Genomic DNA, 57,671 nt, shown 5'->3' with positions numbered 1-57,671 from the left:
GGGGTTTGTGCAGACAGGCAGATCGGAGCTGGATGGCTCAGGTAATCCTTTTCCCCTATTACATCTGGAATTAAAATAGAATTCCCCCGTAACCAACATCATGAGATGGATGGTCGCGGGGGATTTTTCATACGTTAGTGAGTCTCTTCATCGAGAAAAGGTTTGTTCACCGCATAATACATGAAACCCATCAGCAGTACTCCTCCCACCAGATTGCCGAGGGTGACCGGAACGAGGTTATGAATGACCCCGCCAAACGAGATCGTTCCCGGATGATTCAGTACCAGCGCGATGGCGAACGTGCACATATTGGCTACGCTGTGTTCATATCCCGAGATGAAAAAACAGAAGACAAACAGCATCATGGCGAACATCTTGGCGCCGTTCTCCTTCATAAACATCGGCACGAAGAATGCCAGGCACACAAGCCAGTTACACAGAATTCCCCGGAAAAAGAGCTGCATCGCCGGTGCCTCCATCTTGTGTTCCACCACACTTAGCAGAAATCCATTGACCTGAGATGAATCGAATAATCCCGTCAGATAGATTAATAGAGCAAAGACAGCTGCGCCCATCAGATTCCCGCTGTAACTGGCAATCCACAATTTTACGACTTCGAGCCAGCGCAGCTTCTTCCTGAGTGCAACATACGTGTAATAAAACGTATTTCCGGTAAACAGATCACCCCCGCCATACGCAATCAAAATAATAGCCGCTCCAAACGTGAGTGCTGCCATGGGGTATGTAAATGGGGACTGCTCCATATAGAAGAAGTTACCTGTCTTAAACGCCACGATCACACCAAATCCGATAAACATGCTGGCTAACATGGAACGTGAGAGGTACCTGATCAAACTTTGTTTGTAAATCTTGTGCTTCTTCAAGGCTAGCTGTTCAACGTTGCGTAAACCTTCGGTTTCCATAATTGCCCTCCCGTTTCTCGGTGTAATGCTTACATTATAACGAAAATTTGGAAGAAGTGTGGTATGAGTTTAAACGACCACAGCAGCAGTTCAGTTAAACAATCACGATCTAATCATGCAGATATTCAGACATAATGAATGCTATTTCACTGGAAAAGGGTACATGCAGGCGCCTAGAATTTCAGCCAGTTGTTCTGCTGTTCGTTCACGTGGGGCTAACTCTTCTGCGTAGGAGCGCTCCAGTTTGGCTCTCATAAAACGTTCGGCATATTCATTGGGACGGGAGTGAAAGTCTTTCGTGTACTCAGCATAGTCATGCGCATCCCGGACCTTTTCCAGCACACTGTTCAGCAGAGGACTGCCCGCGTAGAGGAGAGATTCGGTTTCCTCGCATTCAAATTTCAGGAACATGATGGCCTTCTGCAAAGCATTGATCTCCCCCTGGGTCAGGTAGACAGGCTTCACGGCATGTTCTCCCGATGCAGCTTTGGACTGATCCATATTTTCGTAAGCTTCATGTTCACGGGAAGAAGGGTCTTGTTTGTTCATAGGTTATCACTTCCTTGGTTCGATTGTAGTACCCGCTTCGCAAAAGTGCCGAAATCGGGATCGGATTGAAGTGACTCTAGCGCCGACTTGGCACGGAAACGTGTTGATGTGCAGCAAGAACGGCAAAGGCAGCTCCCTTGACCAGGATGTAGGCATTCCCCTGCAAAACCTCAAAAGCCAATTGAATCACGGCTTCGGTGATGGGCAGTAGGGCCAGAGTCTGCAAAGCGTAGTTTTGTACATCCTCATCTTCGTCCGGGTCACGAACAAGCTTCGCGGCAGCATGCAGGATTTCTTTTAGAAGTTCAGAGGAGCCTGCCAAACCAAGGGCACGCCAGGCTTCGATGCGTACCAGATCTTCTTCTTGAGAATTCATGCCGATAGCGAGAACTCGCTGCGTAAGATGGTTATCCGTTAGCTCGGTCAGATTACGAAGAGCCTGCAGCTTTTCTTCTCCATTGACTGCGTCAAAATCTAGCCGTTCAAACTTACTGTGATTCATATCAGACATAGTAAATCAGTCACCTCCTGAATGAGAAGCTAGGATTGGGGCGGAAGCTGAATAGGACGGGCAGCCAGTGCTTCTTCCACAATCTGCTCGGGGGTCAGGTCTCGATCATCCCAGAAAATCAGATTACTGATCTCCGCATAGGGCAGCTGTTTCTGCAGCTCATTCAGCATATTATCCAGTTCCGCTTCGGTTCCTTCGGCATTCATCAGCTTGCGAACCTGTTCTACTAATTGTGCATGGTCGGACATATCAAAACCTCCTGAATAATTCATATGATTAGTTTCTTAACTAGACTTACACAGATAAACTCCTGCGTGCAACTTCGTTTTCCAGAATCCGGGTTCCAGTTCCCGGTGGAACATTGTTTAATCTACCAATCACTCCTAGTTAGCTTCATTATAACGAAATTTCAGGACAGAGACGCGGTGCTTCTCTGAAAAAACAGGGTGATTTCAAATGTACGTATTATACGGGGGAATATTATTTGTATTTTTTCGTTACATATTTGTATTTATTGCAGTACTGTTCTTAAACTATATTTCATGCATTGTCTTGAATCTATGTTATGAGAAGTTCTCCCAGATCAACATTAATAGCCTCCTTTTTAATGGATAATATGTTAATCATTTTGTTCAGAATTGGTTCAGAGTCCCTTGCTAGAATATGGGCCGAAACGAAGTATTTTTGGGAGGAACGGACTATGAATCAGGACTGGAAAAAGCTGCTACATACTGTCACTGTAATTGGCATGCTGTGGGGGAATCAAAGCGTTAGTGCGGCAGAAGAGCAAAAAGGAGGCGCTAACCCGATATCATCGGTTTTTACAGACGAAGTTGATATTCGTTCAACTTCCCTGCAAGCCGTACAAGAGGCAGTGAAGCAAGGATTAATTTCAGGCTACCCGGATGGATCATTTCATCCACGTCAGTATCTTACCCGGAGAGAAATGGCTGTATTGCTGGCCAAAGCATCTCAATTACCTTATGAGGAACAGTCGGCTACTGGCCCGAAAAGTAAGGACTGGGCAGCTCCATATATAGAAGCTATTCAAAAGGAAGGCTGGATGACGGGGGATGCTTCGGGGAATTTTCGTGCAAGTGATCCGATCCGCCGAGAAGAGCTTGCTTCTATATTGGTAAGAGTTACGGGAACTCAAAAAATCAAGGGGGGTCAGCCGCAAACGATCTCGGATGAGTCCGTGGTGAGTGGCTGGGCTAAAGAACAGGTACAAACGGCGTTGAAGCTTGGATTATTGGAAACGAGTGAGGGTAAATTCGAATCCAAAGCTTTGGTTGAACGACAAGATATTGCAGCAATTCTGGTGGATGTGTTCCAGACAGGGGAGCGAACGGCAGCCTTAACCGAATTGGACGGGGATATTGCTTATATAGATGGACGTCCTTTTGTAATTGGGAAGGAACTGCAGAGCATTTTGAATGAAGGAAACAAGGAAGCATTACAGGATGCCGTAATTACCTATGATGCAAGAACACGCAATCTGTCCTCCTTGTCGGAAATTCAGATTACACAGCCGGGTACAGCTGCGAAGCCCATTACATTGAATCTAAAAGATACATCCTATCAGGGTGCAATTGTAGTCTCTAAAGACCATGTCATCTTGAAAGCCGATACATTATCCAAAGTTAATTTGAAATCCGGGTCAAGTACAATCACTATCGAAAGTGATATTGATGAAGTAACGGTTGATACCACCGACAACATTATTGTTCGGGGAAGCGGCACGTGGAAACAGGTTGTACTAAAAAGTACGAAATCCACCATTCAATTGCCTACCAGTGTGAAAACAGAGAAAGTGATCCTTGCGGAGGGTGGAGCATTATCTCAGATCATTCGCAATACGCCTTCGACGCCGCCATCATCGGCTTCTACGGGAACAAGTAATTCAAGTTCTGGTTCAGGTTCATCAGGACCAACAGCACCAGAACCGACACCAACGCCGACGCCAGAGCCTAAACCAGACCCGGCGCCAGAACCAACACCGGAACCGACACCAGAGCCAGAACCAGTTGTTGTGCCGCCGTCCCCTGTAAATCATCAACCTACTGTTCAAGCGATGATTCCCGACAAGACCGTTTTTTTGGGAGAAGGTGCACAAGAGATTGATCTGAGCACTGTATTTACGGATGCGGACGAGGATGAACTGAGTTATGAAATTTCAGAAATGGATCAAAGCATCGCTTCTGGCGAAATTCAGGGTTCCAAATTAAAAATACAGCCCATTTCCATAGGGAATACAAAGGTAACCGTGAAAGCTGAAGACGGAAAGGGAGGAAGTGAGATAACGTCATTCCTCTATGTCGTCCAACCTTTCTTTATTCCGCCGATGCCACCGATTGTGATCCCGCCAATCATCCTGCCCCAACCGCCAGTAAACCATGCTCCCGAAGTGATTGAAGCATTGCAAGCAGTTGAAGTTGTATTGGGGGCTGTAAATGGTCCAACAGACTTGAAGACCATTTTCTCTGACCCCGACGGAGATGAACTGACCTTCGTTGCAGCTTCTTCGAATCAGCAAGTTGCGGATGCTGATATTACAGGCAGTATGCTGACGTTGAACACCTACTCTCCTGGTAGCGCTGAAATTACGGTAACTGCCAAGGATCGTAATGGTGGGGAAGTGGAGAGCAAGTTTAATGTTGTGGTCAAAGCACCCGCCGCTGTTAATCATAAGCCCATAGTAGCAAGACAGATTACTAAAATGAATGTAACGCTGGGAAAGGTTAGCGATACAGTCAATCTGGCCGGAGTATTCGAAGATGCAGATGGAGACAATCTGACGTACACGGCTGAATCTTCGGACCCTAATGTAGCAGAAGCGATGGTACAGGAAGACACGTTAACACTAACCTTCAAGGACGTTATAGGTTCAGCGATAATTACCGTCAAGGCTTCTGATCCGGATGGTGAGGAGACGGTGACAACATTTGCTGTAGATGTTCAAGACCCTGATGCAGGAAAGGGACTGTTTATTTCCGAGTTGGTCTGGGGCGAGAGTTTTAATCAAGCTATTGAACTGTATAATCCGACATCCAAATCACTTAATGGAGGGGATATTACGATTGTTCGGAGCGACTCAGATACCCCGATTACGCTAGACTCGGGTACTATCATTCCTTCAACAGGTACGCTAGTTCTTGCAGAAGGGTTTAGTGATTTTACAGAGGAAGAGTATTATTACTTGACTTTAGATTTGTTTGTAAATACCGAACCGGTATCGCTGACGCTATATTACAAAGGGGAAGTCCTGGATAGGGCAGTTATTGTACCGGCTCAATCTTTGACAAGGAAATGGGATACTGTTCTAGGTGATAAGGTTTCTTATGAACCATCTGAATGGAGCAATATTGGAGAAAACAATTATGGCAACTTGGGCAAATTTGATCCTTTAATTAATCCTTAACTTCATTCGTTTTATAACAGATACAGAAGGGGAATCATGATGCGGAAAATGAAAAGGACAGCACAATTAGCCATAGTTGCATTGCTCCTGAGCAATGCTGTTCCAGTTGCTGCACAGAGTTGGAATTCAGTAGAGCAGGTACTACCTTCGTCTAATATATCTTCGGGTGTTAATGTTACTAACCCATTAAATGATTCAATGAATAAGGCTGTAACCATGGGTTTCATCAAGGGAGATCCGGATGGAAACCTTCGGACAGCCGATCCCATTACCCGTCAAGAACTGGCGGTTGTTCTTGCAAAGGCTCTGGGACTGACAGCAAGCAAGGCATCATCATCACCTTTTGCAGATGTAAAATCGACTAACTGGTCAGCCCCTTACATTCAAGCAGTGAAGAAGGCTGGCCTTCTACAGGGAGATGCAACAGGACGCTTCAGACCACAAGCGCAGATCACCGGGCAAGAACTGGTAGCTGTTTTGGTGCGAGCCACAGCCTTTGCCAAACAGGAAACGAAGGAAGACTCTGTTCCACAAGAGTGGAACGGAACAAGTTCTTGGGCTATACCTTACGTCCAGACAGCTGTAAAGGCAGATCTGTTGAGTGAGTATCCAGGAGAAACCAAAGTTAAACAAGGACTTATTCGTGGCGAAGCGGTGAGCATGATTCTGTCGGCTATGTTCCCGGAAAATCGCCTATCTGTTATTCAGCAGCTCCAAGGCGATCAGGTTCAGATCAACGGAGTAAAGTATCATATCTCTGACAACGTGGCTGGCCTTCTGAATGATCGTAACAGAACTGTACTGGATCAAGCTGGAATACAGTTCAAGAGTCAAAATCATAATCTTACTGAAATCAATGCTTTGGAAATTAGAAAAGGCGGAGAAGCTGCACATACAGATGAGGCAGAATTCAGCCGTAATCTGTTATTGAATGGTGGGGACACCACACTTGATGGTGATCTGACGATTAAAGCAGACTTCACCTCGGTGCAAGGAATTACAATTAAAGGTAAGCTGGTAATAGCCCCGGAGATGCAGCATGACCTTCACGCCAAAAATGTAAAAGTGGAAGATTCTGTTTTGGTACAGGGCGGAGACAGTAATACTGTTGTATTTGAGGACTCAGCTTTAAAAAACGTGAATGTGGATAAAAGTGATGTGCATGTGACCCTGGCAGGCAGTACCCATGCTCAAGAGATTAGCGTCCAGTCAGACAGTAGAATTGATATTGAGCAGACAGCTACTCTTCCACTGTTGAATATCATTGAAGGTGCAAGCAGAGTGGAAGTTCAGGGAACTGTTGATACCGTTTCTCTGAATACGTCTAAGTCCATGCAGCTTAACGGGAATGTGACTGTGCAGCAGCTCACGGTAGATGGGGCAGGACCGATCAGTATTAATGCAACAGGCACCATTCAACAACTTCAGGTAAATAATCCTGCTGCACAGATCAATGTAGCGCGAAATGTGAAGGTGGCTGAGGTCAATTTGGCAGCTGGAGTACCAACTTCCGCGGTTAGTGGAGGTACAGGGATGGCTTCTTCCAATACTGCATCGCCATCATCATCAGGTGGAACAGGGGGAAGTGAAACTCCTGTTGCTGCCAATCGTGCACCTGAACTGCTGAAAGCATTTGAAATCCGCAAGTTCACGGCGAACGGACAAGGTGGCACTTTAAATCTAAATGACTATGTAACTGATCCGGATGGTGACCCGTTAACGTATACCGTTGCTTCATCCAAGTCTTCCGTCGCAAAGATAGTGCTTAGTGGGTCCAATCTCGAGATCACACCAATAGAACATGGAACAGCTACAATAACCGTATCCTCTAATGATGGGCGAGGCAAAAGGTTAAGATCTACATTCGAAGTCAGCGTGAATGCACCTCCTCTTGCATCTCCTATCCCTGATCAGGAGCTTGTTGCCGAGTCGGGCAGCAAGGATGTGGATCTCATGGTTTATTTTATGGATGATGAGAAATATGAATCGGAGCTACTCTACAGCGTGACGAATAATGCATCGGAAATCGTAGGCTCCGAAATCGTCGGAAGCAATTATGCAGAATCCGTACTGAGGTTAACGCCTAAGAAGGCAGGAGAAGTCGTCCTTAAAATAAGAGTTGATGATGGGCAAATTGCGGATGATGGAAGTACGGGTGCTACTGAGGTTGAGATGCGGGTTGTCGTTCTCCCACCGCTTAACCGTGCGCCAGTGGGGGAAGCTCCATCGAATATGGACGTATACCTGGGCAATAACATCCCTATAGTAAAATTGAATGAGCTATATACTGATCCAGACGGTGACCCTCTGACGTATACAGCGACTTCATCCAATTCCGATGGGGTTACTGTGGAGGGAGATGCAGGTAAGTTGAAGTTCACTGCTCTTCAACTAGGGACTTATACGATTTCATATTCCGTTAGTGACGGTAAAGGCGGAATAACAAGTGGAACATTTGATATTAATGTAGATCCTGTCCCGAATATGAATCCGGTAGGACAGTCACCTGGTTGGGTTACCGTATACTTAGGTTTCCTATCAGAGTCCATTCCTACTGTTAATTTAAATGATTATTATACAGATCCAGACGGTGACTCACTTACATTCAGCGCCACTTCATCTGATCCGGATGGTTTGATCGTTGAGGAAAATTCAGGAATACTTCAATTCACTGCTCTAAAATTTGGAGAATACACCATTCATTTTTTGGTGGAGGATGGCAAAGGCGGTTTCATTTCAACGGCATTTCAAGTAAGAGTTAATCCTAAGCCTAATGCTTCTCCAGTTCTTACTAGTAACCTACCTGCTCAAACGTTGTTTCTGGGTAAGGAGGATGTTGTCATTGATCTCTCGCAATATTTTATTGATCCAGATGGGGATGTATTAGAGTTTCAAACACCATTTGTTTTAGATAATTTCATGATTGCACAAATGCAATTTCAAGAAGAGAAGCTGATTATTCGTCCAAATCAGGTTGGTAAGTTTCAAGCTACCATCCAAGCAAAAGATGTTTATGGAAAAGAGGCGACAGCCTCTATTGATATTCAGGTTATTGAATCCGGAAGTTTCGGTGCAATCCCTGATCAAACAATAATGTGGCCTTGGTCTACTTTGGATATAGACCTTACTCCGTATTTATTGCATTTTGACATCAGTACTTTAACGGTGGATGCTGCTTCTACAGACGTAAATATTGCGACAGTGTCGGCGAATGGGGCGCAGATTGCGGTTAATCCAGCAGCAGAAGGACAAGCTTCGGTAACACTAACCGTATATGATCTTGCAGGACGAAAAGAACAGACCTCTTTTGGCGTAACTGTACAAGCCGAGCCGTCAGTCAATAACTCAGCACCTGAGGTTGTAAGTAGTATTTACGAACAAGTACTAACGCCGAATGTAACGAATGCACGCACCTATGACCTGAGTCAATTGTTCAATGATCCGGATGGAGATGTGTTGCAATATACAATTAGCAGCAGCTCAGACGAAGCAGTGGATGCGAGCATTAACGGCAATCAACTAACAATTAAGCCTGGAACGGGGAATACAGTAGCTCCTTTAACCATAACAGCGAAAGATGGAAAAGGTGGGCAGGTTCAATACTCCTTCAATGTTCGGACTGCTTCTCTCGTGAACGGTGGGGTCATACAGATTAATACGAAATCCGGAGTTCAGGATGCTTTGACCTATTCAACCTCAAGTTTGTTCCCGGGTCAAACAAATTTTAAAGTCTACAGGGGTACGCCAGATTCAACGTTCACAGGGCCGGATACCTTGAATACGAATCGAATTCCAATAACAGTATCTCCGTTGAACTACTGGATTATTGGAAATGACGGTAGAGCTGTGGTAGTTCAAGTAAACTCGCTGCCTCAAGGAACGGCAGAACTATTTTTCTCTCAATACGTTGATGCAGGAGATGGGCGCGGTGTTGTGCAACTTTATTACACAGGTGATGGAGATCCGTCACATAAAGCAACTGGATACCAAGTGGATGTTTATAAATGGATGAAAAAAACATCAACGATGCAAGTGACGCCTTACGGTGTATTGGATGTGTTTCCAGGCGTACCTTATATCTATATCGATACCATATTCTATGACTTCTTTGATATTACCAACGCTTCTTACTATAACGATGAATTAGCTCTCTATAATCCGAATGAATATAATGTCGTAGCTCTCGTTCTCAAAAAGGACGGCCGAATTGTAGATGTGTTGGGTGATCCAGCTTCTCATGATCAGTTCATGCCTGCCGGCGGGACATTTATTCGCAAACGTGGGATATACACGGGTTCACAACAGTTTTCATTGACAGGGGAATGGAATGAGTTTCCGAAAGGAACCCTTCAATTTGTTCCTTTTCACACTCCATAGGTTAATGAACTAAAGGCTCTTTTGATATGAAACCTTGTAATAAAGTAGGCCGACCTCCATGCTCATGAAACGAGTATGGAGGTCTTATTTATTTTTACTGGAAAGGGATCATGCCGGAGTTGAATTTTATCTTGGGTCAGGAATCCGTATAGCAAGATTGCCAAACTGCTCCCCCTTTTCCATCCGTTCGAACGCCTTAGCTGTGTCCTGTAGCGCATACACTCTATCGACTACAGGATGTATATCATGATGTTCCACCCAATGCAGCATCTGGACAAACTCTTCATGGCTTCCCATGGAAGTACCAATCAGGCTAACTTGAGGGAAGAAGATGGATCTGATCGGAACAGTCAGATTATCTCCGGAGCTTGCGCCATACATTACGATTCGGCCATCGGGTCGGATAATATTAAAATATTGGGGGAAAAGGGCTTGTCCGACGCTATCCAAAATCAGATCCACAGGGTCAAGCTTGTTATGCTGACTCCAATCCTCATGACTGCCAAATGCTTGTTCAGCTCCCAACCGAATGGCTTCATTTCGCTTCATTTCGCTCCTTGAGGTTACGGTCACCTTGGCTCCGGCTGATACCGCCATGAGAAGAGCATAGGTGGCTACACCACCTCCAATGCCGGGAATCAGAACATGTTCTCCCTGCTGAAGACCACCACGGGTGAATAATGCACGGTAGGCTGTCAAGGCCGATAGGGATAACACCCCTGCTTCCTCCCATGTTAGATGAGATGGTCTCGGTAATGCATTTTCGGCAGGGACGGTAATATACTGTGCAAGTGTTCCATCGGTTGGTCCGCCTACGATCTCAGGTACAATTGGCACATCTGCTGCACACTTCCAACCAAGAGTTGGATGAATAATGACTTCTTCACCTACAGAAGGGTGTACGACTCCTTCCCCAGTTTCTACTATTATACCAGCCCCATCGGAGCCTGGAATGAACGGAGCGTCATGGGTTGTGCGACCTGCCATAATGAAGAGATCGCGATGGTTAAGACCGGCGGATTTTAACTGAATTTTGACTTCGCCGAACCCCGGTGCTCGGCTTGTGAATGATGTATATTGGAGTCCCCTGAGGCCACTTCGGCCTGAATGTATAATAGCTTTCATAATGTTATTCCTCCCGTTGATGTAATTAAAGGTCATGATTGAACCTCATTGTACAGTTGGGGTGGTTTCACGTAAAATGAACAGAATTGAATGTGGGTATCAATAAAAACAATAGCTAGCAAGCAGGTGATTATCGTGGATGCAGGAGATCTGAAAATATTTCGGACTGTTGCTCGAGAAGGAAGTATTAGTAAAGCAGCATTGGCACTGAATTATGTGCAGTCCAATGTTACAACGCGGATCAGGCAGCTGGAAAGTCAACTTCAAGTTCCACTTTTTCATCGAACGAACCGGGGAATGGTACTTACACCTGCTGGAGAGCATTTGCTCGGGTATGCGGATAAAATACTGGATTTGCTGCATGAAGCAGAATTGTCGACTCAAACAGGGAGTAAACCCGCAGGGAAGCTTTGTTTGGGTTCCATTGAGACAGCGGCCTCCAGCTTCTTTGCTCCATTCCTAGCTAAATACCAATCCTGTTATCCAGAGGTACAGGCTTCACTTGTCACAGGAGGGACCCATGAGCTGAATCAGAAGGTCATGCAGCATGATCTGCAAGGTGCCTTAGTCTATGGGCCAGTCGATCACCCTGAACTGAACTATATCAAGTTGTTTGATGAAGAACTGGTTCTGATTGCGGCACCCGGCTTGCATCAGATGGCCGAAGTATTAGGTAAACCGATGTTGTTCTTCGAGATCGGGTGTACGCACAGAATTCAAGCTGAAGCTTTTCTGCATAGCCGTGATGTAAATACGCTCAATGTAATGGAATTTGGAACGCTGAACACGATCCTAAGTGGTGTATCTGCCGGAATAGGGGTATCTTTACTCCCGCGATCTTCGGTTGTTCAAGCCGAATTAAGAGGAGAGGTTTCAGTGATATCTTTGCCAGAGCCATACTGCAGGTTGGAAGTGGGACTTGTACATGCCCGGAGTGAACATCTATCTGCTGCATTACGAGGCTTGCTGGAGATGATGGTAACTAGGAATAACGAAGGCTAAAAAATCCCATTTCAGGAAACTCCACCGGGATGAAGACCTGAACCCGTTCCCGATTAGCGGTTTTGGAGAAGGAAGCAGTGCTGTTCTGGAACAGAATTCAGGTAAAGTTCTGACGCTTATCTACAACTATGCAGGGGACCATCCATTTCAAGAGGTGGCCCCCCACTTTAACGGATTGATGGAGATACTGGCCGAGTCTGCGATCCGGGTTCAAGAACAGATGAAATTAGTCAGACTAGGTGACAGATTGCTCTTGAATGTATTTGCGATATAGGGCTGGTGTAATCTCTTCGAATTTTTTGAAAATTTTGATAAAGTACCCGGATTCGTTAAACCCCAGCTCATCACTGATCTGTGAGATCGGCATGTCAGTAACCTCCAGCAATTGCTTGGCCCATTTGATTTTGAGCTTGGCCAGATAGGTTGTGAAATTCTCCCCTGTCTCCTTGGCAAACAGTCTGCTGAAGTAGCTTGGACTAAGGTGGCATAGATCTGCCATATGTTTCAATGTCACCTGTTCACTCTTGTGACTGTGAATATATTCAAAAGCAGGCTGTAACGCAGGGCTGGTACATGCATTATCGCTTGGACTGTTTTTGAGATAGGCATCCGCAATCGCATTGGTCATTTCCTTTTTGATGGATTCAATATTGCGAATGGAGTACCCGGGCAAAATCGTGGACAGATTAACGGATTCCTGAGATCCGGAAGCCTTCTCGAACATCTCCACCAGCAAATTTTTATTGAGAGCTTCCTCTACAATATAGTTGCACAGCAGGGACAGCATGTTGGAAATTTTCACAATCTCTTCATAGGTCATGACAGGCAGTTGATCATAATCGTCCTGCAGTTCCTGCAGCTTCGCTTCATGCATGGGCACGTTTTTGGAAGAGACGATCTGTTCCAGATCAGTTCCTTTATTGGGATCTGCAAGTTTAACTTGCCCTGCGAGCACGGCACCAATGTATTTTCCATCGATGGTGATGGGAATGGCGATATCGATAATATTGAAATGACACAAGTATACATAAGGTTCATTCAACCGAACCGCTTCCAGCCCGCCACGCGAATCGCACTTTTGGCAGTAGGGAAGAAGCTCGGGATCTTTGCGTACATTTTGGCAGAACGCTTGGCAGCTGCTGTGGCTGGTTACCGGAATGCCTTTGTAGTCGACGGTCAGGATGGCCAGCTTGGTTACATTCGCCAGTGAATCCTGTAGGCGCTTCCATTTATTTAGGTCGAGAATTTTATTAATGTGCAAGTATTCTTTAATCATTGTGTGAACCTCCATAGCTAACCTGATTAATGGCCCTTAAGCGCTAAAAAGTTAGCAAGTTGTACATATTAGAATAGGATGCAAACGGGTAATGTAAGATGATGTCAACATTCAACCATCCAATGACAATAACATACCATGATTTCAGAAAAAAGCAAAAAATTACGATTGGAAGTTATAATAATTTGTTATCAAAATCCAATGTGTCTCTCGCATTCATGAGATATATTTAGATTAATTGTGAACCATTCAAATTTGATGCATTGACTCGACCACCCTATTAACTATCTTTAGGAGGCATATCATTATGAGAAAAGCATTTATCAGCCCAACCAAATATGTGCAAGGCGAAGATGAACTGTTGAACCTTGGTTACTTTGTAAAATCCTTCGGAGATTCCGCGTTGTTGATCGCACATCCGGATGATGTACAGCGTGTAAAGGCGAAGCTTGATGCAACAGCAGAAAAGTTCAATATTACTTTTGTTGAAAGCGGTTTTAGAGGGGAGTGCTCCCGTCAGGAAGTGGCTCGTCTGCAGGAAATTGCGAAGGAAAAAGGATGCACCTGCACCATCGGTCTTGGAGGCGGTAAAGCCATTGATGCAGCCAAATGCGTAGCGGAAGGCGAAGCGTTGATCATTTGCCCAACGATTGCTGCTACCGATGCGCCAACAAGTCACTCGGCAGTATTGTATACACCGGAAGGATCTTTTGATGACTATGCATATTTCAAACAAAGCCCAAGTGTAGTGCTGGTGGATACAACCGTAATCGCTAACGCACCAACACGCTTCCTTGTATCCGGTATGGGAGACGCACTTTCTACGTACTTCGAAGCAAGAGCAACAGCGAAATCGTATTCCCGTGTAAACGCAAGTCTGCCAATGGGATCCCGCGAAGGGTATACTCCGTCTGCTGTAGGTACGAATGCAGCACTGGCGCTGGCAAAATTGTGTTATGAAATGCTGCTGACGGACGGAGCAAAAGCAAAAGTAGCCAGCGATAGCAACGTTGTAACGCAAGCACTGGAAAATATCGTTGAGACCAACATTCTGTTGTCAGGTCTTGGATTTGAAAGTGGCGGTCTGGCCGCAGCACATGCCATCCACAACGGATTGACGGTTCTGGAGGGAACACATCACTTCTTCCATGGTGAAAAAGTATCCTTCGGTACGATTGCACAGCTCGTCCTTGAAAATGCTCCAACCGAAGAGCTGCATGAAGTCATGGACTTCTGCCTTGAGGTAGGGCTGCCTGTAAGCTTGGCGGATATCGGTGTAGATACCATTACTCAAGAAGAGCTGCTGAAAGTGGCGGAGATCGCATGTATTCTGGAAGAATCCATTCACGCCATGTCGTTCCCGATCACTGTTCCTGAAGTGGCTGCTGCCATTGCAGCGGCTGACCGTATGGGTCGGGAATACAAAGCTCGCCGGGAGGCAAAGTAATGAAGAAAATTATCAATCAGGCTGAAAATGTCGTGATGGAAATGTGCAATGGGATTGCGCTGGCGCACCCGGAGCTTGAATTTTTGAAAAAGTATAAGGTCATTAAACGCAGAGAGATTAATGCGGACAAAGTCAGTCTCATCAGCGGCGGCGGCAGTGGCCATGAGCCGGCTCACGCTGGCTATGTGGGGAAAGGCATGCTGGATGCTGCGGTATGTGGAGATGTATTCGCATCTCCCTCCCAGATTCAGGTGTACCAGGCAATTAAGGCAACGGCCAGCAGCAAGGGAACACTCTTGATCATCAAGAACTACAGCGGTGACATGATGAATTTCAAGAATGCAGCACATTTAGCAGAGGAAGACGGTATCGATGTACAGTATGTGCGTGTTGAAGATGACATTGCTGTGCAGGATAGTCTCTACACTGTAGGACGCCGCGGCGTAGCTGGAACGGTTCTGGTGCATAAAATTGCTGGAGCTGCAGCTGAAGAAGGGCGCAGTCTGGCAGAAGTGAAGCTGGTTGCCGAGAAGGCAGCCCAGAACGTACGCAGTATTGGTTTTGGATTCACGTCCTGCACCGTACCTGCCAAAGGAACACCTACGTTTGAAATTGCGGACGATGAAATGGAGTTCGGCGTTGGTATTCATGGTGAACCTGGTATTCGTCGTGAGAAAATTGTATCTGCAGATGAGCTGGCAGGCCGGATGGTTGAAGCCCTGCTGGCAGACATGAAGCTGGATGGTGATGCATCCGCGGAGATTGCCGTGCTCGTGAACGGATTTGGTGCAACACCGCTGCAGGAATTGTACCTGCTTAACAACTCCGTTCAGCGCGAGCTGGCAGACCGTTCGGGGCTGGCAGTAGCCACCACCTTTGTTGGCAATTATATGACCAGCATCGATATGGCTGGCGCATCGCTGACGATCCTAAAGCTGGATGATGAGCTCAAGTCGTTGTTATTTAAGGAAAGTGACACACCTGCATTCAAGGTTTCCGGTCCTCCGGCTGCACAAGCAGCCTACTCCGAAGCACTTGAAGCAGTTGTAGGTGAAGACGCTCCGGTTTCCTATGAAGTGGAGACACCTGCATCTGCTGCAGTTATTAATGACAATCAATTCTCCCTGGACAATATCGTGTACCTGATCGATAAGATGGGTGAGATCATCATCAAGAACGAAGTACCGTTCTGTGAGCTCGATTCCCATGCGGGAGATGGTGACTTCGGAATGAGCGTGGCGAAGGGCTTCCGTCAGCTGAAACGCGAATGGAATCATATCATCAGCGAAGAGAAGAAGGATATCGGTTCGTTCCTGGATGCATGCTCGCTCGTTATTATGGAGTATTGCGGCGGGGCATCCGGTCCAATCTGGGGTTCGGCATTCCGCGCAGCGGGCAAAGCTGTAGGAGATAAACAGCAGCTGACGGTATCCGAATTTGCCGAAATGATGCAAGCAGCCGTGCAAGGCATTCAATCCACGGGTGAGCGGTCCTTCGGACGCGGCGCAGTTGTGGGTGACAAGACGCTGATTGATGCACTCGTACCTTGTGCCGATTCCTGGACACAGAGTGCAAATGCCGGTGATGACTTCAAAACTGCATTTGCCAAAGGGGCACAAGCGGCAGTTGAAGGTGCGAAGAAAACAGAAGACATCGTGGCACGCATGGGCCGCGCAGGTACGGTTGGCGATCGCAGTCTTGGGTATCCGGATGCCGGTGCATACGCACTGGGAGTTATTTTCACAGAGCTGTCCGATTCAATGAAATAGATATTCATAATCAACAATATGGATGTAAGTAAGAAAGACCACTTTGTAGCTTGGTTACAGAGTGGTCTTTTTAGTTTAAGAAGCTATAGCGGCAGGGCAGAAATTTGGTGTCCTCATGCCAAATAGTGTAATCTGTAGAACAGATACGTAAGGAATGTGCATGGATCAGCACCTAAATTGAACGAGAAGGGATCAGGATCAGCTAATGACACAAAAGTTATATTACGACTCCGCATACACGCGGGATTGGCATACACAAATTACGGGTAGAGTGGACAAGGAAGACGGTACATATATCACGCTTGCGGAGACGGCATTTTATCCGCATGGGGGTGGACAACCCTGTGACCTGGGCCGAATCGGAGGTGTTGCTGTTCTTGATGTAAACATCGAGGATGGCGAGGTATGGCATAAAGTTGAACAGGCGCCTGAGCAGAAGGAGGTTCACTGCGAGATTGACTGGAAGCGCAGATTCGATCACATGCAGCATCACACAGGGCAGCATCTGTTGTCAGCGATCACGCTGAAGCTGGCTGATGCGATGACGCTCAGTTTTCATCTGGGAACCGAATATGCAACGATTGATGTAGCTGCTGCTGAATTGGGAGCGGATCAATTGACAGCCATTGAGCAGGAAGTGAACCGCCAGATTTACCGCAATGCCCGCATTAGCAGCTCCTGGGTTACTGCGGAGGAAGCAGCGCGTCTGCCGCTCGTGAAGCAGCCTTCTGTGATAGAGGACATTCGTATTGTCGAGATGGAGGGTGTGGAATACAATGCTTGTGGCGGCACGCATGTGGCGGCAACAGGCGAGATCGGCATCCTTAAGCTGCTGAAAACCGAGAAGGTTAAAGGTGGCACGCGCATCTACTTCAAATGCGGATTCCGAGCGTTAAACGAGTTCGCAGCAGTACAGCAGGTGTTAAACGGAATCTCGGTGAAATTAAAAACCAGCAAGGAAGAACTGCTTGACCGTATCGACAAAATGGAAACAGACCAGAAACAGCTTCTATCCGAGCTGAGTACGGTCAAATTGACCAATGATGCGTATTATGCGCAGGAACTCCTATCTGCACGGGAAGGTTTGGTTATTGCCCAGGTATTCGAGGACAAATCCCTCAAGGACATGCAGAGCCTGGCGACCAAGCTGACGGAAGATCATGAGGGCATCGTGCTCTTTGCCAGCATCTCGGAGGCCAAGGTCGTTCTGGCTCAGAACGGGCAGCCGCCGGAGTGGTCTTGCGGTCCATTCTTCAAGGGCAATCTCGGAGCTTACCAGGGCAAAGGCGGGGGCAGTGACAGAATGGCTCAAGCAGGCTTTGCCAGCAGTGAAGATGCCTTAGCCTTTTATGAATTTACCAAGGACCAGCTGGGACATCACTAAGATGAATTGTGGCTTCGGGACGAAGCGATATCTGTAATAAGCAGCACGTCACAAATTGTGGCGTGCTTTTTCGCATCGGGGATACTCTTAGCTTTAGGGTCTATTAGAACCCATGATTTTCCTGTGATATACTCGGGGGTATATCGATCAGACGGCAAGGAGGTACAAAGGAATGACAGAACGCATTCCGTGTATCCGTGAAGGATGCACCAATACGATTTTACCGGCAACCGCGGCCAAGACAGGTGGGTGCTGCATGCCCTGCAAGCAGGAGATGGAGCGGGAGGAACATCGGAAATACATTGAAGCGAATCGACGGGACGTGAATTTGTATGAGGGAGTACATGATCTGGTGGAGATTCTGAAAATCATGCATACAACTCATGTACGCGATCCATTAATTCATTATGTGCCGTATGAACGTTCCCAAGAGCAAGTCTACCTGTCACTGTCTGCGGAGCAGCAGGAAGCGATGGCAGACTATGCGATGGAGTTGATTCGTACCGATGATGTCGATACCGGCAAAGACATTCTGCTGTATCTGGTCTGTTACCATGATATCTCGCTCGCTGCACAGATTCCCGAGTTGTTGGAGCAGGAGATCTATTATCCTGCGATCCTATATAAAAGTGCCTCAGCGAAAGTGCGGGATCTACTCTTGCAGCAGGTGCACACCGATGACGAGAATCGTAACCATATCCTGATTATGTTAGCCTATATTGGCGATGAGGTAGTCGTGGAGCAGTTCCGGCAGTGGAAGCAGTCTCCGCCGGCCTGGGCAGATCAGTTATATGTAAAACCAGAGCAATACACCTTCGAAGCCGGGTGGGAACTCACCGAGGACGGGAAGCGGAGAGAATTGTTCACCACCCCAAGTTATTCATTATATAAAGGTGATGCAACGGATGGAACGATTGCGGCTTCAAGCTGCATACCCATTCAAATGCTTCAAACAAGTAACAGCAGCTGTCCATGGTGTGGAAATGCCTTAACCACTCTGGTTGCTCTGGATGTGCGACATCCGGCCTTGCAGAATGTTTCATGGCAAGCCGAAAAGCTACAGATTCGAACTTGCATCAACTGCAGCTGCTACGGTGTGGTCTATATGGAGACAAGCTCAGCAGGGGAGCCCTTCTGGAGTTTCCACAATGTCATGCCAGTAGGAATGGATGACATCGATCCGGATAACTCGTTTGAGCCTGCCCCGGATGCTGGTGATTCATTTTACATTGCGGCAGAACCCCGTCAGGCCTTCCATGGCAGTGATTGGGCCATGGAACCGTCACTTTCCCAGATTGGCGGTCATCCCGGATGGGTTCAGGATGCAGGGTATCCTGTCTGCCCTTGCTGCTCCACAACCATGAAGGCGGTTGGGCAGGTAGACTGGGCGCAGATCGAGGAGTATGGCGAGGGTATGTATTATATGTTTTTATGTGAGCCGTGTCAGATGACTGCGGTGACGTATCAGCAATCTTAACTGGATTGGTTTGAAGGTATATTTTGACAAACTAAAAAATGCTCATGCCTACTGTCAGGTAAGGCCGTCTGTGGGAAATAGAGTAGAGGTGGTTTAAACGGGAGCTTTTGTCTTACTCTTGAAAGACTATGAGGATGAATCAGTTGTGATTTATAGATTTGGCCCAAAAGAAGAGATAATGGGAAAGATTGAATTAAACAAAGGAACTAGAATGTTTTCCGAATTAGAATCAATTAACAACCCAAATCATTCAAATCAATTTTACTTTGAAAGAGCGGCTCAAAGAATGGCCAGATGTCTAGTTAAGGAGGGCGGTGTATTTCCTGAGAAAATGACATTTGAATCCTGAGGAGTTGAACTCTGATTGGCTTCTCGTCTCTCAGGGTCTTTTATACAGAGGGGCTACCCAGTGCCTGATGAACCCGCATTACTTGTATAAAGATTTCGTCATTTCGGTTGTATGTACGTAAAGGTTTTAATTTTATACCCTAAATAATGCTATTCCGTTACATAGAACAGGTCGATTATGGTCAGATATCACCACGATTGACCTGTTTTTTTTGTTATCTTCGTTTTCTTACGTTTTTTCAAATTAAAGAAAAAATCAAGCTGACGCTCACGTCAGGCATTAGATCTCGCCCAATCACTAGATCTGACTAATTACAGCCCCAAATGTACATCCTTCTACAATTCTGCAGATGCCTGTGTCACCAGACCAGCGAGCCATTCGTAATCCGGCGTATCCTTTTCCTTGATTTTGATCGTTTTGCGTTCTGCTGGTCCTTCAAATACTCCATCGGGCAGATCAAGAGCAGCCGCATTAAAAATGGTGAAGGACACCGCCTGCTTGGAAGGAGAGATGACTGCGGCATATTTGCCTTTCTTTAGGAAGTGAGGCTTCTTGTATTGTATGCGCTCTTGCGCGTCCGGAATGGAATCGTGCACGAGCTGGCGTAATTGTCCTGCTACGGCGATTTGCCAGGGGGTTGAGATCTGTTCTATAAACTCCGTAACTTCTGCATTCAGGGTCATTATTGTTCATTCTCCATTTGTATTGGATTGAGTGCTTCCCACTCCGGCTTCAGAATGCCCATCATCAGGCGGTCATAACGCCGTCCATCCCGGTATACCGCGGAGCGTGCACGCCCCTCCAACTGAAAACCGGCCTTCTCATAGGCACGAATTCCTTTTGCGTTATACGAAATGACGTCCAGCCCCACACGATCGAGGTTCATCTCATGGAAGGCATATCGCAAAATCAGATTCAACGCTTCTGTTCCATACCCTTTGTTGCGATGTTCGGCAAGTCCGATGCCAATGGCCAGCTGCCCGCAGCGGTTGTTCCATTCAATGCTGTGAATGACAACAAAACCGATTAATGTATCGTCATCATGCGTCCGGAGCCTGAAGTATACTTCTTTGTTTTTCGTTTCCCCCTCATCCTCCAATTGCTTCTCAGAGTAGGGGATGGCAATATCGGTATCCACATTACGAAGATACTCGGGATCTTCATTCCATTGCAGCATCATCTGCACGTCTCCCTCACGTGGGGGTGTCATTTTCAATCGTTTGCTATAAAACAGGTTGTCCGTTGTCAGTGTCATGTTGGTCTCCTTTGAAGATAAATGAAGCTCGCTTCACCTCAGTACGAAAATGAACTGTATGGTTGGCTCAATATCTTCGCCCCTTTGGAAAATCAGATAGCCCCATCATACTGGAAATTTTAGGTGATCACAATATACTTTTCAGTGGGTTTTCTTCATCTCTTGTCAGTAAACCTGCCACGGTAGTAAGATGGAATCATAAGTTTAAATACAGCGACGGAATACACCAAAATTGTTGGCAGGAGTGGTTGTTATGGAGATCAGAGTGGATGATTTGAGTGGGGATCAGGTTAAGGGGTTAATCGCAGAACATTTGCTTGGCATGGCCGAAGATTCGCCGCCGGAAAGCATTCATGCATTGGATCTGGATGGGTTGAAGAAACCCGAGATTACATTCTGGTGTGCATGGGAAGGGGAAGAATTACTGGGATGTGGAGCCATGAAGGAACTGAGCGCCGAGCATGCCGAACTGAAATCGATGCGTACAGCCAAGGCTCATCTCCGAAAAGGTGTAGCGAGACAAATCCTGACTCACATCATTGAGGTTGCCAGAAGTCGGGGGTACAAACGCCTTAGCCTGGAGACCGGATCGATGGATTCGTTTATCCCGGCACGCAGGATGTATGAAGACTTTGGATTCGAATACTGCGAGCCTTTTGCAGATTATATATTGGACCCGAATAGTGCATTCATGACGAAGGAGTTATCACCGCTCGAATAGTCCTCCTCGTTGTTTCAATTTCGTTTACAAAAGGGTAATCAACCAGGATTCTGCCTTCGCAGGGTTCTGGTTTTTTGGCGTGGCCGTATGAATTGAATGAATTTGCCATAACGAATCTCTGTGCTGAGGCATGAACAATAGGGTATACTGGAAATTATGTTATAAAAGCTTGAGAGAAGATTACAGACGTTGTTGACATCAGGAGGACTTGAATTGGCTCAGACAGAAGGAACATTACAGAAAAAGCTTAAACCAAGACACATCAGCTTCATGGCCATGGGTGGTGTCATTGGAACCGGAATTTTTAAAGGCAGTGCCGAAACGATTGGACTCGCAGGTCCGGGTGTTATTTTAACGTACATTTTTGCCGGACTATTACTGCTGGTTGTAATGGCTGCGATGGCGGAGATGGCTACCGTCTATAAAAACAAAAACATGAAAGACTTCGTGCAGGAAGCCTTCGGCAGCAGGGTATCCTTTGTTATGGGATGGATGTACTGCTTCCTATGGTTATCCGTGTGTGTCATTGAGGTGATCGCTGCGGGAAGCTTCTTGCAATATTGGTTCGCGGAGGTGCCGTTATGGATGCTAAGTCTGGCGTGCGCGGCATTTATAATACTCGTCAATCTGTTGAGCGTTGGGGTGTTCGGGGAGTTTGAATTTTGGCTGGCAGGCATCAAGATAGCCATGATCATTATTTTTATCATCCTGGGTGCCGCATTGATCTTTGGCATTATTCCAAGTGATAACACACCTTATCTGCAAAATTACACACAAGCCGGAGGTTTCCTCCCGAATGGTTGGTCATCGATCTTCTCCGCGCTGCTGGTCGTTATGTTCTCGTATGGAGGCTCGGAACTCATTGGTCTGACACTGACGGAGACGGAAAATGCGGACAAGGTCATGCCGAAAATTGTGGGCAATTTCATGCTTCGAATTATTTTGTTCTTCACGCTGCCGATTCTCATCATCTGTGGTCTGATTCCGTGGAATGAGCTCGGGCCGGAGAGCAGCCCGTTTGTACAAGTACTGGCCTCCACAGGTCTTCCTGGAGCAGCACATATTATGAACTTTATTCTGGTGACTGCCGTTCTATCGGCTGCCAATTCTGGCATCTACGGCGCATCCCGGATGCTTCATTCCATGGCGGTGGGCGGTGAGGCTCCCAAAGCACTGTCCAAAACCAATCGGAGCGGCAGTCCGGTAAATACACTCTTGGTTTGTTCCGTAATTTTGCTCGGAGGTTCCATGCTTGGACTGTTCGCTCAGGATCAATTGTTCCGCGTATTGCTCGCAGTGCCAGGGTTCGTCGTGATGCTTGTATGGATCTGCATCGCCACTTCCCAGTTAAAATTGCGGAAGAGATACCCGGTCACACCGACATTCAAAGTGTGGGGATTCCCTTACGTAACCGGACTGGCCGTACTGGCGCTTGGTGTAATTGCGATGATGTTCATATTTGATGAGGGCAATCGGTTCAGCATCAGTATCTGCCTCGGTGTCCTTGCCGTATTGATTATCTGGTCCCTGATTCGGTTTAGGAAGTCGAATGGACAGGAAGTTTAAGGTTTGCAGAAGTAAAATTGAATAGTAAAGGTGTGGACCTCTACGTGGACCAAACATCTCGGCATGTATGCCGGGATGTTTTTTTATGCGGAAAGGAATGAGCTCAGAGTATAAGAGGACGATCTGTTACATTTGGGAGATATTGGGGGTAATACGAACTATGGAAATAAACCAGCAGTCTCTACGAAATAATGTAGTTCCATTTTATAATAGAAGGCCAAGTGTATATTTGAATCAATTCAATATTTCGTGCCTGCAGTATTCTTATAACAACGAAATACATATTCCCAACGAGGTATCATATGACGACGATAAAGGTAACACCTGAACAATTATCATCTGTTTCTAAACAATTTGCAGTCGCACAGAGCCAGGTTTTTCAGATGAATAGTATCCTGAAACAACATTTATTCGAGATCGAAAGGCAGTGGGATGGAAGCACAAAGGAAAAGTTTTACGTTGATTTTATGGTTGCCCAAAAGATAATGGATAACTTTGTTTCATTATCTCAGTCGATTTCGAAAGAACTCGAAGGACATGCAGAAAAATTCAGACTTGCAGATCAGCAAGCAGTGCACTCTTATGATTCAAGGTGTGCACCCCCACCGCCGGATGAGTGTAGGGCTCCGGCAACGGACAACCGTAATGCATTCCAAAAATCAGCTGACAGCTTGGCCGAGTTGGGTCGTGCATTTATGCAATCTGCGGACGATCGATATCAAAAACGTTATGATAGTGTAGGGGGATTCCTGGATTACTGGACGTTTGGTATCCCGAGTGGACTGGTTCAGGGATATGTAGACCGGGCGGATAAGGCATTTAACTCTCCCAATGATACAGCAAACTGGCTTACATTCGGTATTCATGGAATGATTAGGGAGGCTACTATGCCAACCAATGCCTGGTCCAGCGAACACTGGGCGAATATGATTGGTATGGGAGGGCTGATGGTTGGTACCGGATATGCCTCTTCTATGATCAAACCGCATAATCTACTGACATCTTCAGGAGGGGGCGTGAAAATAAATTCGTTCACACGTCCATCGGGTACAGGACAAATGACGGGTGGATTTAATGGCTTTCAGGATCCCCGCATGCGAGTATTGGACAATATTGCCGAGAGTAAAAAGGCGAGAGAATCATCTAAGTTTAATGAGTTTGTAGAGAAGGAAAGGGGAATTGTTGATAAAACAGAAGAAAAAATAGATATGTTTAGAAAAGATACAGATGATCCATTAAAAGTAGTTCTGGGTCCAGGAAGGGAGTCTCATCCCGAAAAGTGGAAAGAAATTATTGATAATTTGGAATCAAATGGTGTCGAAGTGATTCATAGAGGCGAGGATATGGCTTATTCCCCAAAAAGAGGTGGCCCTGGACAACTAATTATAAATGAAGATGCTTCAATTGGGGCACTTATCCATGAATACACACATTATCTAGACGATATGAATAAGGGATTTCCGGGTATGAGTTATCATTTTCAAACAATAAATCGTGTTAAAATGGAATTGAATGCATATATGAGAGAAATCAAAATAGCCGAAGAGTTGGGTCGGAATGACATTGCGAATACTCTATTTGAGAATTATTTAAGAGAAAGAAAAACGTTAACTAGTCACTTAAAATAAACTAGATGGGTGATCATAAATGAATTTAATTAATAAAATCGAAGAAGGAAAATGTTCAGTTGAAGAGTTGCAACAATTACTAAATGAGCAGAATCCAATCGTTCTGTATCATGTAATGACTTATATTGGCAAAGAAAAATTAGACACTAATAGCATGCAGAGAAAGTTGGAGGAGCTATCGTCCAGAAGGGAATCCTCAGATAAGTTATTAGGTTATTATAAGGTGGGAGACCTTGCAATAGCCACACTGATAAAATTAGGAAAAGCGCCTTCTGAGCTATCTAGTTATCAATCGCTCAGTGAATTTGATCAAAAAATGATTATAAATTTGCTCGAAGAGTTAGAATGGTAGATCAGTTTTCTCTAGAGAATTTGATGCCTATTGAATCAACTTAACATTTTAACCCCTGAAGTATCTAACGAAGTAATTTTTGGTCAGATCCAACGGAAGTTGGTGCACCGAGCTGCACTGGACCAAACATCTCGGCATTTATGCCGGGATGTTTTTTTTATGTGCAAAGGAATAAACTCAGTGAGTTGAGATCCCGCCGAAACGAGGACTTGCTCATTCATGTCTTTTATGTATTGAAAAGTGAGGTGGAGAGACTTGGCCGCAAGAGCCTTTAGAGATCATTGAAACCAGATATGAAATTAGAAGTATATATTTAGAAGGATTAATTATTTTAGTTAACCATTGGGAGAAGGGAGAGACGTATGTAATAACATTATTTTAATAAAGTTAGGTTATGAAGGATTAGCAGGGGGAGAGTTTAAGCAGAAGTGTATTTCTAAAAGTGTGAGTTGCTACGTAATGATCAAGTTTGTGTTTGGATAAAACCATAGAGGGAGGACGAGTATGCCATTCATTGGAGGAATAATTTTAGTCTTTATCTTAGCATTTATTCTATGGTCATTAATGTTCCCGCTATTCAATATGGTAGGTAGAAGAGTATTGAAAAGATACAACAAATTCAAACCAGAGGAGAATGGAAATGAAGAATCTAAAGACGTTTAAGGTGGGAGCCATTTCAGTAGCATTAGTGATTATTGTAGGAGTAGTATTGGTTAGCTTTTTTGTGACACGAATTCCTAACGGTTATGTTGGCGTTGTCTATTCACCAAATGGGGGCGTAAAAGATAATACGCTGAGTCAGGGATGGAAGTTGGTTGGTGCTTTTGATAAGGTAACCAAATATCCAATTCGAATTCAAACCGTTGAATACAAGGATATTCAGATTGCTACGTCTGACGGAAAAAACATCACAATCGATTTTGCTTACAACTATCAAGTAGAACCAAGCCAAGTGTCTTCAATCTTCAATACCTTTGGACCCATTAGCATTCAAGAAATTGAAGATACATATCTGAAAACACGTTTTCGTGATGCTGCCCGGAAAGGTATTTCTAAATTTACTGTAATCGACGTTTATGGAGAAAAATCATCTGAGGCTGGCGTAGACGTTCAACAACGTTTCGCAGACGATGTCAAAGAACTAGGTTTCATTGTATCCAATGTGACCGTTGGTGTTCCTCAACCAGATGCGAAAACACAAGAAGCCATAGATAAACGAGTTGAGGCATCTCAAGAGTTGGAACGTAAAACGACTGAGCTTGAAATTGCGAAGAAAGAGGCAGAACGGAAACGTGTGGAAGCACAAGGTAACGCAGATAAACTATTAATTGAAGCAGAAGGTCAAGCCAAAGCAAATAAAGAGCTTCAACAATCACTTACAAGCCAATTGGTCCAATACGAAACGATTAAGAAGTGGGACGGTGTGCTTCCATATGTCAGTGGATCCAATACGCCAATGATTCAATTACCAACTGCAGCTGCAAAGACAGAAGAGGTAAAATAAATGAAGGGGAGATTTTCTCCCCTACTAGATACAAATATTCCTTAACAAAATCCAGCGGAGAGGTGCCATTATTGAATCAACTTAACATTTTACCCCCTGAAGCATTCAACGAAGAAACCTTTGATCAGATCCAGCGGGAGCTGGTGACAAGAATTAACTTGCAGAACAGCTTCAACATGGAAGATGTCCATCTCGTGGCAGGAGTCGATCTGGCGTACTGGGAGGATGGAGACCGTACATTTGCGGTGTGCTGCATTTGTGTAGTGGACTACTTTACCCATGAGATTGTGGAAACGAAGTCCTTGCAGGATGAGATCAAGGTGCCCTACATCGCGGGGTATCTGTCTTTTCGAGAGCTGCCGCTCATTCTGGATACATTCAAACAACTGGAGAATGATCCGGATCTGGTCATGTTTGACGGAAACGGATATCTGCATCCTCGGCATATGGGGATCGCCACACATGCTTCGTTTTACCTCAACAAGCCTACCATCGGCATCGCCAAGAGTTATCTCCGAATTCAAGACACGGACTATGAAATGCCAGCAAGTGAATCGGGTAAATTCACGGATATTGTGATTAACGGTGAGGTCTATGGGCGTGCACTGCGAACGCATTCACAGGTTAAACCGATCTTCGTCTCCTGTGGCAATGGGATCGATATCAATACGGCTACCGAAGTGACCCTGGCGTTAATTAACAAAGAAAGCCGATTGCCTATCCCTGTAAGGCAAGCTGATTTGGAAACGAAAAAGCACCGTGCTGCACTGAAACAAGTAGACGGTAATAACGGCGACAAGGGCCAATCATCCGACGAATAATACCGAAAACTCTGACGCACACGTTGGAGTTTTTTTTATTTGAATTAAAGCGTAACAATTTCACCTCAAGCAGGCAGCGACAAAGTTCCGTCCAATCGAAGCTGGCACAGTAATTGATGTGAAGCGAGACATATCCAGTATTGGCGTGCCTTTTTTGGTGTGAACCAAGACGAACAGATAAAGATATCCTCAAATCCATTAACTCTTGAAATAATCCAGCTCGATCGCCTGTCTGAACTTCTGGGCAAATCGTTCAGCGGCAACGGCAACCTCCTTGGACTCGGTCTGTACGAAGCCAATTTGCATCTTGGGCTGGTCAATGGAGGCAATCTCAACCATCTTCACAAGGCCTTCTTTCCACAATGTGTTCTGGTAGAAAGAGAAGTCGTGACCGATGCTGGCTGCTATATTGTTTCTAAGCACCGTGTTGATCGCTTCCGAATTATTGGTCTTGAAGAGGATGGATAACGATCCATAATCGTATGTGAAATCCTTAATGAAATCTTCAATGAAGCCATCGCGGTACAGCGCGAGGGTATGCTCCTTCAATTGATCCGGCGTCACCCGATTCAGCTTGGCCAGATCAGACTGGTGATGGGTGCCTACAACCAGTTTGCCGGAATACATCGGGCTGAAATGCAGTCCGTCAAACTCACGCAGCTGTTTCGTGTAAATGGCAATGAAGCCCAGGTGTGCCTTGTTGTTCCGGATGTCGTCGATAATCTCCATGGAACCTTTCTCTTCTATGGAAATGTTCAGCAGAGGATGCTCCCTTTTCATATCGGCAGTGGTCTGGACAAGGTAGTGCATGACACTGGGAAAAGTCGCTACATGCAGGTCGCCTGTCAGGCAGGATGCTTCCACATTCAGCGATTTCAATTCATCGACCCGCTGCAAAATGTCCAGCGCCTTGGCAATGAATTGTTTGCCTTCTGTTGTGGGGTGCGTCCCCTGCCGGGAGCGTTCGAACAGGACCAGGCCAAGCTCCTTTTCCAGCCGATGGATAGACTGACTGATGGCCGATTGGGTAACATGAAGCTGCTCCGAGGCGGCGGAAAACGATTGGGTTTTGGCAATTTCAACGACATATTCAAGCTGTTCCAGATTCATGGGCTCATCTCCATTTTTACATTACTGCTACTAATATTAACATTAGTATCTATAAATATGAATAATAAGTGAACGGCGATATAATACATAGACAAGCTATTTATAAGCTCAATAAAGGGGGATGGATTTACATGAAAGCAGCAGTATGGTACGGCCATAAAGATGTTCGAGTGGAAGAACGTGAAGTTCCGGTTGCTGGATCCGGACAAGTCAAAATTAAAGTGGAATATGCGGGGATCTGCGGCAGTGACTTGCATGCTTATCACCATGGTGTAGGGATTCAGGAAGGTGAAAATCATCCGCTCTCCGGTCAGAAGGCACCATTGACATTGGGACATGAGTTCGCCGGAACAGTCAGTGAATTGGGAAGTGATGTAAGCGGTATCAGCGTAGGAGACCGTGTTGTGGTGGAGCCATTGTATCATTGCGGTAAATGCGAATACTGTATCCAGGGTCGCTATAATCAGTGTACCGAATTCGGCTTCGTAGGTTTGAATGGGGATGGTGGTTTTGCCGAGTATGTTGTTGTTGAAGCATATATGGTACACCCATTGCCAGACAACGTTTCTTTTGAAGAAGGAGCACTTGTTGAGCCTACAGCGGTAGCCTTCCATGCCGTTCGCCACAGCAAGCTGAAAGTGGGACAGAAGGTAGCCGTGTATGGTGCGGGTCCAATTGGACTGCTGACCATTCTATCTGCAAAAGCGGCAGGAGCTTCCACCATCTATGCGGTTGACGTGTTCGAGGAACGCCTGAATCTGGCAGCTAAACTGGGAGCCATTCCGGTGAATAGTGCCAAAGTGAATGCAACGGAAGTCATTCTGGAGCAATCTGGCGGAATTGATGTCGCCTATGAAGCAGCAGGTGTGCAACCTACGATGGATAGTGCTGTAGCGGTAGTCAAAAAAGGCGGAGAGGTGGTTGTCATTGCAGCCATCCCTAACCCACTGCAGGTAAACTTCTTCGATCTTCTGGTGAAGGAAGCGAATCTGACGGCCACACTGGCATATCGCCACATTTTCCCTGAAGTCATCTCCCTCATTGCTGAAGGAGCACTCGATGTGAAACAGGTCATCACGAAAAAAATCAAACTGGATAACATCGTGGAAGAAGGACTGGAACTGCTGATGAGCAACAAGAGCCATGCGAAAATTTTGGTGCAGATCGGCGGTTAATAAGCAGTATTACATTGCTGCATCTTCCAATAGTAAAGGCCACTCAGATGAGTGGCCTTTTTTTGTCATCTTTATCACATCAAATGAACTGAAGTTTATAGCTTGTGCCTACTACCATGTGTTCTCATATGAATCAGGCATCGTAACGATAACAGATGGCATTGCCGCCACTGCTGCGTGTACTGAATTCTTCATCCTCCACAAAGCCAAAACGTTCATATAAACGGATGGCATTCGTCATCTGCCCGCCCGTGAACAGATACACCGTATTTTTGCCCATGTCCTTGGCAGATGCAACACACTGACGAAGGAGCTCCCGGGCAATACCGTGTCCCCGCCACGCAGGATCCACGCCAAGCAGACGAATGAACGGATAATCTATCGGGAGTTCAAAATTGGGATAGGCATTGTGTGCGGTTTCGAACAATTGCACGGTCCCCACAATCTGATCGTCCACTTTGGCGACCCACAATTGTGTGAGATAGGGATTATCCAGTGATTCCTCGATGTCTTTCACATAGGCTTCCCAACGTTGTTGATCCTGAAAGGTGTCCTTGTATTCCGCGTAACTTGCAATGAGGATATCTATGATCCCTTTATGATCAGCTTCTGAAGCGGGTTGAATCGTGACTGCCGTTGTCGTCATTCCAATTTCTCCTTCTTGAATAGGGTGGATGAAATAGAGTTATTTCACATTTTAACAAAACTAAATTTATCGGAATAATCGAAATATTCTATAGAATACGCATGAATTTCTATGAGTCAGTCTATGCGATTATCTTATGATTTCATACTCATCCATCGATTATAAACGGTTGAGCTGAGTGGAATACAGATTATTCCGATATTCGGTTGGTGTGCTGCCCTCGTATTGCTTGAACATGCGCAGGAACAGTTTGTAATCCGAGAATCCACATTGTCCGGCTATTTCCTTAACACTGGCATTGGTATTGAGCAGCAGCTGTTTGGCTCGGTTGATCCGCTCGGTAAGGATGTAGGTTTTCAGCCCGATACCTTTCTCTCGTTTTACCATTTTGGAGATATAATCCTTGTTAAAATTAAAATGCTCTGCAATCCTGCTAACCGTGATATCGGTATGAAGATGAATACCAACCCACTTGCAGATATGGTCAACAACCGCATTATGAGGGCGATAACCAGCCTCTGTGTTGCGTTCCAATTCTTTTAACAGCAGAAGAAGGGCAGCATCGGCCTCTTCGGTGGAGAAGGACGAGACATGCAGCAGCTGCTTGAACAGCTGATTGGCCGTGGAGGGTACCGGGATGGTCGCATGTGTGGGATAACGATCGAACCCTTCAGCTAAGGTGTCATAGTGAACCCAGTAAAAGCTGACAGGGGCATCGCTGACTTGATATCCGTAATGGGTATGGCCAGCTCTCAGAAACAGCAGATCATTGGCGCGAACCACGTAATGCCGCTCCTCCTCCGCAATGTACATTTCTCCCTCCAGCATCAAAATGATCTCATGCACAGGCATGATCCGTTTCATATGTGTCCAATTGCCTTCCGTGATGAACTTGCCGCACAGATAAAATTCGAGTGGCTTCTGCATAAGACGGATTTATCCACCTTTTCTTGGATTATGAGTCTGATGTAGTTGTATTTTATTTGATAATATGTGGATATTCAAGGGTTTGTATGAATTGGGGGTTGTGCAGCAGCTGATGGGTAGAACGGATTTTACCCTCTCGTATGATGCCGGAAAGATATCAGGAACCATAACATTCTGTACATAATGAGGAGGAGCATTTGTCATGATCGAAACGAAACGGGGATTTTTGGGTCCGGAGCACGTACAGCTATTAAACGGGGTTTTCCAAACGTCTCAGGAGGTCGGGGAACGTTACCTGTTATCGCTGGATATCGATCGATTTCTGGCTCCGTGTTACGAAGCACATGGGTTAACCGCGAAGAAGGAGCGGTATGCCGGTTGGGAAGCACGGACGATCAGCGGACATTCCCTGGGGCATTATCTGTCTGCTCTGGCTGTGACGTATCAGGCGACAGGCAACAAGACACTCAAACAAACTTTGGACTATGCCGTCACGGAGCTTGCGGGAATACAGCAGGCAACAGGCAGCGGATATATCGGCGGATTGACGGAAGAAGCATTCCATATCGCATTCCGGGCCGAACATATCGGTGGATTCAATATCGGCGAATACTGGGTTCCATGGTACAGCGTGCACAAAATCTATCGTGGCCTGATTGACGCCTATACACGGACAGGCAACGGTCAGGCACTTGAAGTCGTTACTCGATTTGCAGACTGGGCGGTAGAAGGATTGCTCCCGATGACAGAAGAACAGATGCAGACGATGCTTCAAAGTGAACACGGAGGCATGAATGAGGTATTTGCACAATTGTATGGGATCACGGGCAAAGCCGTATACCTTGAGATTGCTAACAAGTTTACCCATCAGTTGATCCTTGGACCCCTGGAACATAAGCAGGACGACCTTCAAGGCAAGCACGCCAATACTCAGATTCCCAAAGTAATCGGAGCAGCCGAAATTTATAATCAGGATCATTCGCATGAGAGCTACCGGACGGCAGCTGAGTTTTTCTGGGACACAACGATTCATCATCGCTCCTATGTGTTCGGTGCCACGAGCATTGCGGAACATTATGAAGCGAAGGGCATGGAGAGCCTGGGTATCAAAACCGGAGAGAGCTGCTGTACCCATAACATGATGCATCTGACGAAGCAGCTGTTTGCCTGGAACCCGGACAGTGCCTACATGGACTATTATGAGAACGCTATCTATAATCACATCCTGGGCACGCAGGACCCTGATACAGGTAACAAAACGTATTTTGCCTCAACCCTTCAGGGCCATTACAAAATCTACGGGACACACGATACCGCGTGGTGGTGCTGCACAGGCTCAGGGATGGAGAACCCGGGCAAATATGCCGAGGCCATCTATTTCGAAGATGAACAGAATCTGTATGTGAACCTGTATATCGCATCCGGGCTGGACTGGACGTCACAGGGACTATCCCTGAAGCTTGAAACCGACTTTCCTTATTCGGAAAAGGTAACCCTGACGATCACCGGAGGCAACGCCTCGGCTAATCTAAAACTACGCGTGCCTTCATGGCTGCAGGAGCCAATGACGGCAACCGTCAACGGGGATACGGCACATCCGTATACACGGATGGAAGCCGGCTATCTCTCCATCCAGCGCACATGGTCCGCCGGGGATGTCGTGACCATTACCCTGCCGATGTCGCTGCGCCAGTACACGTCAAGGGATGATACCCACAAAGTCGCCTTCCTGTATGGACCCATTGTGCTCGCAGGCGCTCTGGGAAGCGAAGGGCTGCCGGAAGATACCATTGTGGATGAGACGGCCCTGAATCCGAAGACGGCCCCGGTACCCGTGATTTGGACGGAGCAGGAGGATGTCCGGGAGTGGATCAGCGTCGTGGATGCGGGTACGTTAACGTTTGAACTTAGCAAGGACGTCACGTCTACGGGCGAACCCGTGAAGCTGATCCCGTTTTACGATGTGCATCATGAGTTTTATACGGTATACTGGCCGTTTAACGATGAAGGTGATGCGCTGGAGAAAGAGCTGAATGATATTACGATCGACAGGGTGCAGCCGGATGGTCAGCAGGATGAGATTGGGCATCATCTGGATAGCAACTGCCGTGCAGAGCAACATAACGGTTCGTACACGGACAGCCGCAACAGGCTGCATATGTGGCGGGAAGCCTTTGGGGTCAGCGGAGCATATTTCAGCTATCAACTGGCCGTGGAAAGTTCAGGTACCAATGTTTTGTGCGTCGGCTACTGGGGCGGGGATCATTCGCCATTTGAACGCGAAGGAACGAGGTATGCCAGAGAGTTCAACATTGTGGTAGATGGAACTGTAGTCGGTGAGCAGCGAATTCATATGAACAAGATTGGTGAAGTGTTCTATGCAACCTATGATATTCCTGAGACGGTTACCTCCGGTAAAGACAGTGTGACAGTAACATTCCAGGCCATTGGTGATCGTGGGTGTGCAGGAAAAGTCGTAGAGGTGCGTACAACCCGAAGCAAGCCGGAATCCGTGATCTCATAAAACGGCAGCGCATGGAAATCAGCAAACACAATGGTATAATGAGGACAAAGTCGATTAGGGATCAGGGAGGTTGAATGTGTGGCAAAACCGGATAACAAAGGTATCTATAGCTTTCAGGATTGGCTGACCTGGGAAGGAACATGGGAACTCATTAACGGCAAAGCCTATAATATGTCTCCGGCACCGACCTCTATGCACCAATTTATCGTGGGCGAGCTGCATTTCTCCTTGCGAACTTTTTTGCAGAACCAAAAATGCTATGTGTTTGTTGCACCCTTCGATGTGTATTTTAGCGAAAATGAACAATACGATGCACCTGATCATGTTGTACAACCGGATCTGTCAGTTATTTGTTCCAAGGACCAAATCTCCAAAAATGGCTGTTACGGTGCACCGTCTTTAATTATAGAAGTATTGTCTCCTTCGACTGCCTTAAAGGATTTTAATGAGAAATTTAATTTGTATCAGAAATATGGTGTACATGAATACTGGATTGTCGATCCAGGCAACCAGACTGTACATGTATATACGCTAGAGGATGGGAGCTATCAAGATCGCAGGCTGTATACGGAAGATCAGACGATTCAATCGAAACTGTTCCCGGATCTGGCGATACCCTTTCATCAGCTGTTCAGGCTGGAATAGAATATTATTTAAGTTACTCCGGTGCCCTGTGCCCGGAGTATTTTTGATTGCTTTTTCCGGCTCGTCCTATATAAAAAATGACACGTAATCTCCTTATTCCACGTATTACCTGTATATCTTTCTTTTTCCTTTAACGGATAAATCCGTGTTTTTCTTCGTCCGAATTGTACCCGCTGTCATGAGATTACAAAATTTGTCCATGTGTCCATGGAGATGAAATGGGATGAGCCCGGGCCACGTATATTATGAATATCCACATTCATCGACCTGAATGAGACAGCATCATGTACAATGAGTGATATACCTTCGTGGTAAATATCGACAATTGGTCCATCATATAGCGAGGAAGGAGGTCAGCTTGTTACATGACCAAATACATAAAATGGCTGGGCCTGATCTTCGGCATTGTTGTCATCAATGTTCTGTTATTTTCGCCAGGCTTCATCGGACTTGGCTTCCGGGGTGAAGCCTTCTCCACTGCGCTGTCCGTCACCCTGCTGTTCGGGAGTGTGATGGCCCTCTTTTACGGAAGTTACACTCTGCTGTTTAGACAGCCGGTGGTCCTGCCCGTCAAGCAGATCGAGACCCATGAGGATTATGTAGAAGCATTGTCTTTTTACAGACGCATTAAAGTGCTTGAAGAAGATATCACGCTGGGATTGTCCCAACTAAGCCGGATGAAGAAAAAGAAAGAAACGCTCCTGAACGTGCTGAACCAGCGGTTCGATCCGGGGGAGCTGAGCTACAAGAAATTTGCCTCCGTCACGCTTGAAGTGGAGAAGCTGCTGTATCTCAACATTCGAAGCGTGCTGAATAGACTCCATGTGTTCGATGAAGCCGAATACGCCGCCCTGATGAAATCCAAATCCTCCAAGATACCGCCAAAATTATTCCTGGAAAAAACCAAAGTATATAACGACTATTTATCCTATGTGAAAGATTCGCTCCATACCAATGAAGAAATACTGCTCAAACTCGATCAGCTGCTGCTGGAAATATCACGCCTGGACAGCTTTGAAGCCGGGAATATTGAACAGATGCCCTGTATGCAGGACATTGATCAGTTAATCAAGCACACCAAATTATACAGACAGTGAGGGGTTGCATTTATGGCGAAGAAGGGGAAGTTTTTTCTCATATCAATTGTGATGCTGGTGCTCGTGTTCGGATTGGTCTATGCAGGAATTACATTGACATCGAATTTTGGCAAATCCAGTACACAGGTGACAACAGAGAATGCAGGCAAAGAATTAGGCAAGTTGTACGCGGACATTGCGCCAGCGACGGCTGAACCCGTGAAGGGGCAGATTGATCTGGATCCGGTTGATGTGGCAGATTCCCTCCCGGATATCTCGAAGTTCCCGATTACCGTTGAGAATACCACGAACGAGTATGTAGAGATCTTCTCTTCCATCGAGAAGTCAGGCACCGGAGCAGATGGCTGGTTGACCGAAGTCAGTGAAGAATTCAACAAGGCTAACATTACAGTTGGCGGTCAACCGGTATCGGTAAAAATCCGTAATATTGCTTCCGGTACGGCAGCCGATTATATCAAGTCCGGCAAATACGTACCTGATGCATATACCCCTTCCAATGAACTATGGGGCGAGATGGTTGCCGCTAGCGGGGTGAAGACGGAGAAGGTATCCGATAGGCTCGTGGGCAACGTTCCCGGAATTGTAATCTCCAAAGCCAAATATGATTCGCTCGTGGATACCTACGGATCCGTTAACGTCAAAACGGTAACCGAAGCGATTGCCAACAATGAACTCGCAATGGGGTATACCGACCCGTTTGCCAGCTCCACAGGACTTAACTTTCTTGTGACGGCATTGAACACGTACGATAGCTCCAATCCGCTGGGGGAAAAAGCGATTGAAGGCTTCGAGAAGTTCCAGGCCAATGTGCCATTTACGGCTTCCACAACCATTCAGATGCGTGAAGCCGCGAAGTCGGGCCGATTGGATGCCTTTGTGCTTGAATACCAGACATACGTCAACACCGCAGACCTGAAGAGCGGATATGTTTTTACCCCGTTTGGTGTAAGACATGACAGCCCGCTGTATGCACTGGGACAGCTGCCGCAGAACAAACAGGAAATCATCCAGAAATTCGCTGAATTCGTCACTCAGGATAAGTACCAGAAGTCGGCAGAAGAGTTCGGATTTAACGGTTTGCAGGATTACAAGTCTGAGCTCGCGACCGTCGATGGGGGAACTCTATTATCCGCGCAGAAGGTATGGAAAGAGAAAAAGAACGGAAGTAAACCGATCGCTGCCGTATTCGTTACGGACGTATCCGGAAGCATGGATGGGGAACCGCTGAACCGGTTGAAGGAATCTCTTCGCAAAGGTCAGAAATATCTCGGTACCGACAATAGTATTGGCCTCGTTTCATATTCCAGTGGGGTAACCGTGAACCTACCGATTGCCAAGTATGATACGAACCAGCAGTCCATGTTCGTCGGGTCCGTGGATAGCTTGCAAGCAGGAGGCGGTACAGCGACTTTTGACGGTATCGTGGTAGCCATGAAGATGCTGGAGGACTATATGGCGGCTGATCCGAACGTGAAACCGCTGATTTTTGTCCTGAGTGATGGAGAGACCAACGAGGGACATACACTGAAAGATATACGTGAACTGGTCGAGACCTACCAAGTGCCAATCTACACGATCGGATACAACGCCGACATCAAAGCCTTGGAGAGCATTTCCAGCATTAACGAAGCAGCCAGCATCAATGCCGATACAGATGATGTCGTGTACAAGATCGGAAACCTGTTTAACGTACAGATGTAAATATTTCTATTAAAATGAATTTCAAATTTACACGAAAACGGAGAGAGCAGAACCAATCTGGAAAAGCGGAGCGTTCGCCTTTATCCCCGGATTTACCTTTATAAGAAAGATAAAGAAATCCGGGGATAACAGCGATTGGAAGATGGTGCTGCACTCGAAGTGAACTAGTGTAAGTTACATTATTTATATAGCTCTTAATTTAAGGGGGAGTTTGGATGTCGTTTTCGATGGAAATACCCAGCCAGAAGGAGATTCAGAAGGTTATCGAGGAAGAGGTGAAGCCCGTTCCGGCCGAGGTGGCGGAGCTGCAGCAGGTGGCGAACGCCAACGTGGAGATGATCATGTCACTGGATCTGGAATCCCTGGATAAACGCAAGGAGATTTTACAGTCCATTGAAGGCTTTGGCATGAACACCATGAGATCCTCTTCGGAGAAAAACGCGCTGCTTCAAGTCTCTGTTGGACATCTGTCCAAGACGGGAGACGAGGGCGGTCAGGTCGCCAAAGGCTTGACCGAGCTGCACATGCAGCTCAAGGATCTCGACCCCAGCGTGGTCGATTTCGCCAAGACCGGATTCCTCGGCAAATTGTTCAATCCGCTGCGGGCTTATTTTCTCAAATACCAGAAGGCCGATGCAGTCATCGCGGATATCGTGACCTCCCTGGACAAAGGCAGGGCAACATTGCGTAACGATAATACAACACTGGAGATCGAGCAGCATACACTGAGGGAATTGACCAAACGATTGCAAAAGGAAATCCAGCTCGGCGTGCTCATGGATGAGTCAATCGACGGACAGATTGAAGCCGCGAAGGTTCGGAATGAGGACCCGGAGAAAGTCCGGTTTATCACCGAAGAAGTGCTGTTCCCGCTGCGTCAGCGGGTCATGGATCTGCAGCAAATGCTGGTTGTGAACCAGCAGGGCATCATGGCGATTGAGGTGGTGATCCGCAACAACAAGGAATTGATCCGCGGAGTCGACCGGGCCAAGAATGTGACGATCTCGGCACTGAAAATTGCCGTTACCGTTGCCAGTGCGCTGTACAATCAGAAGATTGTTTTGCAGAAGATCGAGCTGCTGAATCAGACGACCAATGACCTGATCGCAGGCACGTCCAAGATGCTGAAGGACCAGGGTATCGCCATTCAGAAGCAGGCGTATGATGCCAGCATTTCCGTCGATACGATGAAGCAGGCCTTCACGGATGTCCTGTCTGCACTGGATTCCATCAGTGTATATAAGCAGGAGGCACTACCGCGGATGCGGGAGACGATCAACCAGTTCCGTGAACTCGCGGATACCGGAGAGCAGCAGATTCAGCGCTTGGAGAAAGGGCAGAAGCTGGGGTTGTGATCAAGAGTGGAACGGGGATTGCATCACATTTTCCTATACATTCTGTAATTCAAAAGCGACCATTTCCCAATTAAATTGGAGAAAGGTCGCTTTTTGAATTTTAATAAGATGCGGCATTATCGATGAGCTCGACAATAACAGCATTAATGACTCCCTGATGATATTCCGTATAACATTTAAATATCATATCCCATTTTTCTTGCATAGGCGTACAGTTGTAGTTGGGTATAATCAAGTAGTTCGTCTCCAGTGGTTACTTTAGCATTGCCTTGTTTAAGTAGGGTATAATTCACTTTGGTCTTGGATACCGCTTTCTTGTACAGCAAGTATCCTTCAAGTTGATTGTAGCTCCCCTTAACATATGTGGCATGGATTTTCTTCAGTTCCGGATTGCTAGGCTTGATTTGTTTTAACTTGGATACATATTTTGTATAGTTGGGGATAACTGTATTCGTAAGTTTTAGATACATGGATTTGCGATTACTTGAGTTAACACTGGAGCCGATGCTTTCCAAAGCGGCAAAAGCTTTTTCCTCATAGGATTCAAGAGCAAAAACCTGATCAAGGTAATTTTCAAATTCCAGTTGCTCTGCCGTTAGCTCTGGTTCTTCCTCGGCGAAATCCTCGTACCAGTTGTCATCTGTAATCGTATCCTCTTCGTAGATATCATACTCATCTGAATATGTAGGGTTTACATCATCTGCTGCAGCTGCATATGACCCCATAGGCATAAGTACTCCACCGAGTAGAGAAAGACTTACAATTGATGATAATAACCATGTTTTCTTCAAGCGAAATGTCCCCTGTCTGTGTATGTAATATTATTCCAGATGATAATCTAACATAGATTCAGCAAAAGTTACAGGAATGTATTTACATCATTTTGGTTGTGAAGCTTTCTCGAAATTCTTCTCGATCCCCATACTATAGGGAAATATAGCGATATCAATTTTCAGTCTTTCAACACGACATTGTCAGGCCGGTAATGAATGATCTTGAATAACTCCTCGGCCATGTAAGCGGGGGTGTGCTTGAAATCCTGTCTGATCCACTCCAGGATCATGCCGAATATCGCATGAGACTGATAGCTTGCCAGCAGTTCAGGGTTGATGTGCTGCGGGAAAATTTGATTCAGATCCTGTAAGGAGAGATCCCGAAGAACATCACAGATCATGCGCTGAAAGTTGGAAGAAGCCTCGGATTTCACAACCAGCGTGTAGAATTGTGCGTGCTGATGCACATGCTCAAATATGGTGATTGCCGAAGAGGGCATCAGACCAACCTCGAACTTTTCCATACCTTGATAGGGTTTGCGAAAAGAAGTGACTAGATCCTGTATCACATCATCAATAATCTCATCAAACAGGTCTTCCTTGTATTGATAATGTCGGTAGAAGGTGCCTCTGTTCAGATCCGCAAGCTGGACAATATCCGTGATGGAAATTTCTTTAAAGGGATATTTTTGCATCAAATGGATGAGTGCATCCTTCAGTGCAGCTTTTGATTTCTTGATTCTTCTATCCATTGAATTGGAATTATCAGACATGTGGAATCCTCCTGAGAAAGGCCTATTTAGAATAAAAGTACATTTATGCCCAATAGTGTTGATTAACGTACAATCGGGAAAGCTTTTACTGATTGAACCAGAATGCTATGACTTATTATACTAAGGATAGGAGCTAATGAACATTTGTTTGTTAACTTATTGTAAACGAATACACAAAGGAGGATACATGAGATGAAACTTCAAGATAAAGTAGCAGTAGTTACAGGCGCAGGTTCAGGCATGGGGAAAGCAATCGCAACGCTCTATGCACAAGAGGGGGCCAAAGTGGTTGTATCCGATATCAACGAGGAGTCCGCACAGACGGTCGTCAATGAGATCAAAGCCCAAGGTGGTGAAGCCATCGTGGTTTTGGCCAATGTGGCCAAAGAAGAGGATGTGCAAAACCTTATCGATACGACAGTTAGCACGTACGGAACAGTGGACATTCTGGTGAACAATGCAGGGATTATGGATGGCATGGAGCCGGCAGCTGAAGTAACGGATGAGAAGTGGGAGCGACTCTTTGCAGTGAATACGACGAGCGTAATGCGTACAACGCGCAAAGTGCTGCCGATCTTCCAGGAAAAGCAAAACGGCGTCATCGTGAACGTTGCTTCGGCAGGCGGATTGCATGGTGGACGTGCTGGAGCGGCATACACGGCTTCGAAGCATGCTGTAGTCGGATTCACTAAAAACACAGGGTTTATGTATGCAGAGCAAGGTATCCGCTGCAACGCCATCGCTCCGGGTGGGGTAGCAACGAATATCGGTTCCTCCATGGCAGGGATCAGCCAATTCGGTGCGTCGAGACAACAACTGGGCATGGCGATCAACCCACGCATAGGAACAAGTGAAGAGATTGCCAAGGTAGCGCTGTTCCTCGGCTCGGACGAGTCCAGCTTCGTGAACGGAACTGTGATTGAAGCGGACTCAGGCTGGAATTCCTATTAATCCGTTCATAGTATAAATTGTATAATGATATGTAAACGAGAAGCCGCATGCTGCGGCTTCTTTTTTTGCTGCCATCCATCGCTACTAACTATAGGCAATTCAAGTAATAGGACAAACGTTTGCATTGCTCTAACGAAGCTCGAAAATCGTTCAAATGGAGGCCGGTTTAGACTTCGAAAAGAGAGAAGATTCACGCACAATTAAACGATGCGGAATAATGACCGGATTCTGAGGCAGCGTTTCCCTGTTCAGAATTTTCAACAACACTTGAACGGCAGTATAACCAAGTTGGTAGGTTCCAATATCGATGGAGCTTAAAGGCGGAGAAGCCAGTTCTGATAAGGCAATGTTGTTAAAGCTGACTACACTGATATCTTCAGGTACACGGTAACCAAGTTCGGCAAGAGCTCTAAGTACGCCAAAAGCAACATTGTCATCAATCACGACGATGGCGGTAGGTCTGTCCGGCAGGGCCATGAACAATGACATGGCTCGGAATCCACTCTCTTGTAGGAATTCACCTTCCACAATCCAGTCGTTATTGGTATGAAGTCCCGCTTCGGCAAGTGCCTTTTGGTATCCTTGCATGCGGTCATGCGATAACGTAATGTCCGGCGGGCCGCTGACGAATCCAATCCGTGTATGCCCTTGAGCGATTAAATGCTGGGTCGCATCATAAGCGGTCTGTACGTTGTCGTTATCAACCATGGGCGCGTCCGGGTGAGCTTCGCTGCGTCCGATTAGTACGAAAGGAAACTTTTCCTCCTCCAAAAAGGAGATGATTGGGTCGTCCCGTTTGGAGCCTAACAGCAGAATGCCATCCACTCTCCGTCCATGAACCAGGCGGGAAATCGCATGCAATTCATTGTCTGATGACGTTTCGGTGGTCAGCAGCAGTTCATAATTCATGCGGGTGGCATGCGTAATAATTCCTCGCAGCAGTTCTCCGAAAAAGTAGTTCTGAAACAATTCTTCTGCAGGACGCGGAAGCATGATGCCAAGGGTTTGGGTCGTCTTGGATACAAGGCTTTTGGCCATGATATTGGGATGGTAATTCAGTTCTTTCATAATTTGCTTCACTTTGAGAGACGTCTCGGTGCTGATTCTGGGATGGTTGGAAATCACCCGTGAAACTGTAGAAGGGGAGACACCCGCCATTTTGGCAATATCTTTGATCGTAATCATGTGAAAAATCCCTTCTGATCCATCATTTCAACATTCTCCTATGGTAATGCAACAGATTCGATAAATCAATTGCAAACTGCAGCTTGCAGGATACAGGGGAAGTAAAAATAAGGAAGAAGAAGACAGATCAAGCAAACAGGAAATTACTGGCGTTAAAACAAGAAATATGGATAAAATTGAACGAATATGGCTTGTGCAAACGTTTGTGCAAAGAAAGCCTGATATTGTATGATTTGATTGTTGTTGTAGCGCTTACATAAGTGGATTTAGCCTGCATCTTAGAATATTTCTCCCTGAATACATACTTAGAAGTATCCTTGTCTTCCATTTGAGCAAACGTTTGTGCAAAAGCGAACATGGATTGCAAAACCTGCATCAATCGTACCAATCAAGGGTGGAGAGCGCGAGACTGGTTGAACCAAACAGAGGGAAGGGGACATTTACATGAGAAAATGGCAAGGGGCAACATTGTCCGTCATCATGGCCTTTACATTGGCCGCATGCTCGGCTGGTGGTGGAACGAACTCTCCGGCAGCGGGGGGAACCGGAGATACGGAGGAAGTTGTAGAGCTGACAGCCGAAAATCTTCAGCCGGAAGAAGGCGCAACATTGGTCATCTGGGAAGATAAGAACCAACAGAGTTTTGTAGAGGAAAGAGCCAGGCTGTTTGAGGAAAAGTATGGTGTAACCGTGAAGATGGAGGAGCTGCCTCCTACCGATCAGGTAACCAAGCTGACAACGGACGGTCCCGCAGGCCTCGCAGCAGATGTCGTCGTATTCCCGCATGACAAGATTGGAAGCGCTTCAGAGGCAGGTCTTATTTTGCCCAATGATATATTCGAGGCAGAGACGGTAGCGAACACCAGCGAAAATGCGCTGAAGGCCGTCACGTTTAAGGACATCTTATACGGATATCCGTACAGTGTGGAAACGTACGCTCTCTTCTATAACAAGACACTTTATCCGGAAGCGCCGAAGAATTTTGAGGAGATTGTCAGCTTCGCCAAAACCTTTAATGATGTGAAATCCAACCAATATGCCCTCATGTGGGAATTGCAGCAGTTCTATTACAATTATGCGTTCCTGGCTTCCCAAGGCGGCTATATTTTCGGGGATAACGGAATGAACAGCGAAGATCTTGGCCTGAATAACGAAGGAGCCCAGAAGGGTGGGGAGTTCCTGAAGACACTGAAGTCGGAAGTGCTGCCGCTCAAGATGGGTGACGTGAACTATGATATCAAAAAAGGATTGTTCTCCAGTGGGAAGCTGGCTATGGACATTAACGGTCCTTGGACGATTGCCGACTATCGCAATGCAGGTATTGATTTCGGTGTTGCGCCGCTCCCAGCGATCGATGGCAAGCCGATGACTTCGTTCTCCGGCGTAAAAGCCTATTACGTGAATGCGTTTACCCAGTATCCGAACGCAGCCAAACTTTTCGCGGCCTTCCTCTCCAACGAAGAGGCACAGATGACCAATTTTGAAATGAATGGTACGCTTCCGGCCAACTCCAACGTGGCAGCTGATCCGAAGGTGCAGGAGGATCCGATCAACAAGGCGTTCCTCGAACAATTCAACAATTCGACGCCGATGCCTTCGCTTCCAGCAATGGATAGCGTCTGGGGTCCGATCACTTCAGCCATGACCGATATCTGGGATGGCGGCAAGGATGTGAAGGCGTCGCTGGATAACGCCGTGAAGCAGATCCAAGAGAGTCTGGCAACGGTTCAATAATCGGACGGAGCACCTGGTAAGGAGAAGGTGGAGAGGAGAGAGCGAATGAAACAGCAGCATGTCCCGGTGTCTGCTCCGCAAAGCAGGGAAAAGCAGCACCGGATGACAGCGGCCATATTATCCATCATACTGCAGGGTCTAGGACAGCTGTACAACCGGCAATGGATCAAGGGAATTTTCTTACTGTTACTGGAGGGGGCAGGTCTTGCTTACCTGCTTCCCCGCTTGTCGCAGGCCGTATGGGGAATATGGACACTGGGGGAAAATACGCAGCGTTTTGTCAAAGTGAATGGGTCTACGGTGCTTCAGCGGGGCGACCATTCAATCTTTTTACTGTTAGAGGGAATTATTGTGCTGCTCGTGTTTTTTGTGTTTATCATTGTCTACATCCTGAACATCCGTGATGCGTACCTTACGGGACTTGCGAGGGAGGAAGGAAAGAAAACACTGGGAGCGGCAGCTTCACTCCGTAACATGATGGACAAAAATTTTCCGTATCTGTTTTTGTCCATTCCGGCTCTGGGGGTGCTGTTCTTCACGATCATGCCGATCCTGTTTACGATCACCCTCGCGTTTACCAACTACTCGGCACCGGATCATATTCCGCCTGCCAAGCTCGTGGATTGGGTAGGGTTCAAGACATTTAGTGACCTGATTCAGCTCAAATCATGGAGTCACACCTTTTATGGCGTATTAACATGGACGGTGATATGGGCGATACTCGCAACCGTGACCACTTATTTTGGCGGGGTACTTGTAGCGCTGCTGATTGAGCAGCGAGGCATCCGGTTCAAAAAGCTGTGGCGGACGATCTTCATTCTCCCTTATGCCATACCACAGATCATTTCCTTGCTGCTCATGCGGAACCTGTTCAATGGTCAATTCGGTCCAATTAATACGTATATGAGAGCTTTTGGTCTGGAGGGACTGCCCTGGCTGACCGATCCGTTCTGGGCCAAGGTCACGGTCATTGTAGTTAACATGTGGATCGGTATTCCGGTCAGCATGGTGCTGATCCTTGGCGTTCTGACGGCGATTCCACGTGATCTGTATGAGGCCGCCGAAGTGGATGGAGCATCCGCATTCCAGAAATTCCGGATCATCACCATGCCATTCATCCTTTTTGCAACAACTCCGGTGCTTATCATGCAATTTGCTGGAAACTTCAACAATTTCAATGTCATATTCCTGCTGACCAACGGTAATCCGTTACGAGGCGACTACCAGTATGCGGGAGCAACAGACCTGCTCGTGACCTGGCTCTACAAGCTTACGCTGGACAACAACAAATACAACATGGCTTCAGCGGTGGGCATCATCATCTTCATTATTATCGCGTCGTTTTCCATCTGGAATTTCCGTCGCTCCAAATCGTTCAAGGAGGAGGACATGATTCAATGAAGAAACGCAATAATCCGCTGCGGCTAACGCTTAGTTATGTGCTGCTGATCATCATTGCCGTGGTCTCCGTCTATCCGGTGTTGTGGATCTTTCTCTCTTCCCTGCGACCTGGTGCGGCACTGTTCAGTGAGCGCTTGTGGCCTGAAGCCTTTACCTTGTCCCACTATGGCGAATTGTTCAACAATCCATCCTTCATGTATGGCAGGTGGTATCTGAACACGCTGAAAATTGCCTTTTTCACCATGATCTTCTCCACACTGATGGTAACACTTGGGATGTATGCCCTATCCCGTTTCCGGTTTCGCGGGCGGCAGACGATTCTTTCCACCATGCTGATTCTCGGCATGTTCCCGAGCTTTATGAGCATGATCGCGATCTATATCATTTTGCTGCAGATCAAGCTGCTCGATACGCATGCCGCGTTGATCCTGGTGTATTCTTCCGGAGCAGTACTCGGCGGATTTATCGTCAAAGGATTCTTCGATACGATTCCACGCAGTCTGGATGAGGCAGCACGCATTGATGGTGCGAGTCACCTGAGGGTGTTCACCAGCATCATCCTGCCATTATCCAAACCGATGCTGACCTATGTGGCGCTAACCAGCTTCACTGGTGCATGGATGGACTTCATCTTCGCCCGGCTTGTTCTGCGGACAAAGGAAAACTGGACGCTTGCAGTAGGCATGTGGGATCTGGTCAATCGGTACCAGGACAGTAATTTCACTATGTTTGCTGCAGGGGCTGTGCTGATCGCGATACCGATTACGCTGTTGTTCGTGTTCCTTCAGCGCTTCCTGGTCCAGGGGCTCACAACAGGTGCTTCCAAAGGATAATGCCGTGCCATTAACAGCATAGATGGCCGCCTCGACGCGGCCGCACATTCAGGCACTTCCGCCATGTCATGTCTTTTTTTCGACGGACATGACAACGGAAGTGCCTGATTTTGCATAGGGCTCCATCTTAATTAGGGGAGGAAAGGGATGTATGGGAATAATACCGTCCACTGAGCCCGAGGCGATTGGACATGAAGATGGACAAGCCGTGCTGCGCGAAAACAGCATTCCACCAAAGCTCTGGCAGCATGTCACTTTCCGCAGGATTTTATACGGCTATGGGATCTCCGTGTTCGGAGACTGCTTTAACGGTATTGCCATCAGTCTATGGGTGCTCCAGACGACTGGAAGTGCCAAGAGCATGGCTGCCGTTCAAATCTGCAACATGGCGGTCAGTTTTTTATTTGGATCAATCGCAGGTACCGTTGCTGATCGGTTGGATCGCCGGAAGCTGATGCTGACCTCAGATGTATTTCGGGGCGTGATGGCCATATTCATCGCAGTGAGTTTGTTTGGGCTGCATGTACCATTTCCTGTGCTGCTGCTGATGCTCTCACTTTCCATGTTCTCCAGCCTGTTTCAGGCGCCTGCATTCCACGCGTCTGTGGCAAGCATGGTGGGCAGGGAGCAAATTCAGCAAGCTACGGGGACCATTCATCTGGTGGATAACCTGGCCCGAATCAGCGGACTCGCGGCAGCCGGAGTCGCCGTTGCCGCCTTTGGCGGGTTTGTCGCCATATTGATTACAGGAGCCACTTTTCTTCTATCGGCGGTATGTGTACTGATGGCTGGTCGTTTCCCGGAGGTAAAGCGGTCGGGCGATAAGCAGGCCACTTTCGTTCAGGAATGGCGGGGGTCATTCTCCTATATCTATCGCAGTCCTCTAATTCGGTCGATTGTATTGCTTAATCCACTGCTGATTTTATTTTTCATGTCGGCTATGATGCTAGTTCAGGTGATGGCAGTCAAGGTATGGGAAGCAGACCCCGTGCAGTTTGGATTGATTGAAACGTGTATTCCACTCGGTTATATGATTGGTTCGGGAGTGTTGATTGCTTCGGGGAAACGAATGAAGCGAAGAGGACGATGGGTATTCATCGGACTGCTGGTACTGGGGCCGGTCTATATTCTCCTGTCACAAGTAACTTCTCCCATACTGGCACTTCCGCTCATCGTGGGCGGTGGAGCAATGTTTGCCTGCTGCACAATGCTCACCCAGATCATGCTAAGAACAGCGGTACCCGATGAGCTGCAGGGGAGAATCTACGGTGTTGTCGGTACAATTACAAGCACGGCACCTATCCTGGGATTGACAGCTGTCTCCGTGATGGCTGATCAGTGGGGGGCAGCGGCTGTGCTGGAGGGACTCGGCATGCTGCTGCTCGCAACCGGAATCCTTGCCGCGACCACATTGAAGTCCATTCGAATTTACCGATAAACCAGAAACAGATCAAACGTCAAAACCCGGAGCGTACGCTGTATAAGCGCTGCTCCGGGCTTCATTAATGGATTATGGCTAGTTATTGCCAGTTTACCGTTACTGTGGCAGTACCACTCGTCGGTGTTGTAAAGGTGTGATTGGATCCACCCTCCCACGTAATGGTAGCGCCGTTTTTCTTGAAGAACTTGAATTCCAGCTGTTTCCCGGCCGGAACACTTACGTCGTAATACCAAGTCGGGTAGGCGTGGATGACCTGATTGAAAGCCGGTCCAATGGAAGCAGCACCTGTGGTCCAGTTACCCAGTTCGGACACGTTACCTGTCAGGTAGATGTTTTCACCCAGCGCAGTTGTGGCATTGTTGATGACGAACCGCACCGATACCTGATCGCCGCTAAGGATGGTGAAATCGTTATAGGCGTTGCTGTTCACACCATTGGCAGCTACTTTCACTGCATAGTCACCGCCTGCTACTGGTGGAATGGTGACTTTGATCTGAGTGTCTTCCCATGAGTTAATGGCTGAGCCCGTAACGGCTGTTGTACCGAAGTAGACGGTACCTTTGGTGGAACCGAACCCGCGTCCGTCGATGGTAACGACGTTACCTGGTTTACCCATGACAGGGCCAACGTGACCGATGGTTGGCGTTGTTTCACTTGCCGTATACTGCCACACAGCGGTAGCTCCTGCTGCGAGCGTGAAGGAAGAAATATTGCCTCCACTGGACGTGATGTTGTTTCCGTTCAGCACGCCGCCGAGCACATCGGTATAGGTTCCTGATGGAAGCGACGTATTCAGGTTAGTGATACTGGTTGGCGTCGTGAGATTGCGGTTAACGGCAACGACGGCAACGCTTTTGCCAAACTTGCGCTCATAGATATATACATCATTGTTGATCCAGCGCTGCTGTGTGGAACCGTAGGCAATCGCCGGGTTGGATTTGCGCAGAGGTGCCAGCTTGCTGATCACGTTGAACGCTGTGGTCGATTTGGAGAAGGAAGGCATTTTGCCCCGGTTATCCGGGTCGCCGTTCCCGGTCAGATACTGCTCGGTACCATAGTAGATGGCAGGTACGCCGCGTGAGGTCAGCGTGAAGGCCAGCGCCTGTTCCAGACGGCGGTTGTTCACCGCACTCGTTTTGAAACGGTCCATATCATGGTTGTCAATGAAAGTGACTTGGTCATTCACCTGATTGTAATCTGCTGCCGTAGCCGTAAGCATGGAATCCAGCGCGTACATGTTGGATGTGTTATCCCGGAACACGTTGCGCACAGCCGAATTGAAACGGAAATCAAGCAAACTCATACCAGATTCATTAGCAAAATCTGTGTTATCCGCATCGGGTGCAGCAGATCCCAGGAACCATTCGCCGAAAGTAAATACCGGCTTGTGTGCATAGATAGATGACATCCAGTTCTTCTGCCAGCCCTGAGGCATGTGCTTGACCGCATCGACACGGATGCCGTCCACACCCATATCCAGCCACAGCTTGATGGCGTCTTTGAAATATGTATCGATCGTGCTGTTATTGTGATTCAGATCGGCCAGATCGTAGAGGTTTTTGTAAATGCCATTCTCAAGAGTGGAGAAATCGGAGCCGCCATTGTGGTGGAAATATCCGTTCGTATCATTGGTGTACCCGCCAACCAGGCTGCCGTTATCGTACAGTTTGCCGTTCTCGGCGAAGGAGGTATCGGTTTCCATGGCAGGGGACGTATGGTTTGGCGCGAAATCAATAATGATTTTGATGCCTTTAGCATGGGCGGTGGTTACCAGATTCTGAAAATCGGTCATGGTTCCGAAATATGGATTGGTCTTCTTGAAATCCCGTGCCCAATAGCCGTGATAGGCCGTATTGGTTACACCGCTGTAGTTGATGGTAGCGAAAATATTTTCGACAGGCTGGGAGATCCAGAGGGCTGTGACACCCAGGTCACTGAAATAGTTGTCATTGATTTTGTTAATCAGCCCCTGCCAGTCACCGCCGCAGTACAGCTTCAGGTTGCTGCATGTGCCATCAAAGGCAGCTCCGGTAGGGTTGTTCGATGGGTTACCATCCAAAAACCGGTCCGTAAAAACTTGATAGATGACATCGGTACTGAAATTCTGCTTGTTGGTGACAGCCGTATCCGCATCGGCATAAATCGCGGAAGCAGGCAGGAAAGGCAATGCACTGCCGGCAAGCAGGCTGAACGTTAGTGTGGTACTGAGGAGAACGCGTTTGGCCATTTGAAACATGGTAATCCACCCTTCATGAATGTAGTAGTTTTCAACAAAAACAACTAACCTGGCTCTTGGATAATAGCGCTTACAATTGTACGAGGAGACATTCTTGTGGCTTAAAGACTTCCCTCCTTCGACACGCCAACAACCCCGGTATCTCCTGGGGAGTTACCGGGGTTGTCCTAAACCGCTTGGGTTTAAAAGCATGGCCCTCGAGTTATGATCACATCGTTATCGTAAGAAAAAATTACAGTTATGTCAATAACTTTTTTAGAAGCATTTTTTTTCTATTTTCATATTTACAAATGGCGATCCGGGACTTAAACTATTCGCAGATCCACCAATATGAGGGCCATGTATTTTAGGACATTGATGTGTCTTGAAACAACCCCGTCTCTACTGAGGCGGGGTTGTTTGTGCATGCAGCATGGCGGGGATGGAGTAAGGGAAGTGCAATAACCTGATTTATGAATCAAATCAGGGGAATCCGGAGAAGAGAGGCGGTTGATGATCATTTGAATACACAATCGGTCATTGAATGTCTGGAAGGTATTCGTGCGTCACAGCTGGGCAATGTCCGCAATATTTATGTTTACCTCCCGCCAGGTTATCATGAGCAGACGGATCGCCATTATCCTGTTCTGTATGTTCATGCTGGTCAGCGGGCTTTTGGTCCATCTGGACCCGGTAATGAAACGTGGCATATGGATCGAGCGGTGGACGAGCTAATTACCGCCGGGCGGATCGAGCCACTGATTATGGTTGGCATTGCACATGTTCGCCCGGTTACGCACAACGAGTTCTATCACTTCATTGCACCCGAGAGGGAAGCGATTAGCGTGGGTTGTTCAGGGGGTGCATACGAGCATTTCATCATTCATGAATTGAAGCCCCTGATCGACCATCGATACCGTACGCTTCCAGACAAGTCCAATACAGGGCTGCTTGGCTCATCAGCAGCGGCACTATGTACACTTCATATGGGCATGCGGAATCCAGAGGTTTTCGGAAAACTGGTCATGATGTCGCCATTTTTGGTAGATGTGCAGCTGGATGAAATGTCGGACAGCGGTCTGTTGGAAGAAGCCATGTATCGCTTGCCGGATAAGGTGCCAGACGTGCAAATGTGGATGGACATTGGGGATGCAGAAGGACTCTTCCTGCCCTCCCAGGTAAGAAAGGTTGCTCATGAATTACTTGAGAGAGGGATCGGAACTCGGGATCGCATGGCTTTTCTGGAGCAACCGGAGGCCTGTCATCAGGAATCCGATTGGGGCGCACGAGTCGACCTTCCTTTACTGTACATGTTCGGCGAAGTAGGCCAACCTGTGGCATTGGAAATGCAAGGCAGAGAGATCATTGGTTTATCCGGTGGAATGAACATGTGCATTAATGCACGGCTTCACTATGATAGCGGCTGGGTGCAGAGCCTGCTCGAAGGGAGCTATACAACAAGTCATCCGGATGTGCTTCAAGTACGTCCGAATGGTGAATTGGTGGCTGTCGGCCCAGGCAGTGCGCTCATCACCCTGACCGTAGGAGAGTTATCAACGACTCGTCAGTATACCGTTATTCCTGAACTCTCTGCTCTCGTTGAGGTATGTATCTGTGCCGAAGTGGAAAATGAAGAGGAACCAGCTGAATCCATATATGGAGGGATGGGCATGAAGCTGGTTCGTACGGGAACGGGGCGTTATGAAGGCTGTTACCCTGTTCCGCGCGACAGCGGTTTTTCCTTCCGGTTCACACGCGGTTTCCGGCGTTTTGAGACGGACAAAAGTGGTATGCCAGTAGCCAATCGGGTCATTCGGGCAACAGATAACATGTCAGTACATTACCACATCCAGTCTTGGGGCAGTTCGACTGTCAAAGCGGGAACAGGAGGTCAATGATCATGATGATCCAATCGTTCGCTCCAGTAATGGACATCCCGTATTACTATCCCTGCAACTTTCCTCTGATTCATGAGGTGCTTCTGCGGCAAGGGTCGATCAGCAGCCTGGCTCTGCTCGCCGCAAGCCGATTGTACTGCCTTCCTTCGTGCGCGGATAACGGACTGGTGAAGCCTTATTTTCACAAGCTGGACTATGAGGAACCGATCTGGGAGATGTACGGCCAACGGGAGCTGGGCAGCTTCGAGGAGGGGAAGGTGCATATGCGGCAGCATATAGGCGAAGGGGGACTCTTTCTCGCTACGGGAACCAGTTATCATCTGCCTTATTGCGAAGATTATCAGAACCCCGAGTACATCCGCAAACATGTCAAACCAGGCTCTCGTCTGCACCTGGTAGATCACTGGATTGCAGTGTATGGCATCGAGGATGAGCATTTTCACGTCTATGATCCGGTTCCCTCGAAATATATGGGAAAGGTCTCCCAAGAAGCCTTTCATGAATTCTGGAAAGGAAACCAAAGCATACCCGAGCTAGCTCCTGCCAAGCGTAAGGAGAAGCTGCGTACCTATGGCACCATGGACGTCCGTGCAACCGGAAAGCTTGATTCCTCCGGTTATCGTGACATGCTGACCAAGGCGCTTGCAACACAGATTAACGAATTTATGACGGGCAGGACCGTTACCCAAGGGGAACGCAGCTATCATTTTGGACAGGGAGTATCCCTTCATTTGATGAAGGCACTGCAGGAGGGGGAGGAAGGGAATTCAGGGAATCCAGGGAATCAACCGAATGACACACTGGTATCGAATCTGCTGTTTGATATGCGCTGGAGCCGTTATTTTCTCCGTGATCTGCTTCAAGAAGCCGCGCTATGGCTTGGTTCTCCACTGGATCAGTATTCCGTAGCGTTTGAGGCAATCATTGAACGTTGGGAGAAAGCAAACCAATTGCTTCAGGTCGGTCGGATCAAGCAGCGGGCGGATTGGCGGGTACAGCTAACAAGGGTAATTCATCAGTTGATAGCCGATGAATGGCGCTGGTACGAAGCTCTCCGAAGTGCTGTCCCGCAGGAGGCGTGCTTCAATCGGCAGATGGTTCCGCGAACCGAAAATGGCTACAGGGATGCCCTGCTCCGCATTGTGCTGGATAGCTGCCGGGAACTGAATACGTACCATAATACGACCATATCCCTCGACAAGGGTGGGAACGCACCGCTATATGGCCGCGATGGACAACTGGATTCACTGGAGCTGGTGTCCTTGCTTGCTGTCGTCGAACAGGGGCTTGAAGACGAATGGGGAACGGGAGCAGGAGCCGCACTTTCCGAGATGGCCGCAGCCTCGTTGCCGGAGAGTCCGTATCAAACGGTTGATTCGCTGGTGAGTTATCTGGAATGGCAATGGCTGCCTGATCAGGAGGAGGATGCGGGATGAGCGTTCAATTCCTGCTGGAGCGATTCGTAGAACAGGGGGAGCGTCCGGCATTCATCTGGGAAGATCGGGAGTATAGCTACGCATGGCTGCTTGATCAGATCGTGATGATGGGGGAAAGGATTGAGGCAGAAGGACTGCGTGGACAGCTCGTGACGCTGGAGGAGGACTACTCTCCCTATGCGGCCGCAGCGTTCATCGCGCTTCTTGGTAAGGGGTGCATTGTGCTGCCCATGGACCTCCATCTGGTTGAAGCCAAACGGCAGGAATATATTCAGCTGGCACAAGTGAAGTGGCGTCTTGGCATTGAAAATGGCAGGTTATCAATCCGGCATAAGTCTAATGCCAGTTCGCTTCCTGCTTTACTGGCTGCGCTTGAGCAGGAAGGTGTGGGTGGACTCGTGCTCTTCTCATCCGGATCGACAGGTGTGAGCAAGGCCACGGTTCATCGTGCAGATCGGCTCTTACAGCGTTTCCGTCGGCAGGTGCGGCCATTGCGAACGATTCCGTTCATGATGTTTGACCATATCGGCGGGGTAAATACAATGCTGCAATCGCTGTCCAGTGGAGGCTGCCTGTGCATTATTGCGGATCGTTCCCCCGAGGAAGTATGCCGGACGATTGAGAAGCATCGAGTTCAGGCTCTCCCGGTTTCTCCAACATTCATGAATCTGCTGCTGCTCGGCCGAAATGATGAGGCATACGATCTATCGAGTCTTGAAGTTGTCTCCTACGGGTCAGAGGTCATGCCCGAAACGGTACTGGCCGCCTGGAATCGACGGTTCCCTGGGATACGAACGATACAGGCTTATGGTATGTCTGAACTCGGCATTCTGCCGACACGTTCCAAGGAGCCAGGATCGCTGCTGTTTGCCATTCATGATGATCACGTCAAGTTCAGGGTAGTTGAAGGAGAACTTCAGATCCGGACAGAAACAGCCATGATCGGTTATCTGAACGCCCCGTCGCCATTTACCGACGACGGATGGCTGCGCACAGGGGATGAAGCGGTACTGGAACAGGGGTATATCCGTATCCTCGGCCGCCGCTCCGAGATCATTAATGTAGGCGGGCGTAAGGTGTATCCGGCCGAAGTGGAGAGCATTCTGGAACAGATGGACTGCATCCAGGCAGCCGTGATTACAGGAGAACCGAGCAGCATCACAGGGCAGAAGGTGAAGGCCACCGTTAAGCTCGCGTCAGACTGCACGCTTGCCGAGCTGCGACGATTGATCTGGTCGTACTGCCAGGACAAGCTGCCTCCGTACAAGATTCCACAGAAAATTGTCATTACGGAAGAGGGGCTTGTGAGCTCGAGAATGAAGAAAGTCAGAACACCTTCAGCAGCTGCTTCACCCATGGACGAAGTTGCGGTAGCGAGGGAAGAGACTTCAGCAGAACTGGACCTGGAATAGTCTTAAGCTTATATCATAAGAAGAGGGATGTTTGATATTTTATTAGGGTATTGGAACGCTTAATGGGACGCTTAAGAGAGAAGGGCTGGACGTTATTCAACGTTCAGCCCTTTTTATGCCCGGAAGGAGAAGGGGATTAATGAATTTCAATGAATTTTAATGAATTGATATATTGCGATAATGGCATGTCTTTTTGTTCGCTCGTTTATCAAGAAATAAGGTGCAGGGACGGTGAAATGTCTGAGTCTTAGACTGCTGCCATAGGAATGGTCAGGTGATCAGGCTTCTGCAGGTTGTTTCACTTCGAGCTGCAGCAGGGAGAATCCGTAAGCTTCCAGTTTCAGAGACAATTTGTTTTGTTTCGCTTCTATAGAAGTGGTCGTAAACAGGTCTCGCCAGACGCTTCGATCCGTCAGCGGCAGGTCTACACTGCAAGCTTCGTCACCAGCGTTCAGAACGATGAGGAAACGTTCCCCTGTGGCTGAATCCACTCGTTCCATCGCAATAACCGGATCTCCAGCTTCGGCATGGAGAATCTTCAACTCGGTGCTGCGCAGTGCAGGGTGCGCTTTGCGCAGGGCAATCGTCTGCTTAAAGAAGTCGAGAAGCTCAAGATTCTGCTTGGTTTCATCCCACTCCATACATTTGCGGCAGCCGGGATCATATCCGCCATCCAGACCCACTTCGTCTCCGTAATAGATGCAGGGTACCCCTGGGTACGTGAGAAGCATTGTAACGGCAAGCTTCATCTTGCGGATATCCCCGTCGCACAGGGTAAGCAGTCTGGGTGTATCATGGCTGCCCAGCAGATTGAAGGCAACTTCGGTCACAGGCTGGGAGTAGGCTGCGAGCAGCTTGCCGATCTCATTCGCGAAGCCGAGTCCATCCAGCTTGCCGTGAACTGCATAGTCCAGCACCGAGTTGGTGAATGGGTAGTTCATCACCGCATCGAACTGATCTCCCTGCAGCCACATCAGTGAATCATGCCAGATCTCGCCGAGCAGATAGGCGTCAGGCTTGATGTCTTTTACTGTTTGACGGAATTCACGCCAGAACTGATGATCCACCTCGTTGGCAACGTCCAGTCTCCATCCATCGATGTCCATTTCCTCAATCCAGTACCGCGCGACCTCCAGCAGATAGGCTTTAACCTCGGGATGCTCCGTATTCAGCTTGGGCATAAGCGGTTCGAAGGCAAAGGTATCGTAGGTCGGTATGCCATCTTCAATGCGTGGCGGCCAATCTCTGATGTAGAACCAGTCCGCATAGGGGGAAGCTGCCCCGTTCGCCAATACATCAGCAAAAGGCGGGAACTCTCGGCCCGAATGGTTGAAGACCGCATCAAGCACAACTCGAATGCCGCGCTGATGACAGGCATCCACCAGCTCTTTCAGCTGTTCATTGGTCCCGAAATGAGGGTCCACCTTCATATAGTCGGCCGTATTGTACTTGTGATTGGTTGTAGCCTCGAACAGCGGGCAGAAGTAGATTGCATTCACGCCAAGCTGACTCAGATGATCCAGATGATCAAGCACACCCTGCAGATCACCCCCGAAGAAATTCACCGGTGTAGGCTCCCCACCCCAAGGCTCGGCGTTCTTCGGACTAATGGATGGATCACCATTCGCATAGCGTTCAGGGAAAATCTGATAAAATACAGCGTCCTTGACCCAGGCAGGCGGTTCAAAAATGTCGACCGGATTCATAAATGGAAAATCGAAAAATTCCAGCGGATGTTCCGGCAGAGCTTCCTCGAATCCACGTTCGGTCATCCAGACATTTTTCTCCCCCTCGACCAGCTGGAAGCCATAACGCAGTCTCCGGTAGGGAGGCTGGGTTTCGACTTCCCAATAATCGAACAGCTCATCCCGGGCGAAGATTCGCATCGGTGTGTGGGTGATGGTCTGCTCCCAGGCATATTTATCCCCGGTAATGGCAATGACGGCATCCAGATCCCCGCGTTTGGAACGCAGCCGCAGGTGCATGGTGGACCGGTCGTAGGCATAGGACCAGTTTAATTTGGGACGATGGTAAATGGCTTCAAGAATCATGTTGAATCACTCCTTATACGATGAAATTCAGATGATATTTGGCCATGAAAACGCAAAAAAGGCACAACCTCCATTGTTCACGAGGTTGTACCTTTCGGCAGCATAGCCTTTTGATTATACGGCTATTATACGAATTATCCTGGCAAAAGAAAACACTTTTTTTTCCTGAAATCTCATTTTATTTAAATGGGAAGGCAGGTGAATGGGCATGCCTCTGCTCGGGCTGTTCGTCTAAAGTTTGCTTCATTAAAAATCGTAGCCCAGTTCTTGGGCGTAGGCTTGGATTTCTTTTTTGTATTGCTCCAGAATTTTAATGCCTGTGTCAATTTTGGCATTGCCTTGTTTCAGAAGGGCGCTGTTTACTTTGGTTTTGGATACGGATTTCTTGAACAGCAGATAGCCTTCAAGCTGTGCATAGCTTCCTTTGATCAGTTTGTTATGGATTTTTTGCAGCTCCGCGTTCTCTGGTTTGATCTGCTTCAGCATGGACACATACTTGGTGTAATTGGGAACCGCCGTATTGTTCAATTTCAGGAAGATGGATTTGCGGTTGGCGGATGTAACATACGTGCTGCCAATGGAATCCAGGGCTTTCTTTTCATAAACCGTTGTCCGATCAAGTGCATCCAGGTAGTTCAGGAAATCTTCCTCTTCAGCGCTAGGAATCGGCTCTTGTTCCGACGTGTCCACTTCCGTATAGTTCTCTTCCGAATATGTAGTGGTGGTGTCTTCCGCTGCAGCCGCATAGGAACCAGCAGGAGCGAATACCCCGCCCAGCAATACAAAACTCATAATAATGGATAATACCCAAGACCTCTTTTTCACGTTACATGTCCCCTATCTATAGATGTGATTTTATTCCAAGGGATAATCTAACATAGGATTACAAGAAATTACAGGAATAGTTTTACAAATATTCGGAGAACTCTGT

The 57,671-nt window shown here is 47.4% G+C and carries 47 protein-coding genes (1 of these 47 running past the window's edge); 30 read left to right on the top strand and 17 right to left on the bottom strand.

Translation table 11 applies throughout. The features are described 5' to 3' along the window. Window positions 1–79: the 3' portion of an acetyltransferase gene (locus AC3WQ3_RS26430; RefSeq protein WP_492474160.1), read on the top strand. 356 nt of this gene lie to the left of the window's left edge; 79 of the gene's 435 nt are visible here — the last part of the coding sequence; its start codon lies off the left edge, out of view; it ends in the stop codon at window positions 77–79. A gap of 55 nt (window positions 80–134) precedes the next feature. On the opposite strand, the gene AC3WQ3_RS26425 is transcribed toward AC3WQ3_RS26430, so the two are convergent. From AC3WQ3_RS26425 to AC3WQ3_RS26410, 4 genes are all read right to left on the bottom strand, one after another. Further along, entirely contained in the window at window positions 135–923 is a 789-nt protein-coding gene (locus AC3WQ3_RS26425) for a formate/nitrite transporter family protein (protein WP_492474159.1), read from the bottom strand. A 141-nt stretch (window positions 924–1,064) separates the two neighbouring features. Further along, a complete protein-coding gene (locus AC3WQ3_RS26420; RefSeq protein WP_492474158.1) occupies window positions 1,065–1,472 on the bottom strand; it encodes a hypothetical protein in 408 nt (135 codons plus the stop codon). Between the two features lie 76 nt (window positions 1,473–1,548). Then, a complete protein-coding gene (locus tag AC3WQ3_RS26415) occupies window positions 1,549–1,983 on the bottom strand; it encodes a HEAT repeat domain-containing protein (RefSeq protein ID WP_492474157.1) in 435 nt (144 codons plus the stop codon). Between the two features lie 29 nt (window positions 1,984–2,012). Next, window positions 2,013–2,231: a bacteriocin immunity protein gene (locus AC3WQ3_RS26410; RefSeq protein WP_492474156.1), complete on the bottom strand. Its 219-nt coding sequence runs from the start codon at window positions 2,229–2,231 to the stop codon at window positions 2,013–2,015. 452 nt (window positions 2,232–2,683) lie between these two features. Here AC3WQ3_RS26410 and AC3WQ3_RS26405 point away from each other — a divergent pair, with 452 nt between their 5' ends. Both AC3WQ3_RS26405 and AC3WQ3_RS26400 read left to right on the top strand, forming a co-directional pair. Continuing rightward, window positions 2,684–5,404, top strand: a complete 2,721-nt coding sequence (locus tag AC3WQ3_RS26405) for an S-layer homology domain-containing protein (RefSeq protein WP_492474155.1) — start codon at window positions 2,684–2,686, stop codon at window positions 5,402–5,404. Between the two features lie 36 nt (window positions 5,405–5,440). Beyond that, window positions 5,441–9,781, top strand: a complete 4,341-nt coding sequence (locus AC3WQ3_RS26400; protein WP_492474154.1) for an S-layer homology domain-containing protein — start codon at window positions 5,441–5,443, stop codon at window positions 9,779–9,781. A gap of 126 nt (window positions 9,782–9,907) precedes the next feature. Here the strand turns inward: AC3WQ3_RS26400 and AC3WQ3_RS26395 are convergent, their stop codons facing one another. Then, window positions 9,908–10,906: a quinone oxidoreductase family protein gene (locus AC3WQ3_RS26395; protein WP_492474153.1), complete on the bottom strand. Its 999-nt coding sequence runs from the start codon at window positions 10,904–10,906 to the stop codon at window positions 9,908–9,910. Window positions 10,907–10,996: 90 nt separating this feature from the next. Between AC3WQ3_RS26395 and AC3WQ3_RS26390 the strand changes: the two genes are divergently transcribed. Continuing rightward, the gene (locus AC3WQ3_RS26390) at window positions 10,997–11,908 is read left to right on the top strand and encodes a LysR family transcriptional regulator (protein ID WP_492474152.1); all 912 of its coding nucleotides are present in this window, start codon (window positions 10,997–10,999) and stop codon (window positions 11,906–11,908) included. Window positions 11,909–12,143: 235 nt separating this feature from the next. Here AC3WQ3_RS26390 and AC3WQ3_RS26385 read toward each other — a convergent pair whose 3' ends face one another. After that, a complete protein-coding gene (locus AC3WQ3_RS26385; protein ID WP_154892905.1) occupies window positions 12,144–13,184 on the bottom strand; it encodes a PocR ligand-binding domain-containing protein in 1,041 nt (346 codons plus the stop codon). Window positions 13,185–13,491: 307 nt separating this feature from the next. Between AC3WQ3_RS26385 and AC3WQ3_RS26380 the strand changes: the two genes are divergently transcribed. The 5 genes from AC3WQ3_RS26380 to AC3WQ3_RS26360 all read left to right on the top strand — a co-directional run bounded on the left by AC3WQ3_RS26380 (window position 13,492) and on the right by AC3WQ3_RS26360 (window position 19,610). Beyond that, window positions 13,492–14,631, top strand: coding sequence for a glycerol dehydrogenase (locus AC3WQ3_RS26380; protein WP_492474151.1), 1,140 nt, complete (start codon window positions 13,492–13,494; stop codon window positions 14,629–14,631). Then, window positions 14,631–16,400: a dihydroxyacetone kinase subunit DhaK gene (gene dhaK / locus AC3WQ3_RS26375; RefSeq protein ID WP_492474150.1), complete on the top strand. Its 1,770-nt coding sequence runs from the start codon at window positions 14,631–14,633 to the stop codon at window positions 16,398–16,400. Before AC3WQ3_RS26380 ends, dhaK begins: the two co-directional genes overlap by 1 nt. Window positions 16,401–16,605: 205 nt before the next feature. Continuing rightward, window positions 16,606–17,784 carry an alanyl-tRNA editing protein gene (locus tag AC3WQ3_RS26370; RefSeq protein WP_492474149.1) on the top strand — a complete coding sequence of 393 codons (1,179 nt, stop codon included), beginning with the start codon at window positions 16,606–16,608 and terminating at the stop codon, window positions 17,782–17,784. A 172-nt stretch (window positions 17,785–17,956) separates the two neighbouring features. Further along, window positions 17,957–19,261, top strand: coding sequence for a DUF1963 domain-containing protein (locus AC3WQ3_RS26365; protein WP_492474148.1), 1,305 nt, complete (start codon window positions 17,957–17,959; stop codon window positions 19,259–19,261). A 118-nt stretch (window positions 19,262–19,379) separates the two neighbouring features. Beyond that, on the top strand, window positions 19,380–19,610 hold the full coding sequence (locus tag AC3WQ3_RS26360) for a hypothetical protein (RefSeq protein WP_492474147.1): 231 nt from the start codon (window positions 19,380–19,382) through the stop codon (window positions 19,608–19,610). 335 nt (window positions 19,611–19,945) lie between these two features. On the opposite strand, the gene AC3WQ3_RS26355 is transcribed toward AC3WQ3_RS26360, so the two are convergent. Next, window positions 19,946–20,287, bottom strand: coding sequence for a DUF1801 domain-containing protein (locus AC3WQ3_RS26355; RefSeq protein ID WP_492474163.1), 342 nt, complete (start codon window positions 20,285–20,287; stop codon window positions 19,946–19,948). A gap of 5 nt (window positions 20,288–20,292) precedes the next feature. Then, window positions 20,293–20,865 carry a GNAT family N-acetyltransferase gene (locus AC3WQ3_RS26350; RefSeq protein ID WP_492474146.1) on the bottom strand — a complete coding sequence of 191 codons (573 nt, stop codon included), beginning with the start codon at window positions 20,863–20,865 and terminating at the stop codon, window positions 20,293–20,295. Between the two features lie 253 nt (window positions 20,866–21,118). Between AC3WQ3_RS26350 and AC3WQ3_RS26345 the strand changes: the two genes are divergently transcribed. The 7 genes from AC3WQ3_RS26345 (at window position 21,119) to AC3WQ3_RS26315 (ending at window position 27,457) form a co-directional block, all read left to right on the top strand. Further along, window positions 21,119–21,586 (top strand): GNAT family N-acetyltransferase, encoded by a 468-nt coding sequence (locus AC3WQ3_RS26345; protein ID WP_492474145.1) that lies wholly within the window; start codon window positions 21,119–21,121, stop codon window positions 21,584–21,586. Window positions 21,587–21,799: 213 nt separating this feature from the next. After that, a complete protein-coding gene (locus AC3WQ3_RS26340) occupies window positions 21,800–23,152 on the top strand; it encodes an amino acid permease (protein WP_492474144.1) in 1,353 nt (450 codons plus the stop codon). A gap of 302 nt (window positions 23,153–23,454) precedes the next feature. Continuing rightward, a complete protein-coding gene (locus AC3WQ3_RS26335; RefSeq protein ID WP_492474143.1) occupies window positions 23,455–24,780 on the top strand; it encodes a WXG100 family type VII secretion target in 1,326 nt (441 codons plus the stop codon). A 19-nt stretch (window positions 24,781–24,799) separates the two neighbouring features. Beyond that, a complete protein-coding gene (locus tag AC3WQ3_RS26330) occupies window positions 24,800–25,132 on the top strand; it encodes a hypothetical protein (protein ID WP_127538450.1) in 333 nt (110 codons plus the stop codon). 504 nt (window positions 25,133–25,636) lie between these two features. Continuing rightward, a complete protein-coding gene (locus AC3WQ3_RS26325) occupies window positions 25,637–25,795 on the top strand; it encodes a DUF8570 family protein (RefSeq protein WP_492474142.1) in 159 nt (52 codons plus the stop codon). Further along, on the top strand, window positions 25,773–26,636 hold the full coding sequence (locus AC3WQ3_RS26320) for a prohibitin family protein (protein ID WP_095361063.1): 864 nt from the start codon (window positions 25,773–25,775) through the stop codon (window positions 26,634–26,636). The genes AC3WQ3_RS26325 and AC3WQ3_RS26320 overlap by 23 nt, the downstream gene beginning before the upstream one ends. A 71-nt stretch (window positions 26,637–26,707) precedes the next feature. Further along, entirely contained in the window at window positions 26,708–27,457 is a 750-nt protein-coding gene (locus AC3WQ3_RS26315) for an endonuclease V (protein ID WP_492474141.1), read from the top strand. 198 nt (window positions 27,458–27,655) lie between these two features. Here AC3WQ3_RS26315 and AC3WQ3_RS26310 read toward each other — a convergent pair whose 3' ends face one another. Beyond that, on the bottom strand, window positions 27,656–28,567 hold the full coding sequence (locus AC3WQ3_RS26310) for a LysR family transcriptional regulator (protein WP_492474140.1): 912 nt from the start codon (window positions 28,565–28,567) through the stop codon (window positions 27,656–27,658). Window positions 28,568–28,698: 131 nt separating this feature from the next. Here AC3WQ3_RS26310 and AC3WQ3_RS26305 point away from each other — a divergent pair, with 131 nt between their 5' ends. Continuing rightward, window positions 28,699–29,742: a 2,3-butanediol dehydrogenase gene (locus tag AC3WQ3_RS26305; RefSeq protein ID WP_492474139.1), complete on the top strand. Its 1,044-nt coding sequence runs from the start codon at window positions 28,699–28,701 to the stop codon at window positions 29,740–29,742. Window positions 29,743–29,875: 133 nt separating this feature from the next. Here the strand turns inward: AC3WQ3_RS26305 and AC3WQ3_RS26300 are convergent, their stop codons facing one another. Together AC3WQ3_RS26300 and AC3WQ3_RS26295 are read right to left on the bottom strand one after the other, a co-directional pair. Beyond that, window positions 29,876–30,388, bottom strand: coding sequence for a GNAT family N-acetyltransferase (locus tag AC3WQ3_RS26300; RefSeq protein WP_430198064.1), 513 nt, complete (start codon window positions 30,386–30,388; stop codon window positions 29,876–29,878). A 159-nt stretch (window positions 30,389–30,547) separates the two neighbouring features. Further along, window positions 30,548–31,315: a helix-turn-helix transcriptional regulator gene (locus tag AC3WQ3_RS26295; protein WP_492474138.1), complete on the bottom strand. Its 768-nt coding sequence runs from the start codon at window positions 31,313–31,315 to the stop codon at window positions 30,548–30,550. A gap of 202 nt (window positions 31,316–31,517) precedes the next feature. On the opposite strand from AC3WQ3_RS26295, the gene AC3WQ3_RS26290 reads away from it, so the two are divergent. The 5 genes from AC3WQ3_RS26290 to AC3WQ3_RS26270 all read left to right on the top strand — a co-directional run bounded on the left by AC3WQ3_RS26290 (window position 31,518) and on the right by AC3WQ3_RS26270 (window position 38,637). After that, the gene (locus AC3WQ3_RS26290) at window positions 31,518–33,839 is read left to right on the top strand and encodes a beta-L-arabinofuranosidase domain-containing protein (RefSeq protein ID WP_492474137.1); all 2,322 of its coding nucleotides are present in this window, start codon (window positions 31,518–31,520) and stop codon (window positions 33,837–33,839) included. Window positions 33,840–33,917: 78 nt separating this feature from the next. Continuing rightward, window positions 33,918–34,484: a Uma2 family endonuclease gene (locus AC3WQ3_RS26285; RefSeq protein WP_492474136.1), complete on the top strand. Its 567-nt coding sequence runs from the start codon at window positions 33,918–33,920 to the stop codon at window positions 34,482–34,484. Window positions 34,485–34,849: 365 nt separating this feature from the next. Then, window positions 34,850–35,581, top strand: a complete 732-nt coding sequence (locus tag AC3WQ3_RS26280; protein ID WP_492474135.1) for a hypothetical protein — start codon at window positions 34,850–34,852, stop codon at window positions 35,579–35,581. Window positions 35,582–35,593: 12 nt separating this feature from the next. Further along, window positions 35,594–37,282: a VWA domain-containing protein gene (locus AC3WQ3_RS26275; RefSeq protein WP_183522402.1), complete on the top strand. Its 1,689-nt coding sequence runs from the start codon at window positions 35,594–35,596 to the stop codon at window positions 37,280–37,282. A gap of 215 nt (window positions 37,283–37,497) precedes the next feature. Further along, window positions 37,498–38,637: a toxic anion resistance protein gene (locus tag AC3WQ3_RS26270; RefSeq protein WP_095288665.1), complete on the top strand. Its 1,140-nt coding sequence runs from the start codon at window positions 37,498–37,500 to the stop codon at window positions 38,635–38,637. A gap of 176 nt (window positions 38,638–38,813) precedes the next feature. Here AC3WQ3_RS26270 and AC3WQ3_RS26265 read toward each other — a convergent pair whose 3' ends face one another. Continuing rightward, on the bottom strand, window positions 38,814–39,428 hold the full coding sequence (locus AC3WQ3_RS26265; RefSeq protein ID WP_337034260.1) for a hypothetical protein: 615 nt from the start codon (window positions 39,426–39,428) through the stop codon (window positions 38,814–38,816). 161 nt (window positions 39,429–39,589) lie between these two features. Next, window positions 39,590–40,183, bottom strand: a complete 594-nt coding sequence (locus tag AC3WQ3_RS26260; RefSeq protein WP_492474134.1) for a TetR/AcrR family transcriptional regulator — start codon at window positions 40,181–40,183, stop codon at window positions 39,590–39,592. Between the two features lie 192 nt (window positions 40,184–40,375). Here AC3WQ3_RS26260 and AC3WQ3_RS26255 point away from each other — a divergent pair, with 192 nt between their 5' ends. Beyond that, a complete protein-coding gene (locus AC3WQ3_RS26255) occupies window positions 40,376–41,134 on the top strand; it encodes an SDR family oxidoreductase (RefSeq protein ID WP_492474133.1) in 759 nt (252 codons plus the stop codon). A 150-nt stretch (window positions 41,135–41,284) separates the two neighbouring features. Here the strand turns inward: AC3WQ3_RS26255 and AC3WQ3_RS26250 are convergent, their stop codons facing one another. After that, window positions 41,285–42,319: a LacI family DNA-binding transcriptional regulator gene (locus AC3WQ3_RS26250; protein WP_095361074.1), complete on the bottom strand. Its 1,035-nt coding sequence runs from the start codon at window positions 42,317–42,319 to the stop codon at window positions 41,285–41,287. Window positions 42,320–42,763: 444 nt separating this feature from the next. On the opposite strand from AC3WQ3_RS26250, the gene AC3WQ3_RS26245 reads away from it, so the two are divergent. The 4 genes from AC3WQ3_RS26245 to AC3WQ3_RS26230 all read left to right on the top strand — a co-directional run bounded on the left by AC3WQ3_RS26245 (window position 42,764) and on the right by AC3WQ3_RS26230 (window position 47,725). Continuing rightward, the gene (locus tag AC3WQ3_RS26245) at window positions 42,764–44,053 is read left to right on the top strand and encodes a sugar ABC transporter substrate-binding protein (protein ID WP_492474132.1); all 1,290 of its coding nucleotides are present in this window, start codon (window positions 42,764–42,766) and stop codon (window positions 44,051–44,053) included. A gap of 45 nt (window positions 44,054–44,098) precedes the next feature. Next, the gene (locus AC3WQ3_RS26240; protein WP_336781354.1) at window positions 44,099–45,454 is read left to right on the top strand and encodes a carbohydrate ABC transporter permease; all 1,356 of its coding nucleotides are present in this window, start codon (window positions 44,099–44,101) and stop codon (window positions 45,452–45,454) included. Continuing rightward, the gene (locus tag AC3WQ3_RS26235) at window positions 45,451–46,287 is read left to right on the top strand and encodes a sugar ABC transporter permease (protein ID WP_127538467.1); all 837 of its coding nucleotides are present in this window, start codon (window positions 45,451–45,453) and stop codon (window positions 46,285–46,287) included. Before AC3WQ3_RS26240 ends, AC3WQ3_RS26235 begins: the two co-directional genes overlap by 4 nt. A gap of 151 nt (window positions 46,288–46,438) precedes the next feature. Beyond that, window positions 46,439–47,725 carry an MFS transporter gene (locus AC3WQ3_RS26230; protein ID WP_492474131.1) on the top strand — a complete coding sequence of 429 codons (1,287 nt, stop codon included), beginning with the start codon at window positions 46,439–46,441 and terminating at the stop codon, window positions 47,723–47,725. Between the two features lie 82 nt (window positions 47,726–47,807). Here the strand turns inward: AC3WQ3_RS26230 and AC3WQ3_RS26225 are convergent, their stop codons facing one another. Continuing rightward, window positions 47,808–49,964, bottom strand: coding sequence for an alpha-amylase family glycosyl hydrolase (locus tag AC3WQ3_RS26225; protein ID WP_492474130.1), 2,157 nt, complete (start codon window positions 49,962–49,964; stop codon window positions 47,808–47,810). A 452-nt stretch (window positions 49,965–50,416) separates the two neighbouring features. On the opposite strand from AC3WQ3_RS26225, the gene AC3WQ3_RS26220 reads away from it, so the two are divergent. From AC3WQ3_RS26220 to AC3WQ3_RS26210, 3 genes are read left to right on the top strand one after another with little or no spacing between them, the layout of a single operon-like run. Further along, the gene (locus AC3WQ3_RS26220; RefSeq protein ID WP_492474129.1) at window positions 50,417–51,841 is read left to right on the top strand and encodes an alpha/beta hydrolase; all 1,425 of its coding nucleotides are present in this window, start codon (window positions 50,417–50,419) and stop codon (window positions 51,839–51,841) included. A 2-nt stretch (window positions 51,842–51,843) separates the two neighbouring features. Next, window positions 51,844–53,277 (top strand): cysteine peptidase family C39 domain-containing protein, encoded by a 1,434-nt coding sequence (locus AC3WQ3_RS26215; RefSeq protein ID WP_492474128.1) that lies wholly within the window; start codon window positions 51,844–51,846, stop codon window positions 53,275–53,277. After that, a complete protein-coding gene (locus AC3WQ3_RS26210; RefSeq protein ID WP_492474127.1) occupies window positions 53,274–54,689 on the top strand; it encodes a class I adenylate-forming enzyme family protein in 1,416 nt (471 codons plus the stop codon). The genes AC3WQ3_RS26215 and AC3WQ3_RS26210 overlap by 4 nt, the downstream gene beginning before the upstream one ends. 278 nt (window positions 54,690–54,967) lie before the next feature. Here AC3WQ3_RS26210 and AC3WQ3_RS26205 read toward each other — a convergent pair whose 3' ends face one another. Together AC3WQ3_RS26205 and AC3WQ3_RS26200 are read right to left on the bottom strand one after the other, a co-directional pair. Beyond that, complete coding sequence (locus AC3WQ3_RS26205; protein WP_492474126.1) at window positions 54,968–56,740, bottom strand: alpha-glycosidase; 1,773 nt, start codon at window positions 56,738–56,740, stop codon at window positions 54,968–54,970. Between the two features lie 246 nt (window positions 56,741–56,986). Continuing rightward, window positions 56,987–57,565, bottom strand: a complete 579-nt coding sequence (locus AC3WQ3_RS26200; protein WP_127538473.1) for a hypothetical protein — start codon at window positions 57,563–57,565, stop codon at window positions 56,987–56,989. Window positions 57,566–57,671: the final 106 nt, after the last annotated feature.

Source organism: Paenibacillus sp. FW104-T2 (genome assembly GCF_058789975.1).
The sequence above is the reverse complement of the archived record's forward strand: the minus strand, read 5'-3'. Positions and strand labels throughout refer to the sequence as shown.

What these genes read in the sequence shown, in the direction of transcription:
- dhaK (WP_492474150.1), top strand. Translation starts at nt 14,631, where the DNA reads ATGAAGAAAATTATCAATCAGGCTGAAAATGTCGTGATGGAAATGTGC.
- AC3WQ3_RS26335 (WP_492474143.1), top strand. Translation starts at nt 23,455, where the DNA reads ATGACGACGATAAAGGTAACACCTGAACAATTATCATCTGTTTCTAAA.
- AC3WQ3_RS26365 (WP_492474148.1), top strand. Translation starts at nt 17,957, where the DNA reads ATGACAGAACGCATTCCGTGTATCCGTGAAGGATGCACCAATACGATT.
- AC3WQ3_RS26330 (WP_127538450.1), top strand. Translation starts at nt 24,800, where the DNA reads ATGAATTTAATTAATAAAATCGAAGAAGGAAAATGTTCAGTTGAAGAG.
- AC3WQ3_RS26295 (WP_492474138.1), bottom strand. Translation starts at nt 31,315, where the DNA reads ATGCAGAAGCCACTCGAATTTTATCTGTGCGGCAAGTTCATCACGGAA.
- AC3WQ3_RS26215 (WP_492474128.1), top strand. Translation starts at nt 51,844, where the DNA reads ATGATGATCCAATCGTTCGCTCCAGTAATGGACATCCCGTATTACTAT.
- AC3WQ3_RS26245 (WP_492474132.1), top strand. Translation starts at nt 42,764, where the DNA reads ATGAGAAAATGGCAAGGGGCAACATTGTCCGTCATCATGGCCTTTACA.
- AC3WQ3_RS26420 (WP_492474158.1), bottom strand. Translation starts at nt 1,472, where the DNA reads ATGAACAAACAAGACCCTTCTTCCCGTGAACATGAAGCTTACGAAAAT.
- AC3WQ3_RS26415 (WP_492474157.1), bottom strand. Translation starts at nt 1,983, where the DNA reads ATGTCTGATATGAATCACAGTAAGTTTGAACGGCTAGATTTTGACGCA.
- AC3WQ3_RS26345 (WP_492474145.1), top strand. Translation starts at nt 21,119, where the DNA reads ATGGAGATCAGAGTGGATGATTTGAGTGGGGATCAGGTTAAGGGGTTA.
- AC3WQ3_RS26320 (WP_095361063.1), top strand. Translation starts at nt 25,773, where the DNA reads ATGAAGAATCTAAAGACGTTTAAGGTGGGAGCCATTTCAGTAGCATTA.
- AC3WQ3_RS26325 (WP_492474142.1), top strand. Translation starts at nt 25,637, where the DNA reads ATGCCATTCATTGGAGGAATAATTTTAGTCTTTATCTTAGCATTTATT.
- AC3WQ3_RS26260 (WP_492474134.1), bottom strand. Translation starts at nt 40,183, where the DNA reads ATGTCTGATAATTCCAATTCAATGGATAGAAGAATCAAGAAATCAAAA.
- AC3WQ3_RS26240 (WP_336781354.1), top strand. Translation starts at nt 44,099, where the DNA reads ATGAAACAGCAGCATGTCCCGGTGTCTGCTCCGCAAAGCAGGGAAAAG.
- AC3WQ3_RS26250 (WP_095361074.1), bottom strand. Translation starts at nt 42,319, where the DNA reads ATGATTACGATCAAAGATATTGCCAAAATGGCGGGTGTCTCCCCTTCT.
- AC3WQ3_RS26255 (WP_492474133.1), top strand. Translation starts at nt 40,376, where the DNA reads ATGAAACTTCAAGATAAAGTAGCAGTAGTTACAGGCGCAGGTTCAGGC.
- AC3WQ3_RS26410 (WP_492474156.1), bottom strand. Translation starts at nt 2,231, where the DNA reads ATGTCCGACCATGCACAATTAGTAGAACAGGTTCGCAAGCTGATGAAT.
- AC3WQ3_RS26425 (WP_492474159.1), bottom strand. Translation starts at nt 923, where the DNA reads ATGGAAACCGAAGGTTTACGCAACGTTGAACAGCTAGCCTTGAAGAAG.
- AC3WQ3_RS26405 (WP_492474155.1), top strand. Translation starts at nt 2,684, where the DNA reads ATGAATCAGGACTGGAAAAAGCTGCTACATACTGTCACTGTAATTGGC.
- AC3WQ3_RS26210 (WP_492474127.1), top strand. Translation starts at nt 53,274, where the DNA reads ATGAGCGTTCAATTCCTGCTGGAGCGATTCGTAGAACAGGGGGAGCGT.
- AC3WQ3_RS26370 (WP_492474149.1), top strand. Translation starts at nt 16,606, where the DNA reads ATGACACAAAAGTTATATTACGACTCCGCATACACGCGGGATTGGCAT.
- AC3WQ3_RS26290 (WP_492474137.1), top strand. Translation starts at nt 31,518, where the DNA reads ATGATCGAAACGAAACGGGGATTTTTGGGTCCGGAGCACGTACAGCTA.
- AC3WQ3_RS26235 (WP_127538467.1), top strand. Translation starts at nt 45,451, where the DNA reads ATGAAGAAACGCAATAATCCGCTGCGGCTAACGCTTAGTTATGTGCTG.
- AC3WQ3_RS26220 (WP_492474129.1), top strand. Translation starts at nt 50,417, where the DNA reads ATGAATCAAATCAGGGGAATCCGGAGAAGAGAGGCGGTTGATGATCAT.
- AC3WQ3_RS26230 (WP_492474131.1), top strand. Translation starts at nt 46,439, where the DNA reads ATGGGAATAATACCGTCCACTGAGCCCGAGGCGATTGGACATGAAGAT.
- AC3WQ3_RS26400 (WP_492474154.1), top strand. Translation starts at nt 5,441, where the DNA reads ATGATGCGGAAAATGAAAAGGACAGCACAATTAGCCATAGTTGCATTG.
- AC3WQ3_RS26280 (WP_492474135.1), top strand. Translation starts at nt 34,850, where the DNA reads ATGACCAAATACATAAAATGGCTGGGCCTGATCTTCGGCATTGTTGTC.
- AC3WQ3_RS26310 (WP_492474140.1), bottom strand. Translation starts at nt 28,567, where the DNA reads ATGAATCTGGAACAGCTTGAATATGTCGTTGAAATTGCCAAAACCCAA.
- AC3WQ3_RS26390 (WP_492474152.1), top strand. Translation starts at nt 10,997, where the DNA reads ATGTGGGTATCAATAAAAACAATAGCTAGCAAGCAGGTGATTATCGTG.
- AC3WQ3_RS26275 (WP_183522402.1), top strand. Translation starts at nt 35,594, where the DNA reads ATGGCGAAGAAGGGGAAGTTTTTTCTCATATCAATTGTGATGCTGGTG.
- AC3WQ3_RS26225 (WP_492474130.1), bottom strand. Translation starts at nt 49,964, where the DNA reads ATGTTTCAAATGGCCAAACGCGTTCTCCTCAGTACCACACTAACGTTC.
- AC3WQ3_RS26385 (WP_154892905.1), bottom strand. Translation starts at nt 13,184, where the DNA reads ATGATTAAAGAATACTTGCACATTAATAAAATTCTCGACCTAAATAAA.
- AC3WQ3_RS26270 (WP_095288665.1), top strand. Translation starts at nt 37,498, where the DNA reads ATGTCGTTTTCGATGGAAATACCCAGCCAGAAGGAGATTCAGAAGGTT.
- AC3WQ3_RS26300 (WP_430198064.1), bottom strand. Translation starts at nt 30,388, where the DNA reads ATGACGACAACGGCAGTCACGATTCAACCCGCTTCAGAAGCTGATCAT.
- AC3WQ3_RS26305 (WP_492474139.1), top strand. Translation starts at nt 28,699, where the DNA reads ATGAAAGCAGCAGTATGGTACGGCCATAAAGATGTTCGAGTGGAAGAA.
- AC3WQ3_RS26350 (WP_492474146.1), bottom strand. Translation starts at nt 20,865, where the DNA reads ATGACACTGACAACGGACAACCTGTTTTATAGCAAACGATTGAAAATG.
- AC3WQ3_RS26205 (WP_492474126.1), bottom strand. Translation starts at nt 56,740, where the DNA reads ATGATTCTTGAAGCCATTTACCATCGTCCCAAATTAAACTGGTCCTAT.
- AC3WQ3_RS26380 (WP_492474151.1), top strand. Translation starts at nt 13,492, where the DNA reads ATGAGAAAAGCATTTATCAGCCCAACCAAATATGTGCAAGGCGAAGAT.
- AC3WQ3_RS26395 (WP_492474153.1), bottom strand. Translation starts at nt 10,906, where the DNA reads ATGAAAGCTATTATACATTCAGGCCGAAGTGGCCTCAGGGGACTCCAA.